We start from the raw sequence: 55,744 nt of genomic DNA on the forward strand, positions 1-55,744 counted from the left end.
GGTGGTGGTGGTGCGGGCTTGGGTGGTGGTGGTGCGGGCTTGGGTGGTGGTGGTGCGGGCTTGGGTGGTGGTCACGTCGGCCAAGCTAGGAACGGGATGTGCGGCCTCGGTGACCGTTGATCACCAGCTCCGCTCCGGTTCCGCACGTCGTGCTTTTGCGCTTGATTGCGGTAAAGTTTCAGCTATGACGCGTCGTCTTGCCGAAGTCGCCCGCCAGGTCGGGGTCAGCGAAGCCACGGTCAGCCGGGTGCTCAACGGCCGGTCCGGGGTGTCCGCGAGCACCCGCGCCGCCGTGCTCACCGCGCTGGACGTGATGGGCTACGAGCGGCCCACCCAGCTGCGCGGCGAGCGGGCCCGGCTGGTCGGGCTGGTGCTGCCGGAGCTGCAGAACCCGATCTTCCCGGCGCTGGCCGAGATCATGGGCAACGCCCTGGCCCAGCAGGGCTTCACGCCGGTGCTCTGCACGCGGACGGCGGGCGGGGTGTCCGAAGCCGAGTACGTCGAGCTGCTCCTGCAGCAGCAGGTGTCGGGCGTGGTGTTCGCCGGCGGGCTGTACGCGCAGGCCGACGCGGTGCACTCCCACTACCACCACCTCGTCGAGCGGCGGCTGCCGACGGTGCTGATCAACGCGGCGGTCGACCACCTCGGGCTGCCTCAGGTCTCCTGCGACGACGCGGTGGCGGTCGAGCAGGTCGTCGGGCACCTGAGCTCGCTCGGGCACGAGAAGATCGGCCTCGTCCTCGGCCCGTCCGACCACGTGCCGTCGCAGCGGAAGCTCGAGGCGTTCCGCTCCTACGCGGCGAAACTCGGGCTGCCGGTGCTGGACGAGCTGATCGAGCACGGCATGTTTTCGATCGAGGGCGGCCACGCGGCGGCCGCCCGCCTGTACCCGCGCGGCGCGACGGCGGTGCTCTGCGCGAGCGACCTGCTGGCCCTCGGCGCGATCCGCGCGGCCCGCCGGCAGGGCCTCTCGGTGCCGGAGGACATTTCGGTGGTCGGCTACGACGACTCGGCCCTGATGAACTGCACCGACCCGCCCCTGACCACCACCCGCCAGCCGATCGAGGCGATGGGCCGGGCGGTGGTGGAACTGCTGGTCAAGCGCATCAACGGCGGTGAGGTCGCGGCCGAGGAACTGCTGTTCGCCCCGGAGCTGGTGGTCCGCGGGTCCACGGCCCGCCGCACCGCCTGACCCGAGTACCGCGAGAGCGCGACGGCTTGTCGGCCGTCGCGCTCTTTGGCGCGCCCGAACTCGCTCGAGTCCTGTTCGTAAGTTGCAAAATCTCGTCGGGTTATTGCGGCCATCGCGTCTCCCACTTTAGAGTGACCGCAATCACGTGACAGCCGTCGCGACCCGAGAAGAGGCTTGAGATGAGCAGTACCTGGTCCCGAACCGTCTCCCGCCGAACGTTGTGCCTGCTCGCCGCCGGTGGTCTCGCCCTCGGGGTGGCCGCCTGCGGGGACGGTGACACCGCCGCCCAGCCCGGCGGCAAGGTCAAGATCACCGTCACCGGGCAGCCGCCGACCAGCCAGCCGTTCGAGCGCAGCGTCTTCGACGCCGACGTCAAGGAGTTCGAGGCGGCCCACCCGAACATCCAGATCGAGCCCCACGAGGGGTTCATGGACCCGAAGACGTTCTCCGCGAAGCTCGCCGGCGGCCAGCTCGAAGACGTCTACTACGTCTACTTCACCGACCCGGCGCAGATCATCGCCCGCCACCAAGCCGCCGACATCACCGAAGCCGCCAAGAGCGTCCCGCACGTCAACGACCTCAAGCCGGAACTGCTGGACAACTTCCGCGACGCCGGCGGCAAGCTGTACGGCCTGCCCACGATGAACTACACGATGGGCCTGCTCTACAGCCGCCCGCTCTTCCAGAAGGCCGGGCTCGACCCGGACAAGCCGCCGCAGACCTGGGACGAAGTCCGCGAAGCCGCGAAGAAGATCTCCGCGCTCGGCAACGGCGTCGTCGGGTACGCCGACTACAGCAAGAACAACCAGGGCGGCTGGCACATGACCGGCTGGCTCTACTCGATGGGCGGCGACATCGCCCGCAAGGACGGCGACAAGTGGGTCGCCGACTTCGCCAACGAAAAGGGCAAGCAGGCCCTCCAGTACCTGCACGACATGCGCTGGACCGACAACTCCATGGGCGCCAAGCAACTGCTCGAAGCGCAGGACGTCCAGCGGATGATGGGCGCCGGCCAGCTCGGCATGTACATGGCCGCCCCGGACAACGTGCCGGTGCTGGTCAAGCAGTTCAACGGCAAGTACGAGGACTACGGCATCGCGGGCATGCCCGGCGGCCAGGGCACCCTGCTCGGCGGCGAAGGCTACATGCTCAACCCGAAGGCGTCGCCGGAGAAGATCAAGGCCGGCCTCGAGTGGATCCAGTGGAAGTACCTCAACCCGGACCGCTTCGAAAAGCACATCCGGCAGTACGTCGACGGCAAGCAGCCGGTCGGCCTGCCCGCCGAGCCCACCCCGGACGTCTGGCAGGGCGCGGTGCGCGACCAGCAGCTGGCGTTGAAAGCCAAGTACGCCAACGTCCCCGCCCAGAACTACACGTCCTATGTGGACACGACCAGCAAGATCAAGGGCAGCATCGAGCCGCCGAACGCGCAGCAGGTCTACGCCGCGCTCGACAGCGTGATGCAGGCGGTGCTCACCGACCAGAACGCCAACCTCGACCAGCAGCTGTCCTCGGCCGCGTCGAAGGTCAACGGTGTCCTCGCCCAGGTCAAGTAGCCTGCTCGCCTGGCCCGCGGCGAAACCGTCGCGGGCCGGGCGCCCGGCCGTGTCGCAAGAAGAACGCCGCCGCACCCGGCTCAAGCGCAAGCTCAAGGAGAACCTCACCGCGTACGGCCTGCTCTGTGCCGCCCTCGTGGTGTTCGCGCTGTTCTCCTGGTACCCGATCGTGCGCGGTGTCCTGCTGAGCTTCCAGCAGGTCGACTTCGTCAACGCGCCGACGTGGGTCGGGTTCGACAACTTCGAACGGCTCTTCGCCGACCCGCTGTTCGGCGTCGCCTGGCGCAACACGCTGCTGTTCACCGGGCTCGCGCTCGTCTTCGGCTTCGCCGTCCCGTTCCTGACGGCAGTGCTGCTCAACGAGATCCGGCACGCCAAGGCGTTCTTCCGGCTCGCCGTCTACCTGCCGGTGATGCTGCCGCCGGTGGTGACGGCGCTGATGTGGAAGTGGTTCTACGACCCCGGTCCGGGCCTGTTCAACTCCGCGCTCGGCGCGGTCGGCCTGCCCGGCGGCCAGTGGCTCGACTCCTCCACCACCGCGATGCTGTCGCTCGTGTTCGTCTCGACGTGGGCCAACATGGGCAGCACCACGCTGATCTACCTGGCCGCGCTCGGCACCATCCCCGGCGAGCTCTACGAAGCCGCGGAGCTCGACGGCGCCGGGCTGTGGAAACGGCTGCGGCACGTGACGTTCCCGCAGACCCGGTTCGTCCTGCTGGTGCTCCTGCTGCTGCAGATCGTCGCGACCATGCAGGTGTTCACCGAGCCGTACGTGATGACCGGCGGCGGCCCGGACGACTCGACGGTGACCGTGCTCCTGCTGCTCTACCGCTACGCCTTCGTCTACAACGACTTCGGCTCGGCGAGCGCGATGAGCCTGCTGCTGTTCGTGGCGCTCGGCGTGTTCTCGGCGTGGTACGTCCGGCTGACGCGGAAGGCGGACCAGTCATGAGGACCCTCGTCTCCCCCGGCGCGCTGCGGAGCCCGCGCGGCAAGGTCGTCTACGGCGTCGTCTTCGCCGGCACGCTGGCGGTGTTCTTGCTGGCGTTCATGTTCCCGCTCTACTGGGTCGTCACCGGGGCGATGAAGTCCCCGCAGGAACTGGCGCAGACGCCGGCGACGCTCGTCCCGCACGAGTGGCACCCGGAGACCTTCGCCGACGCCTGGGACCAGCTGAACCTCGGCAAGTACTTCCTCAACACGCTCGTCGTCGCCGGCGGCGCGTGGCTGGCGCAGCTGGCCATCGACGTCCCGGCGGCGTTCGCGCTGTCGAAGCTGCGGCCGAAGTTCGGCAACGTCGTGCTCGGGCTGATGCTGGCCACGCTGATGCTGCCCGCCACCGCGTTGCTCGTCCCGACGTACGTGACGGTGACGGACCTGCCGCTGCTGCACCTCAACCTGATCAACTCACCGGCCGCGATCTGGCTGCCCGCGGCGGCGAACGCGTTCAACATCTACCTGCTGAAACGGTTCTTCGACCAGATCCCGGACGAGCTGATCGAAGCGGCTCGCCTCGACGGGGCCGGGCCGGTGCGCACGCTCTGGCGGATCATCCTGCCGATTTCGCGGCCGATCCTGGCCGTCGTGTCGATCCTCGCGGTGGTCACCGCGTGGAAGGACTTCATCTGGCCGCTGCTGGTGTTCCCGGACACCGGGAAGCAGACGCTCTCGGTGATGCTGCAGCGGGTGGCGATCGACATGCCGCTCAACGTGCTCGTGGCCGGGATGGTGCTGGCCAGCCTGCCGATGGTGGCGCTGTTCCTGGCCTTCCAGCGGCAGATCCTCGCCGGGCTGACCGCCGGCAGCCTCAAGGGCTGATCTTTCGACAACGACTCAGGAGGGCACTTCCGTGACCGACAAGACCGGCTGGTGGCGGAGCGCGGCGATCTACCAGGTCTACATCCGCAGCTTCGCGGACGGCAACGGCGACGGCGTCGGCGACCTCGCCGGCGTCCGCGCCCGGCTGGACCACCTGGCCGACCTCGGCATCGACGCGATCTGGTTCACCCCGTGGTACCCGTCGCCGATGGACGACGGCGGCTACGACGTCGCCGACTTCCGCGACATCGAGCCGCTGTTCGGCACCCTCGCCGAGGCGGAGGACCTGATCGCCGAGGCCCACGCGCGCGGGATCCGGGTGATCATCGACATCGTGCCCAACCACTGCTCCGACGAGCACCGCTGGTTCCAGGCCGCGCTCGAAGCGGGCCCGGGTTCGCCGGAGCGGCAGCGGTTCTGGTTCCGGCCCGGCCGCGGCCCGGACGGCGGCGAGCCGCCGAACAACTGGAAGTCGCGCTTCGGCGGGTCCGCGTGGACCCGGGTCCCGGACGGCGAGTGGTACCTGCACCTCTACAGCTCGCGCCAGCCGGACTTCAACTGGGACAACCCGGAGATCCGCACGGAGTTCGAGGACGTGCTGCGCTTCTGGTTCGACCGCGGCGTGGACGGCTTCCGCATCGACGTCGCCGACGGCCTGGTCAAGGACCCGCACCTGCCCGACGTCGACGACGGCGACGAGACGCCGTTCTCCGACCAGGAAGGGCTGCACGAGATCTACCGGTCGTGGCGCAAGATCGCCGACAGCTACGGCGGCGAGCGCGTGCTGGTCGGCGAAATGTGGCTGGCGGACATGTCGCGGGCCGCCCGCTACCTGCGCCGCGACGAGCTGCACTCGGCGTTCAACTTCGACTTCCTGGTCTGCCCGTGGGACCCGGCGCGCTTCCGCGACGTCATTTCCCGCACGCTGAAGGCCCACGACGAGGTCGGCGCACCGGCGGCGTGGGTGCTGTCGAACCACGACGTCACCCGGCACGTCACCCGCTACGGCCGCGCCGGCGACACGGGTTTCTCGTTCGCGAACCGGCTGCACGAGCTGCCGGTGGACCTGGAACTGGGCACCCGCCGGGCCCGGGCAGCGGCGCTGCTGACGCTGGCCCTGCCCGGCGGGCTGTACGTATACCAGGGCGAGGAGCTGGGGCTGTGGGAGGTCCTCGACATCCCCGACGAGCTGCGGCAGGACCCGGTCTTCGCCCGCACGGGCGGCACCGACCCGGGCCGCGACGGCTGCCGGGTCCCGATCCCGTGGTCCGGCGACGAGCCGCCGTTCGGCTTCGGCACCGGGGACGCGTGGCTGCCGCAACCGGCGGAGTGGAAGGCGTACACGGCTTCGGCGGAGGCGGCGGATCCGGACTCGATGCTGTCGCTGTACCGCGCCGGGCTCCGGATCCGGCGTGACCTGCCGACGGGTCAGCTGGAGTGGCTGTCGCTCGGCGAGGGCGTGCTGGCGTTCCGGCTCGGCACGGAGTTCACGTTCGCGCTGAACTTCTCGCCCGAACCGGTGCCGCTCCCGCCGGGCGAGGTCCTGCTGGCCAGCGGGCCGGTCGGCAACGGCGAGCTGCCGGCCGACACCGCTGTCTGGCTGCGGTCCTAGCGGGTCAGCTGCAGGATGTCTACGCCGCGGGCGTTGTCCGCGACGTAGACGTACCTGCCGTGCCAGTACGGCGCCCACGCGCTCGCATCGGCCGGGCGGTAGTACGCGATCTGGCGCGGGTTCGTCGGGTCGCTGACGTCGAGGAACCGGGTGCCCTGCGCGTAGAACGACTGCACCAGGATCTTGCCGCGGACGTCGAAGTAGTGCGCGGAACAGTCGTCGGAGGCCGGGTCGCTGCCCTCCTGGCCGTTGACGCCCCAGGTGCCGACGCTTTCCAGGCGGAACGGCTTCTCCGGCGTCGAACGCCAGCCTTCGCCGTGGTAGGAGCCCTTCAGCGACGAAATCGTCAGGACGCCGTCGCCCGCGCAGCCGTCGACGAAGTTCTCCTCCGTCGCGTAGATCAGGTCCTGGCCGCGCCAAGCGCCGTCGCCGATGCGGTGGCCGGCCGGGTGGAAGCTGTTGTGCATGAACCGCGAGGGCGCCGCCGTCTCGGCGATGCCGCCACCGGCGTACGGGATCGGCTCGTGCGCGGTGGCGCGGCGGATCTTCCCGGACAGCGGGTCGCGGTGCACGCCGTTCGTCCAGTAGCCGCGGACACCGCCGCGGCCGGACACCCAGGCCACGCCGTCCGCGTCGACCTGCACGTCGTGGACGTAGTCGGTCTTGCCGTCGTTGCGGGCCAGCTCGATCGGTTCCGGGTTCACCTTCGGGTGCTTCGGGTCGCGGATGTCGGTGACCCAGATCGGCCGCCCGCCCCAGTCGGCCGGCTGGTTGTCGGCCTTCGCCGGGCCGCCGGTCCACAGGTAGCGGCAGCCGTCGACGCAGCTGGTGGTGTGGCCGGCCGGCACCTGCACGTAGCTGAGGATCGCCGGGGCCTCGGGCTTCGAGACGTCGACGACGTAGATCCCGGACTCGCCGGTGTGCGTGGTGCCGCCGTACGCCCGCGGGTCGCGGGAGAGGAACACCAGCTTGCGGTTCTGGTCGACCTCGGTGTCCTCGGTCTCCCACAGCCCGGGCAGGCTGACCTGCCCGACCAGCTTCGGCGCGGCCGGGTTCTTCGTCAGGTCGTAGACCTTGAGCCCGAACTCGCCGGACACGACCATGACGTCGCGGCGGCCGTAGTCGAGGAAGTTGATCGAGATGGCGCCGGCGGCGTCGGGCACGTTGCCGACGGCCTTGACGTTCTTGACCGCCCCGGGATCGCCCAGCGTGCGGGCGGCCGGCACCGCGGGTTTGTCGTCCTCGCCGCAGGCGGCGGCCGGGAGCCCGGTCGCGACCAGCGTGGCGCTGACGGTGACGGCGGCGAAGCACGACCGCAACCAGGTGCGCACGGCAAACCTCCCAGAACCCTGGCGAGCGTGACCCACCGAACGGTACGACGGAGATCAACCGGACACAACCGTCTTTCGTTGCCATCCGACTGGTAGGACTGGCTCATGCGTTTGCTCGTGCTGTTCGCCGCCGTGGCCCTCGCCGTCACGGGCTGTTCGGGGTCCGACACCGCCCGGCCCGGTGTCCTGTCCGTCGGCATCCGGGAGCCCGCGACGCTGCTGCCCGCCGACCTCGCCGACCAGGCGGGCCGGCTGGTGACGAGCGTGCTGTGGACCCCGCTCGCCGACTACGACGCGACGTCCGGGAAGGTCACCCCGCGCGCGGCGGCGTCGATCGAGAGCACCGACCGGGTGCACTGGACGGTCAAGCTGCGGCCGTCGGCGTTCCACGACGGCACCCCGGTCACCGCCCAGTCCTATGTGGACACGTGGCGGGTGATCGCCGCCTCGCACTGGGTCTCGTCGCCGGTGCTGACGAAGCTCCTGCGGGCCCGCGGAATCAAGGCGGCGGCCCCGGACACGATCGCGCTGACCCTCGACCGGCCGTCCGGCCAGGTGCCCGCGCTGCTCTCCGCGCCGGGCCTGGTGCCGCTGCCGGCGTCGGTGCTCGCCTCCCAGGACTGGGACGCGTTCGCGAAGGCCCCGGTCGGCAACGGCCCGTACCGGCTCGACGGCGGCTGGCGGCCGGGTTCGGGCGGCACCCTCAAGCGCGTCGGCGCGGGGAAGGCCGAGGAACTCGACCTGCGGGTCGGCGAGCCGGCGGCCCAGTACGACGCGGTCAAGGCGGGCACGCTCGACCTCGCGACCGAGGTCCCCGGCGAGCGGCACGAGGCCATGCACGGCGAATTCGCCGGCCGCCACGCGTCCTGGGCCCTGCCCGAGGCGGGCTACCTGGCGTTCCCGGTGACGAACCCCCGGTTCGCCGACCCGACGGTCCGCCACGGTTTCGCCCTCGGCGTCGACCGCGCGGCGCTGGAGGCCGGCCCGCTGGCGCACCAGGTCGACCCGGCGAAGGCGATGCTGCCCCCGTCGGACGCCCCGGGTGAGCGCTCGGGCACCTGCCGCCCCTGCACCTTCGACGCGGCGGCCGGCAAGGCCCTGCTGAAGCAAGCGGCCTTCCCCGGCGGCGCGACCGTCTACTTCGGACCGGGCGCGGAGGCGTGGACGCGCGCACTGGTGGTCGGGTTGCACAAGGCACTGGACGTTTCCGTGACGGCACAGGCGGCCCCGCGCACGGACCAGCTCGACGGCCCGTCCACGTTGGACGTCAAGCCGGCGACGGGAAGCCCGTACGAGCTGCTGTCGGAGCTGGCCACGGCGTCGGGGTACACCGACGACGTCTTCCGCCAGAACCTGGCGCTGGCCGACGCGGCGGCCACCCCGGAGGAGGCGGGCGAGCTGTACCGGCTGGCGGAGAACCAGCTGCTGCGCGACCTGCCGGTGGCACCGCTGTGGTCGGGCCACGGTCACGCGGTCTGGGCACCGCGGGTCCACGACGTCACGGCCACGCCGTTCACCGGGCCGGTGCTGGCGGGGATCGGCGTCTCGTGAGCTGGGAGCCCGCTCCGCTGTGCTGCCGGAGCAAGGCCTGGGCCGCTGACTGGATCGGGGGTTTGCCCAGCCACCGGCGACCCCGGAGCGAGCATGACTACCTACGGGCCACAGGCCGCCTCTAGACCGTGGCGTGCTCCACGAGCGTCTCGATGAACGCCCCGGTCAGCGGGTCCGGAGCCGCGCGCGTGTAGGCCGTCAGCGTCCGGCGGACCGGCGTGCTCGGCCGCAGGACCCGGCCGTCGAAGCGGGGCGGCAGGACGTTGGCCGGGACCAGCGCCGGGCCGAGGCCCGCGGCCGCGAGGATCGGCGCGGCCGCCGTCTGCTCGGTGCGGACCGCCGCGCGGGGGCGGAAGCCCGCCGCCGCGCAGGCCGCGTCGACCAGCTCCGCCAGGCCGTTGCCCGGGGCGTAGTGCACCCACGCGCAGCCGGCGAGCGTCGCCAGGTCGACTTCGCCGGTGCTGTCGTCCTCGCGGGCGCCGTCGGCGGGCAGCACGACGACGAACTCCTCCACCCCCAGCTCGCGCACCGGGCCCGCCCAGTCGCCGGGGCGCGGGCCGAGCGCCACGTCGGCCTCGCCCGCGGCCATCGCCTCGCGCAGCTCGCCGGCGTGCCGGAACTCGATCAGCCGCACGTCGACCTCGGGCCGGTCGCGCCGCCACACGCGCAACGCGGGCGGCAGCACGCCGAGGCTCACCGAGTACACCGTGGCGACCTGCAGCTCGCCCGCCGTCGTCCCGGACGCGAGCCGGGCCGCGCAGCGCGCGCGTTCGGCATCGGCCAGCGCCGCCCGCGCGTGCGGCAGCATCGCCCGGCCCATCGGCGTGAGCCGGACCGCCCGGGGCAGCCGCTCCAGCAGCGGCCCGCCGAGGCCGCGCTCGAGGGCCCGCATCTGGTGCGACAGCGCCGGTTGCGTCACGTGCAGCTGCTCGGCGGCGCGGGTGAACGACCCGGTGTCGACCACCGTGACCAGGTACTCGAGCTGCCGTAGACTTGTCATGAACGCAGTTTATCGACTTGGTGACAACTAAGCCTTGGACTTATCCCATCCGGCTGACCAGCCTTGACGGCATGGAACGCAAGACAGCTCTGGTCGCCGGGGCCAACGGGATCATCGGCAAGAACCTCGTAGCACACCTGCGGGCCGACGGTGGCTGGGACGTCGTCGGCCTGTCCCGGCGAGGCGGGCCGGGCGCGATCGCCGTCGACCTCCTCGACGCGGCCGGCACCCGGGCCAAGGTCGGGGCGCTGACCGGCGTCACGCACCTCTTCTACGCGGCCTACCAGGACCGGCCGACGTGGGCGGAGCTGGTGCCGCCGAACCTGGCGATGCTGACGAACCTCGTCGACGCGACGGGGCCCGGCTTGCGGCACGTCAGCCTCATGCAGGGCTACAAGGTCTACGGCGCGCACCTCGGCCCGTTCAAGACCCCGGCGCGCGAGACCGACGCCGGGCACATGCCGCCGGAGTTCAACGTCGACCAGCAGCGGTTCCTCGAACGGCGGGCGGGCGAGTGGACGTGGTCGGCGATCCGGCCGTCGGTGGTCGGCGGCACCGCGCTGGGCAACCCGATGAACCTGGCGCTGGTGATCGCGGTGTACGCGTCGATTTCGAAGGAACTCGGGCTGCCCCTGCGCTTCCCCGGCGAGCCCGGCGCGTACGACAGCCTGCTGGAAATGACCGACGCGGGCCTGCTGGCCTCGGCAACGGTCTGGGCCACCGGGCACCAAGGCGCGTTCAACATCGCGAACGGCGACCTGTTCCGCTGGCGCGAGCTCTGGCCGAAGCTGGCGGCGTACTTCGACCTCGAGGTGGCGCCACCGCTGCGGATGTCGCTGGTGGACGTCATGGCGGACAAAGGTCCACTGTGGTCCGACATGGCCGTCGCCCACGGTCTTTCGGCGTCCTATGCGGACGTCTCGGCCTCATGGGCGTTCGGCGACTTCGTGTTCGGGTGGGACTACGACATGTTCGCGGACACGTCGAAGGCGCGGCGTGCGGGTTTCCACGAATACGTCGAGACGGAGCAGATGTTCTACCGGTTGTTCGACGAATTCCGGAAGGCGCGGGTGATCCCCTAGCCGCGCCCGATGAACGGCATGGTCGTCGCGGTGATGGTGAGGAACTGGACGTTCGCGTCCAGCGGCAGCCCGGCCATGTACCGCACCGCGTCGGCCACGTGCCGGACGTCGAAGGTCGGCTCGGCGACGACCCGGCCGTCGGCCTGCGGGATGCCGGCGGCCATCCGCTCGGTCATTTCGGTGGCCGCGTTGCCGATGTCGATCTGCCCGCAGGCGACGTCCCAGGCCCGGCCGTCCAGCGAGATCGATCGGGTCAGCCCGGTGACGGCGTGCTTCGTCGCGGTGTAGGCGACGCTGGCGGGCCGCGGCGCGTGGGCGGAGATCGAGCCGTTGTTGACGATCCGGCCGCCGCGCGGGTCCTGGTCCTTCATCAGCCGCACGGCTTGGCGGGCGCAGAGGAACATCCCGGTGAGGTTGACGTCGACGGTCCGCTTCCAGTCCTCGACGGACAGGTCGGCGACGGTCCCGCCCGCGGAGATCCCGGCGTTGTTGAACAGGAGGTCGAGCCGCCCCCACCGGTCCCGCACGGCGTCGAAGAGCGCCTCGACGGCTTGCTCGTCGGAAACGTCGGTGGGCACCGCGAGCGCGTTCTCGAAGCCCGAGGCCGTTTCCTCGAGGGCGGAAGCGCGCCGCCCGGCCAGCGCGACCCGGTAGCCGTCTGCCAGGAGTGCCCGGGCCACGGCCCGCCCGATGCCCGACCCCGCTCCGGTGACGACCGCCGTTTTCACCATCCCGCCTCCTGGACTGCGCACATGGAACTTCGCGAGAGCTTCCGAGCCGGGCTGGCCCGGCAACTCGGCCACCCTAGCGGCCTGCGGGGCGGCCTCGGCTTCCCCCTGCTCGTGTCCGGGAAATGACGAGCGGGGCCCGGCTCGCGCCGGACCCCGCCCAGAAGGAATTACTTCGCCGCCACGCCCAGCGCGGCGAGCGCCGGGCCGGCCATGATCACGCCGTTGCCCGTCACCGTGTCGAAGCCGGGCGCGCCCAGGTCGATCGACGAGGACACCAGGGCCGTGCGGATGTCGGCCTGCGTCGCCGTGGGCTTGCCCGACAGCAGCAGGGCCGCGATGGCCGCCGCGTGCGGGGCCGCCGCCGACGTGCCGAAGAACGGCTGGAAGCCCGTCACCGAGGTCGCGACGCCGTCGGCCGCGGTGATGTCCGGCTTCGCGCGGACCGTGCCGCCGGTCGAGGACACGTTGCCCGGGGTGATCGCCGTGCCGTTGGCGGTGTAGAACACGCGACGCCGGCCGTCCGAAGAGAACCGCTCCCACTTGCTCGACGCCGTGTACAGGCCGGGGTACGGGCCGGCCGGGTTGGCCGGGTCACCGGTCTCCAGGGGCCGGGTGAACGCGCCCGCCGCCGGCGCCGCCGCCACGCTGAACGCGTTGACCGCGGCCGAGTGGCCGTTCGTGACGCCGTTGGTGCTGAACGCCTTGAGCGAGCCCGAAGCCACGAACCGGCCGCGGATCACGTTCAGCGCGAGGAAGCGGTCGGCGCCGCTGTACTTGACCACCGCGACCTTGTAGCCGGAGCCGGTGGTGGGCACGGACGCGATCTCGTACGGGTTCTGCGAACCGGACTGCGCGTTCTCGCTGGAGGCCACGACGCTGCCCGCGGAGTTCAGGATGAACAGGTCGTAGTCGTTGGCGGACTTGCCCCACGGGTCGGACCAGAACAGCGTCACCGGCTTGCCGAGCGAGCCCGCCGAGAGCGCGTCGAAGTTCTGCGTGGTGCTGCTCGGGTCGAAGTCGTGCGGGGTACCGGTGACGCCGCTGATCTTCGCCGGCGAGGCCCGGAAGTCGCCCTCGTAGTAGCCGCTGGTGCCGTCGGTGGCGTTGCCCGAGTTGCCGGCCGAGGAGAAGTAGAGCGTGCCGGCCGCGGTCACGTCGTTGACCGCCTGCGCGACCTGCGTGTCCTGGAACGGCGATTCGTCGAAGTAGGAGACGTCGTCGACGATGATCCGGCAGTTGCCGGTGCTGCGCAGGGCGCGGATGTTCGCGGCGAAGCTCGCTTCGCTGGTGAACGCGGTCGCGAAACCGAGGGTCGCGTCCGGCGCGAGGTCGTGGATGATCTCGAGCATCGCGGTGCCCTCGTCGCCGCTGCCCTTCTGGCCGGACAGGACGTCCACCGCGGGCAGCTCGCCGGCGGCCTGCGACTTCGCCAGGGAGTCGACGCCGTCGGAGAGCACGCAGACCTTCACGCCGGAGCCGCTGACGCCGTAGGTGGTGCGGGCGGTGTCGGCGCCGTGCGCCTTGTCCCCTTCGGAGACCTGCGTCGCGGCGGCGGCCTGCGCGGCGGCGGTCCGGGCGGCCGCGCGGAAGTCGCGGTTGCCCGGCTCGCTCCAGGTGGTGGCCTGGGCGGCGGGCTTCACTTCGGCGACGTCGGCCCGGCCGGCGATCGCGTCCAGGGCGGACAGCGGCAGGTCGGCGCGGACGGCGCCGTCCGGCGAGACGGAGCGGACCGCGCCGCCCGCCGCCGTGACGGCGTTCGCGACGGCCTTCCCCTGCGCGGCGATGTCGACCGAGACGGTGCCGGCGTTGCTGACGCCGACGCCGGAGCGGTATGCGGGCAGCTTCGCGGCCAGCGACCGGTCGGCCCGCAACCGCTTCTCGACGACCAGCTGGCTCGATTGCTTGCGCTCGGCGGGGCTCAGGCTCTTCTTGATGCTCTGCAGTGCGCTGATGCCCGCTTCGGTGCGCGCGGCCGCCGCGTCCACCGTGGACGGCTGCGCCACCGAGACCCCCGTCGTCAGCAGCAGCGCGCCGACCGTCAGCGGAACCGCGTGCGCGGCTGCCCGGCTGAATCTCACCATCGATGTCTCCCTGTGATACTCGGTCACTCGACCGAATGACACCCGACCGGGTGTAATGGGGAGAATCTAAGGAGTGACCGAGCCGGATTCCAGCGACCAAAGTCGGGAAGGCGCTTCGGTCCACATGCTGGAACGTTCCGGAGTCCGCGCCGCTCAAGAAAACGTGAGAACTATTTTTCCGCGGCCGTGCCCGGTTTCGATTTCCCGGTGCGCGGCCGCGGCCTCGGCGTACGGGTAGGCCCGGCGCACGAGGAACCGCAAGTCGCCCTTGGCGTAGAGCGCCGCCAGCTCGGCGAGCCGCGCGGCCGAGCGCCCGGATTTCGCGACGAGCACGCCGAGTCCGGCGGCCCGGCCGTGCTCGACGAGGGTGAGGATCCGATCTCGCGCCTTCACCAGTTCGAGTGAGACGTCAAGTGCTTCCCCGCCGGCCCCGTCGAGCACGGCGTCGATGCCCCGCGGCGCGGCGGCCACAATGCGGTCCTTCAACCCTTCCCCGTAGACGACGGGGGTCGCCCCCAGCTCGCGCAGGTAGTTCTGGTTGACCGCGCTCGCGGTGCCGACCACCCGCGCGCCCCGCAGTTTCGCGAGCTGCACGGCGGCGGTGCCGACCGCCCCGGCGGCCCCGTGGACGAGCAGCGTCTCCCCTTCGCGCGGGTTCAGCATTTCCAACGCGATGGAGGCGGTCTGCATCCCGGCGGTGAACCCGCCGGCGACCTCCCACGGCATTTCCGGCGGCTTCGGCGTGACATCGCCGACGGGCACGACGACGTACTCGGCGGCGGCCCGCACGGCGGTGAAGCCGAGAACTTCGGTGCCCGCCTCGAGTTCGCCCTCGTCGACGACGCCGGCGAACTCGTTCCCGGGCACGCGCGGCCAGGAGAGCGCCAGCCCGGGCGGCTCCCACCCACCCCGCACAGCGGCATCGTAGGGCTGCACCCCGGCGGCCTTGACCCGAACACGAACCTCCCCCGGCCCGGCGTGCGGCTCCGGCAGGTCGAGGACGCGGAGCACTTCGGGACCACCGAATTCGGTGAACGCCACAGCTTTCATGGCGTCAGTCTGATACTTCGAGCGCACTGGAGGTCAACCACGCGGTGGACGGAAACTGTCGGTGCCCTGCCGTACGGTCCGGGGCATGGCAGAAATCGAGATCCGCCGCGCCAACCCCGCCCAGGCCGCCGCGCTGACAGCCTTGGTGCACGCTTCTTCGACGTACCAGGGCGACTACGCGTCCATTTTGGACGGTTACACGATCACGCCGGACCACCTCGAGGCCCACCCGGCCTTCACGGCCGCGAAGGACGGCGAGATCCTCGGCTTCTACGCGCTCCTCGCCGGGAAACTCGATCTGCTCTTCGTCGCCGACCGGGCGCAGGGGCTCGGCATCGGCGCCCGCTTGATCGAGCACATGCTCGCCGAAGCGCGCGAGCGCGGGCTGGACAGCGTGCGCGTCGTGTCCCACCCGCCCGCCTTGGCGTTCTACGTCCGGATGGGCGCGCGGCGCACCGGCACGATCCCGGCGAACCCGCCGAAGGTCCGCTGGGACCGGCCGGAGCTCCGCTTCGACGTCCCTACAGGTTGATCATGTGGCCGGCGAGGCCGTGGACCGCTTCCTTCACCGCTTCACCCAGCGTCGGGTGGGCGTGGACGTTGCGGGCCACCTCGTGCACCGTCAGGTCCCACTGCTGGGCCAGCGTCAGCTCCGGCAGCAACTCCGTCACGTCCGGGCCGATCAGGTGGCCGCCGATCAGTTCGCCGTGCTTCGCGTCGCTGATCAGCTTCACGAAGCCGCCCGGGTCGCCCAGGCCCTGGGCCTTGCCGTTGGCCGTGAAGGGGAACTTCGCCACCTGGACGTCGAAGCCCTTCTCGCGGGCCTGTTCCTCCGTCCAGCCGAAGCTGGCGATCTGGGGCTGGCAGAACGTCGCGCGCGGGATCATCGGGAAGTCGAGTTCCATCGTCTCCGCGCCCGCGATCGTCTCCGCCGCCACCACGCCCATCGACTCCGACGCGTGCGCCAGCATCAGCTTCGCCGTCACGTCGCCGATCGCGAAGATGTGCTCGACGTTCGTGCGGCCGCGGCCGTCCACGGCGATCGCGCCGCGGTCGGTCAGGGCCACCCCGGTCTTGTCCAGGCCGTAGCCCCCCACGCGCGGCTGGAAGCCGATCGCCTGCAGGACCTTGTCGGCCTCGAGGACCTGCTCGCCGTTCTTCTCCGAGGACACCGTCACCCGCACGGAGGAACCCGAGTCGTCGATCGACTCGACGCGGGTCGACGTCAGCACCTTGATGCCGAGCTTGCGGTACCGGCGCGCCAGCTCCGCCGACACCTCGGCGTCCTCCAGCGGCACCATCCGGTCGAGGAACTCGACGATCGTGACGTCGACGCCGTAGTTGTGCAGCACGTAGGCGAATTCGACGCCGATCGCGCCCGCGCCGGCGATCACGATGCTCGAGGGCAGCTCGCTCGACAGGATCTGCTCTTCGTAGGTCACCACGCGCTCGCTGCGCGAAGTCCCCGGCAGCAGCCGCGTGGTCGCGCCGGTCGCGATGATGCAGTGGCCGAACGTGATCCGCTCGCCGTTCACCTCGAGGGTGTGGTCGTCGAGGAAGGTGCCGTGCCCGTCGAACTCGGTGATCTTGTTCTTCTTCATCAGGAAGTGCACGCCCTTGACGCGCCCGTCGGCGACCTTCCGGCTCCGCTCGTACGCGGCCGTGTAGTCGACCTTGATCGGGCTGTCGGAGGAGATGCCGAACGCCTTCGCCTCCTGCATCACCACGTGCGCCAGCTCGGCGTTGCGCAGCAGCGCCTTCGACGGGATGCACCCGACGTTCAGGCAGACGCCACCCCAGTACTTCTCCTCGACCACCGCGGCGCTCAGCCCCAGCTGGGACGCGCGGATCGCCGCGACGTAGCCGCCCACTCCGGCCCCCAGCACGACGACATCAAAGTGTTGTGCACTCATCCCTCGAAACTACCCCTTCGGGCAGGTCGGGGCGGGGTGACCCGGGCCTCACGGCAGGCAGCCCGGAAGGCCGCCAAGGCGCCCTCGCAGCGGCCGGCGGTCGTCAGGCCGCGGCCGGACGTTCCTCGCCGCGGATGCCCTCCAGCAGCGCCGTCACCGCGGCCATGATCCGGGCCGTCGCCTCCTCCAGCACCTCGCGAGTGCGCGGAAGGCCGGCGAGGTCGGAGAGGTCGACCGGCGGCCCGGCGACCAGCTCGACGGTCTTGCGCGGCAGCCCGCGCGGCAGCTTCGCCGTCGACGGCAGCAGGTGGTGGGTCCCCCAGTTGGCCACCGGGATCACCGGCGCCCCGGTCTCCAGCGCCGCCCGCACCACCCCGGTCTTGCCGCGCATCGGCCAGCCGTCCGGGTCGTTCGAGAAGGTGCCTTCGGGGAAGATCGCCACGCACTCGCCCGCCCGGACGGACGCCACCAGGTCGCGGTAGGCCTCCGCGGCCGTCGCCGCGCCGCGGTAGACCGGGATGTGCCGTCCGGAGCGCATCACGCGGCCGACCACCGGCAGCTTCCACAGCGAAGCCTTCGCCAGGTAACGCGGCACGCGGCCGGAGGCGAGGCAGAACGCCGTGAGCGTCGTCGGGTCGGCGAACGACAGATGGTTAGACGCCACCAGCACCCCGCCGGACTTGGGGATGTGGTGCGAACCCCGGACGCGGAACCGGGTGGTCTGGACGAGGAACTGCCAGACCACCTCGATCGCGAAGCTGTACCAGGCGCCACGGCCGGCGCGGGCGAAGCGCCGGCCGTAGGCGATCATCTGGCGCCGGGTGAGCAGCTCACCCTCGAGGTCCAGCGCGGTCCAGCGGTCCATGGGTGTCATTCGTAGCCCACGACCGGCCGGATCGGCCCGCGCCCGCGCCGAACGCGGCGCAGATCACAGCGAAAAACTTTCAGACCCGCTCGAGCACCACGACCGGGATCTCACGGTCCGTCTTCTTGGCGTACTCGTTGTAGTCCGGCCAGACGGCGGCGAGCTTTTCCCACAGCTTCGCGCGCTCCTCGCCGGCGGCCGTGCGCGCGCGGGCCGTGAACTTGTCCGCCTTGACCTGGACGCCGACCTCGGGGTGCTCGACGAGGTTGAAGTACCAGCCGGGGTGGTTCGGCGCGCCGCCCTTGGAGGCCACGATCACCGGGTTGCCGTCGACTTCCTGGTAGATGAGGGCGAACTTGCGCTCCTGCCCGGTCTTGCGGCCCGTGGTGGTCAAGACCAGTGTCGGGACGCCTTCCTTCCACTCGTGGCCGACCTCGCCGTCGGTCTCCTCGTAGCGGCGGACGTGCTCGTCACCGAACAGCATGCGTGGTTCCTTTCGCGTCGATCGGCAGTGGCGGGCTCACCACTTGAAGGTTCTCCTTGTTCCCAACACACGCGGCCCGCGCGATCTTCCCGTGAGTTTCACTCGTTCGGGTGAGGTCCCCCGAGCAGCGGCTTCTCGGGACACACCCCCCTCCCAGTAGATTGCACCGACCGAGCACGCGGAGACACTCGAGACCGACCTTGGAGGAGCCAGCCATGAAGGCCCGGCCGCACGTGACACTGGAAGACGTGGCACGCAGCGCGAACGTCTCGCTCGCGACGGCGTCGCGGGTGCTCAACGGCACCGCGTCCGTCCGCGCCGACCTGCGGGAGCGGGTGTCCGCCGCCGCGGCCGAGCTGGCCTACGCCCCCAACGCCCACGCCCAGGCCTTGGCCGGCGGCACCCACCGGACGGTCGGCGTGATCTGCCACGACGTCAGCGACCCGTACTTCGCGGCCATCGCGGGCGGGGTGATGCGGGTGGCCACCGACAACGGGCTGCTCGTCATGCTCGCCGGCACGTTCCGCGACCCGGACCGCGAGGTCGCCTACGTCTCGACGCTGCGCGCGCAGCGGGCCGCGGCGATCCTGCTCATCGGCTCGGCGTTCGAGGACCGGGCGTGGGAACGCGCGATGGCCGCCGAGCTGGAGCCCTACCGCCGCGGCGGCGGCCAGGTCGCGGCGGTCAGCCGGCACCGCGGGCTCAAGATCGACACCGTGCAGCCGGACAACAAGGGCGGCGCCGCGGCGCTGGCGAAGGAACTGGTCGGCCTCGGCCACAAGCGGTTCGCCGTGCTGGCCGGGCCGCGGCGGCTGAGCACCGTGATCGACCGGCTGGCCGGTTTCTCCGGCGAGCTCGCCGCGCACGGCATCGAACTGCGCGAAGACGACGTCGTCGAGGCCGCGTTCAGCCGCGACGGCGGCTACGAGGCGACGAAGCGGCTGCTCGCCGGCCGCAAGCGCAAGCTGCCGACCTGCCTGTTCGCCGTCACCGACGTGATGGCGATCGGGGCGCTGACGGCGTTGCGCGAGGAAGGCGTGTCCGTGCCCGGCGACATCTCGGTGGCCGGCTTCGACGACATCCCGGTGGTCCGCGACCTGGCCCCGGCGCTGACCACGGTCCGGCTGCCGCTGGAAGAGCTCGGCGAACGCGCGATGGACATGGCGATCAAGGGCTCCGCGGGCACCCGGCCGCGGACGGTCCGGCTGTCCGGCGAAGTCGTCCTGCGCGAAAGCACCGGACGCCCGAAGCGCTGAGGCCCACCGGGCCTTGTCGCGGCGCGGCACAAGCCCTACCGTGGGCTGAGAAAGCGCTTTCTGACCCTTCCGGAGGTCCTCGATGCTCGTGCTCCCGGCCCCCGGCGGCAAGCTGCTGAACTGGTCGCCGTCCGGGCCACGGCCCCCCGCACCACCCCCGAACACGCCGCCGACTTCGCGCATCGCCTACGCCGCCGCGCACGTCGTCGCGGACGCGCTGGCCGACGAGCCCTACGCCGTGGACTGGGACACGACGCTGGCCTTCCGCGAGCACCTCTGGTCGTGCGGGCTGGGCGTCGCGGAGGCGATGGACACCGCGCAGCGCGGGATGGGCCTCGACTGGGCGACGACGCGGGAGCTGGTGTCCCGCACCGGCGCGGTCGCGGCCGGGCGGCGCTGGTGCGCCGGGGTCGGCACCGACCAGCTGCCGCCGGGACCGGCCACCGTGGCGTCCATTGTGGACGCCTGGCGCGAGCAGCTCGACCTGGTCGCCGGCGCGGGCGCGATCCCGGTCGTGATGGCCAGCCGGGCTCTGGCCGCCGCCGCCCAGAGCCCGGACGACTACCACGCGGCGTACGGGAAGCTCCTTTCCGAGACGGGCGGGCCGGTCCTGCTGCACTGGCTGGGCGAGCAGTTCGACCCGGCACTGGCCGGCTACTGGGGCCACGACGACGTCCGCGCCGCCGCCCGCGAGCTGGCGGCGCTCTGCGCCGAGCACGCCGCGACGATCGCCGGGGTGAAGGTTTCGGTGCTCGACGCCGAGATCGAGATCGAGTTCCGCCGGGCCCTCCCGGCCGGCGTCGCCTGCTACACCGGCGACGACTTCAACTACCCCGAGCTGATCGCCGGCGACGCGGAAGGCCACAGCGAAGCCCTGCTCGGCATCTTCGACCCGATCGCCCCGGTGGCCGCGGCGGGGCTGCGTCGCCTGGACGACGGCGACCAGGCCGGGTTCCGCGCCCTGCTCGACCCCACCGTGCCGCTGGCCAGGGAGATCTTCCGCGCGCCGACCCGGCACTACAAGACGGGCGTGGTGTTCCTGGCCCACCTCAACGGCCACCAGGACCACTTCCGGATGATCGCCGGCCAGGAATCCGCGCGCACGATCACCCATCTGGCGACGCTGCTGCGACTCGCCGACGAGGCCGGCGTGCTGGCCGACCCCGACCTGGCCGAGGCCCGGATGCGGCCACTGCTGCGGGTCGCGGGGGTGGCGTGATGGACCCCCGGCTGAGCCTCAACCAGATCACCACGAAGTCGTGGTCGCTGCCCGAGGCGGTGGCCGGCTGCGCCGAGGCGGGCGTCGGCTGGATCGGGCTGTGGCGCGACAAGGTCGCCGAGACCGGGGTCGACGAAGCCGCGCGGCTGCTCAAGGAGCACGGGGTGCGGGTTTCGTCGTTGTGCCGCGGCGGGTTCTTCACCGGCGTGACGCCGGAGGGGTCCCCTGTGGACGGTGTGGCCCAGACCCGGGAGGCGATCGACGAAGCCGCCGCGCTCGGCGCCGACGTGCTCGTGCTGGTCGTGGGCGGGATCGCGGGCAACGACCTCGCCGCGTCCCGGCAGCGGGTCGCCGACGCGGTGGGCTCGCTGGCGCCGTACGCCGGGGAGCGCGGGGTCCGGCTCGGGCTGGAGCCGCTGCACCCGATGCAGTGCGCGGAGCGATCGGTGCTGTCCACTGTGGACCAGGCGCTGGCGATCGCGCTCGAGCACCCCGTCGATCAGGTCGGGGTGATCGTGGACGAGTTCCACGTCTGGTGGGACCCGCGGATCGAGGAGTCGATCGCCGCGGCCGCCGGCCGGATCGCCGGGTTCCACGTGTGCGACATCCTCGTGCCGCTCCCGGACCCGTTGCTGGGCCGCGCCCTGCCCGGCGACGGCCCGATCGACCACCGCCACCTGCGCGCGGCGGTGGAGGCCGCGGGCTACACCGGGCCGATCGAGGTCGAGGTGTTCAACGCTGATCTGTGGGCGCAGCCGGGCGAGGACGTGCTCGCCGCGACCATTGCGGCGTTCGAGCGACACGTGGCCTGAACCGGTCCGCCTGGCGGTACCCTGGGTCCACCAGGCGGACGGGGGTCGCTCATGAAGGCAGACGAAGACGGATCGGTCCGGAGCGTGCTCCGCGCCTTCGACCTGCTCGCTCTCTTCACCGAACACCGCCGGACCTGGGCGGTCAAGGACCTCACGACGGCCAGCGGCCTGGCGAAGACGACCGTGCTGCGGCTGGTCGCCACCTGCGAACAGCGCGGCCTGCTCTGGACCCGGCCGGACGGGCGGATCACCGTCGGGCCCGGGATGCTGCGGTGGGCGCAGCTGGCGAACACCGCGTGGCAGCTGCCCGAGCCGGTCCGCCAGGTGCTGCGAGAACTGGCCCGGGAATGCCGGGAAACGGTGAACCTCTACGTGCGCAGCACCGCCGTGCTCGTCTGCGTGGCCCAGCAGGAGGGGCCGCTGGCCATCCGGCACGTCGGCCGCGTCGGGGATGAGCTGCCGCTCGGCTTCGGGGCCGCCGGGCGAGTTCTCGACGGTGCCGAGGGCGCCGCGGTCAGTCACGGGGAGCCGGAGCCGGGCGCGTCCAGCGTCGCCGCGCCGGTGCACGACGGCGACGGGCGGCTGCTGGCGGCCCTCGCGATCACCGGGCCCAGCAGCCGGTTCGGGCCCGGCGAAGTCGCCGCGTTCACCGAGGCCCTCGCCGCCGCTTCGGTGCGGATATCGCAGATCGGCCTCGCGACGCGGGCGGAATAGGCCACAGCCGTCCGGAATCCCGGGTGCGGTTGGTTAGGCTTCCGGCATGCCGAACCTGCTGGTGGTGGAAGACGACGCGGCGATCGGCAGCGTGCTCGAATCGACCCTGCGACTGCACGGTCACCAGGTGTGCTGGCGCCGCGACGGGCGGACCGCCCTGCAAGCCGCCGAACCCGGCGATTTCGACCTCGTGCTGCTCGATCTCGGGCTGCCCGACCTGGACGGCGTCGAGGTCTGCCGCCGCCTGCGGGCCGCGCTGCCCGCCGCGGTGCTGGTCATCCTCACCGCGAGGCAGGAGGAAATGGACGTCGTCGTCGGGCTCGACGCCGGGGCCGACGACTACCTCACCAAACCGATCCGGCTGGGCGAGCTGCTCGCCCGGGTGCGGGCGCACCTGCGGCGCGGCGCACCGCCCGGGGCGCGGCCCCCGGTGACCATCGGCGGGCTGACCGTCGACATCGCCGGCCGCCGCGCCATCCTGGGCGGGCGTGAAGTGGTGCTGCGGGCCAAGGAGTTCGACCTGCTGGCCCGGCTCGCCGAGCAGCCCGGCGTCGCGGTCAGCCGGGAGACGCTGATGTCCGAGGTCTGGGACGCGCACTGGTACGGCTCGACGAAGACGCTGGACGTGCACATCGCGGCGGTGCGCCGCAAGCTCTCGGCGGCCGCCGGGCCCGACGACCAGGTGCCGCGGATCGCCACCCTGCGCGGGCACGGCTACCGGCTGGAAGACCCGGCGCGCACCGCCGCCGAAGGGTAGCTGTGCGCCGCCGGATCATTGCGCTCACGGTGCTGGCCGCCTTGGTCGCGACCGCGCTCTTCGCGCTGCCGCTGGGCATCGCGGCGATGCAGTACTACCGCGACGACACCAAGTCCGAGTTGGAGCGCGCCGCCGACACCGTCGCGCTCACGGTGTCACACGAGCTGAACACCGGCCTGGCGCCCGACCTGCCGTCGACCGGCGACGAGGACGGAGCCGACGTCGCGATCTACGGCCCCGACGGACGCCTCCTCGCCGGGCACGGACCCGCCGTCGCCGGCCCGGTCGCGCGGCGGGCCGCGAGCGCCACGGTGGACGTCGTCATCGAGCAGGAAGGCGACGAGGTCGCGCTGGCGGTCCCGGTGCTGAGCGGCTCGCGAGTGACCGGTGTGGTCCGCGCCGCGCTGCCGATGTCGGACCTGCGGCTGCGGGTCGTGCTGACCTGGCTCGGCATGGCCGCGCTCGCGGTCGCCGCGATCGGGGTCAGCTGGCTGCTGGCCCGGCGGTTCACGACGCGGCTCGTCCGGCCGCTGGAGGAACTCGCTGAGGCGGCCGGCCGCCTCGGCGACGGCGACTTCACGGCCCGGTCCCCACGCGCGGGCATCCCCGAGATCGACCAGGTCGGCGAGACGCTGGACGCCACGGCGACGCGGATCGGCGAGACCCTGGAACGCGAGCGGGCGTTCTCCGCCGCGGCGTCACACCAGCTGCGCACGCCGCTGACCGGGCTGCGCCTGCAGCTGGAAGCGGCGCTGGAGACACCGGCGGCGGACCCGTACGCGGCCATCCGCGCCGGCATCGCGTCCGCCGACCGGCTGGAACGCACCATCGAGGACCTCCTGGCGCTGGGCCGGGAACGCCGGGGCCAGCGGGCCGAGCTGGATCTCGACGCGCTCCTCGTCGAGGTCCGGCAGGCCGGCGAGGCCCTGCTCGGGCCGCAGGGGCGGGCGCTGCGGATCCGCCGGGACGACCCGCCCCCGGCGCGCGTGGCGGCCGCGGCGGTCCGGCAGGTCATGGGCGTGCTGCTGGACAACGCGGTGACCCACGGGCGCGGCACGGTCACCGTCCTGGCCCGCGACGCCGGTGACGCGCTCGCCATCGACGTCACCGACGAAGGCCCGGACCTAGGCGAGACGGACCCGTTCGCGACGGCGCCCACCGGCCACGGCATCGGCCTGCGCCTGGCCCGCGGCCTCGCCGAAGCCGAAGGCGGCCGCCTCCGGCTCAGCCGTCCCGACCCGCCCACGTTCACCCTCCTCCTCCCTGCCGCCCACCCGTGACCGAAAGGTCAACACGCGTGTCTGGAAGGTCGACACGCGTGATTGGGAGGTCGACACGACAGCGAGCCGTGTCGACCCTTCAATCACGGGTGTCGACTCTGCAATCACGGGTGATGGCTCGGGAATCACGGTGGTCACATCGGGAAGGTCTTGCGGAAGGTGGCCGAGATCGGTTCGAGGTCGGCCACGAGCTGGGCGAGTTCCGCGGGGGTCAGGGCGTTGTAGGGGGCTTCGGCGAGCCGGTCGGTCAGGGCCTCGACGCGGGCCTTCGTGGCCCGGCCGGCCTCGGTGAGCCAGCCGTCGGTGCCGACGAGGCCGCGGGCGCGCATGCCGTCGATGACCGCGTCCAGCTGCGCGGCGGGGAGGTGCCAGACCCGGCCGAAGTCCTTCGCGGGCGTGTCGGCGGACAGGGCGTGGAGCACGTGGGCCTCCGTCCCGCCGATGCCCTCGGCCACCAGCGCGACGGTGTGGCCGTCGCCGCGGTGCTCGCGCAGCAGGGTCGCCGCGTGCCAGAGCCGGGCCACCGGCTCCTGCGGTACCGGGAGCGCGCGCAAGGCGGCGTAGAGGGGGCGGCCCTCGACCGGTGCGCTGGTCGCCGCCTTCAGCAGGAGCTCGCCGGCGCGGGCGACGCCCGGGTCGTCGGCGAGGGCGCCGAGGATCCGCCGCATCCCCGCGACGCAGCCCCGCTCGCGGGCGGACAGCGCCGCCTCGGGCGTGGTCAGGTCCCAGACGCGCGGGAGGTGCCGGGCCACCTCGCCGGGAGCGAAGTTGTAGAAGATCGCGTGGACCACCTCGGCCGGCACCCCACGCCCGAGCGGCGCGGCCCGCCCGGCGAAGTAGGCGTCCCACACGTTGCGCAGGCCCAGCGCCAGCAGGGCCTCGTCGGACTCGTCGGCGAAGTAGGGCACCAGGCCGATCGGCTCGACCAGGTCGTACATGCGGCGCGCGACGGGCTCGGACATCTTCATCCCCTGGGAGTCGTGGCGGCGCCCTCGTGGCGACCGCTCACCCCCTCCACGAACGGCTCACGCGGGATCCGACACCCAGGCCCGGCCAAATTTTGCCTGCGGAACGAATCGCCATGATCCGACGCCGCTGTGCAATGAATCACCTGTGATTCATCTGTACGAGCAATGTTCTCGTGTTTTCCGCTCCGGAAACGACCGTTACCGTCGTCGGCATGACTTTGCGAGCCGCGACGGTGCGGCGGAAACCGGTCGCCGACCTGGTCGCCGAAGGTGATCATGGCACGTTGAAGCGGTCGCTCGGCCTCGGGCAGCTCACCACGCTCAGCATCGGGGCGACGCTGGGCAGCGGCATCTTCGTGGTCCTCGGCGAAGCCGTCCCGGTGGCCGGCCCGGCGGTGGTGCTCTCCTTCGTGCTCGCCGGCGTCACGGCGATGTTCTCGGCGCTGTCCTACGCCGAGCTGGCCGGGATGATCCCGCTGTCCGGCTCGTCGTACTCCTACACCTACGCCACGCTCGGCGAGCTCGTCGCCTGGGTCTGCGGGTGGTGCCTGGTGCTCGAATATGGCGTCTCGGTCGCCTCCGTCGCCGTCGGCTGGGGCCAGTACCTCAACGAACTGCTGCGGCTGGCCTTCGGCTTCGCCATCCCGGACGCGCTCAGCCAGCCGCCGGGCTCGGGCGGTGTCGTCAACGTGCCCGCCATCCTCGTCGTCGTCCTCGCGATGCTCCTGCTCCTGTCCGGCGCCAAGGAGAGCGCGCGGGCCAACACCGTCATGGTCGTGGTCAAGATCGGCACGCTGGTGCTCTTCTGCGCGATCGCCTTCAGCGCGGTGCAGGCGAAGAACTTCACGCCGTTCCTGCCGCTCGGGCTGGCCGGGCTGAGCGCCGGCGGCGCCAAGCTGTTCTTCTCCTACATCGGCTTCGACGCGGCCTCGACCGCCGGCGAGGAGGCGAAGAACCCGCAACGCGACCTGCCGCGCGCGATCCTGCTCTCCCTCGGCATCGTCACCGTGCTGTACTGCCTGGTCGCCGTGGCCGCGGTCGGCGCCCTGCCGTGGCAGCAGTTCGACGGCCAGGAGGCCGCGCTCTCGCACGTGCTCGACGTCGTCTCGGACAACCCGTTCTGGGCCGGGCTGCTGGCCGTCGGCGCGATCGTGGCGATCTCCAGCGTCGTGCTGACCGTCCTCTACGGACAGACGCGCATCCTGTTCGCGATGTCCCGCGACGGCCTCGTCCCGCCCGCCTTGTCCAAAGTGGACGCCAAGACCGGCTCGCCGCGGATCAACACCCTGGTCGTCTCGGCCTTCGTCGCGGTCCTGGCCGCCTTCATCCCGCTCGGCAAGCTGGCCGACGCCACCAGCATCGGGACGCTGTTCGCGTTCGGGCTGGTCAACGTGGCCGTCCTGCTGCTCCGCAAGCGCCAGCCCGACCGGCCGCGCTCGTTCCGCGTGCCGCTCTCACCGGTGACGCCGATCCTGGGCGTGCTCTGCTGCGCGTACATGATGCTCAGCCTCGACGGCGCCACCTGGCTGGTCTTCGGCGCCTGGATGGTCCTGGGCCTGCTGATCTACTTCGGCTACGGGATCCGGAAGTCGAGGCTGGCATGAGGGTCGCCATCCACCAGGGCCCGCTCGGCGACCTGCCGCGGATCGACGCCGACCTCGTCGTCACCGCGGAGATGATCACGACGGGCTACCACATCGGCGCGCGCACGCACGAGCTCGCCGAACCCGCCGACGGGCCCACGGCCGCCCGGCTGTCCGCGCTGGCGCGGCAGACGGGCACCGCGCTGGCGTACGGCTACCCGGAAACCGACGGCGAGCACGTCTACAACAGCGTCCAGCTCGTCGACGCGACCGGGCGGCGGCTGGCCAACTACCGCAAGACGCACCTGTTCGGCGACCTCGACAAAGCCTGGTTCACCCCCGGCGACGAGGCCGTGGTCCAGGCCGACCTCGGCGGCGTCCGGGTCGGGCTGCTCATCTGCTACGACGTCGAGTTCCCGGAACTGGTCCGCGCGCACGCGCTCGCCGGCACCGAGCTGCTGGTCGTGCCGACCGCGCTGATGAGCCCCTACGAAATCGTTGTGGACACGCTCGTGCCCGCGCGCGCCTACGAGAGCCAGCTGTTCGTCGCCTACGCGAACCGCTGCGACACCGAGCGGGAGCTGACCTACTGCGGGCGGTCCTGCGTCGTCGCCCCGACCGGCGAGGTGCTCGCCCGCGCCGGCGCCGGGCCCGGCGTGATCGCCGCCGACGTCACGCGGGACGCCCTGGCCGCGTCCCGCCTCGAAAACACCCACCTGGCCGACCGACGGCCCGAACTGTACCGGGGAACCACCGCATGACCTCCGCCGTCCCGACCGCGATCCACCACGACGAACCGGCGGGCCGCCCGATCACGATGTTCGGGCCGGACTTCCCGTTCGCCTACGACGACTACCTCGCCCACCCCGCCGGCCTCGGCTCGCTGCCCGCCGGGCGCCACGGCACCGAGGTCGCGGTGATCGGCGGCGGCCTCTCCGGCGTCGTCACCGCGTACGAGCTGATGAAGCTGGGCCTGCGGCCGGTGGTGTACGAAGTCGCCGAGCTCGGCGGCCGGCTGCGGACCGTGCGGTTCCCCGGCTGCCCGGACGACGTCGTCGCCGAAATGGGCGCGATGCGCTTCCCACCCGCGTCGACCGCGCTGTTCCACTACATCGACAAGGTCGGGCTCGAGACCACGCCGTTCCCGAACCCGCTGGCGCCGGGGACGCCGAGCACCGTCGTGGACCTGAAGGGGCAGAGCCACTACGCGCGCACGCCCGAGGAGCTGCCCGCCGTCTTCCGCGAGGTCGCCGCGGCGTGGGACCGGACCCTGGCCGAGCACGCGTCCTTCGCCGAGATGCAGACGGCGATCCGCGACCGCGACGCGAAGACGATCAAGCGGCTGTGGAACGAGCTCGTCCCGCGGCTGGACAACCAGACATTCTACGGGTTCCTCTGCGACTCCCCCGCGTTCGCCTCCTTCCGCCACCGCGAGACCTTCGGCCAGGTCGGCTTCGGCACCGGCGGCTGGGACACCGATTTCCCGAACTCCATCCTGGAGATCCTGCGCGTCGTCTACACCGGAGCCGACGACGAGCACCGCAGCATCGCCGGCGGCAGCAGGCAGCTCCCGCTGCGGTTGTGGGAGCACGCCCCGGAGGACATCGCTTTCTGGCCGGCCGGCACCAGCCTGAGCACGCTGCACGGCGGCCGGCCGCAACCCGGCGTCGCCCGGCTGCACCGGACGGCGCCCGGCAACATCACCGTGACGGACACCGAAGGGCACATCCGGACGTTCCCGGCCGCGGTGTTCACCGCGCAGAGCTGGATGCTGCTGTCGAACATCGAGTGCGACGAGGCGCTGTTCCCGATCGACCACTGGACGGCGATCGAGCGCACGCACTACATGGCGTCGTCGAAGGTGTTCGTGCCGGTCGACCGGCCGTTCTGGCTGGACCGCGACGCGGGCACCGGCCGCGACGCGATGAGCATGACGCTCACCGACCGGATGCCGCGCGGCACGTACCTGCTCGGCGACGACCCGGACGCGCCCGCGGTGATCTGCCTGTCCTACACGTGGGCCGACGACTCGCTGAAGTGGCTGCCGCTTTCGGTGAGCGAGCGCGTCGAGGTGATGCTGCAGTCGCTGCGCGAGATCTACCCCGGCGTCGACGTCCGCCGGCACATCATCGGCGACCCGGTGACCGTGTCCTGGGAGGCCGAACCGCACTTCATGGGCGCGTTCAAGGCGAACCTGCCCGGCCACTACCGCTACCAGCAGCGGCTGTTCACGCACTTCGTGCAGGACGAGCTGCCGGCGCGGTACCGGGGCCTGTTCCTGGCGGGCGACGACATCTCGTGGACGGCGGGCTGGGCCGAGGGCGCGGTGCAGACGGCGCTGAACGCGGTGTGGGGCGTGCTGCACCACTTCGGCGGGGCGACCGATCCGGCGAATCCGGGCCCCGGCGACGGCTTCGCGGACATCGCGCCGATCACGCTGCCGGACTGACCGTGCCCCGATCGTGTATTGGGCCGGCGGTACATCCGACATCGTGCTCACTACCCTGCCCGGCGCAACGGCCCGTGCGACGATGGGCGGATGAACACCGAGCCGGCGCCGAGATGGCGAAGACTGGAACCGGACGAACGGAAGGAACAGATCTACGCTTGTGCGGCGCGGCTGTTCGGTGAGCGTCCCTATTCCGCAGTGTCCACTTCGGACATAGCCGCCGCGGCGGGGGTGGCGCGGGGGCTGATCAACCACTACTTCGGCACGAAACGCGAGCTGTACCTGGAGATCATCCGCCGTGCGCTGACCGTGCCGCGGCTGGCCGTCGAGATCCTCCCCGACGGGCCGCTCGAACTGCGCGCCGACGTCGCCATCGAGTGGTTCCTCGACATGGTCACCAGCCAGGAGCGGATGTGGCTGGCCGCGATCGCGCCCGAGGGCATCGGCCGCGACCTCGAGGTGGAGCGCATCCTCGAAGAAGCCGACCGCGAATCCGCCGACCGCGTGCTGGAGGCCGTCGGGCTGTCCCGGCAGAGCGACCACGGGCCGGAGCTCAACGCGCTGGTGCGCGCGTTCGGCGGGATGGTGAAGGCGGCGGGCCGGGAGTGGCTCGTGCGCCGCTCGCTGACGCGGGCCCAGGTGCACCTGCTGCTCTCGAAGTCGCTCGTGACCCTGGTCGGCGAAATCTTCCCGGCCATCCAGGCGGAGCCGCCGCGCAGCGAGCCCCCGGCGCCGCGGCAGGGCGATCCCGGGTAGACCGAAGCCCCCGGCGCCACGAGGGGGAGGAGGGCGCCAGGGGCTCCGGGTCAGTGGGCGAACCACCGACGCACGCCCACGGTACGCCGGGGCACTGTCAAGTCACTGTCAACCCGAGATGTCCGGATTGCGTAGTTCGTCCAAGCGGTGCGCGAGGCCGTCGAGGCACCGCCGGACCGCGTAGTCGTAGAGCTGCGCGTAATAGCCCGAAGCGAGGTCCGGGTCGCCCATCAGGTCGTGCATCGCCGCGCCCAGCTCGGCCATCCCGGGCAGGTCGGCCCGCTCGCGGTAGGTCGCGTACTCCTCGGTGTTGTCGATCCGCAGCGCGAGTGCGCCGTCGCGGTCGTCCTCCATCGCGACGAACTGGCACGCGGTCATCAGCAGCAGGTTGTAGGCGAGCACGCTTTCGCGGCCGAACCCGGCGGTCAGCAGCACGCCGACGCCCGCGTCGATGGTGCGCGTGGCCGCCTTGACGGACGGGCCGAACAGCGCCAGCCGCCGCGCACAGCCCGGGTAGGTCCGCAGCACCGCGCGCAGGCCGGCCAGCAGCTCGGTGAACCACTCCTGCCACGGCAGCTGCCCGGCCGGCAGCTCCAGCAGCCCGACGACCTGGTCGACGACGGCGTTCACCACCGCGTCCCGATCGCCGACGTGGTGGTAGATCACCGCCGGATAGGCCTCGACCGAGCGGGCGAGCTCCCGCAGCGTCCAGTTGTCGAGGCCGCGCTGGGCGGTGAGGGCGGTGGCGGCGCCGACGATGCGGTCGGCCGTCAGCGCCGGCAGTCCCGCCGCGGCCCGTGACCGTGGACGCTGTCCCGTACCCGAGGATGAGGTAGGCATGGGGCGTAACGGTAACCGCATCGCCCGGGCCGGTGCCAGCTCCGCGCGGGTACGGCAGGATCGGGGTATGGCACGCGCACAGGCCAACGGTCTCGAGCTCGAGTACGACACTTTCGGCGATCCGGCGGCTCCGCCGCTGGTCCTGGTGATGGGCCTGGGCGCCCAGATGATCACCTGGGAGGACGGCTTCTGCGAATTGCTCGCCGGCCGCGGGTTCTTCGTCGTGCGGTACGACAACCGGGACGTCGGGCTTTCCACCTGGCTCGACCACCTGCCCCCGCCGGACCTGGCCGCGCTGGCCGCCGGCGACCTGTCGAGTGCGCCGTACACGCTGTCGGACATGGCCGACGACGCCGTCGGGCTGTTCGACGCGCTCGGCATCGACCGGGCGCACGTGGTCGGGGCGTCGATGGGCGGGATGATCGTGCAGCAGCTGGCCATCGACCACCCGGACCGGCTGCTTTCGGTCACGTCGATCATGTCGACCACCGGCGCCCGGGCGGTCGGGCAGGCCGAGCCGTGGGCGCTCGCGCTGCTGGGGCGGCCGCCGGCCACCACCCGCGAGCAGGCCATCGCCGACAGCGTCGAGGGCTACCGGCGGCTCGGCTCCCCCGGCTACCCGGACGACGAAGCGTTCCTGCTGGCCAAGGCGGCGTTGCACTACGACCGCGCCCGCCACCCGGTGGGCACGCTGCGCCACGCGGCGGCGGTCATGGCCTCCGGCGACCGCACGGCTCTCCTTCGAGACGTGCGGCTCCCGGCGCTGGTCGTCCACGGCGAGGCCGACCCGCTGATCAACGTGAGCGGCGGCAAGGCGACGGCGGAGGCGATCCCGGGCGCGGAGCTGGTCGTGATCCCGGGCATGGGGCACAACCTGCCGCGCGCGGTCTGGCCCGAGGTCGCCGACGCGATCGGCCGCGTGACGGGTAAATAGCGCGTAAAGATCGCGGGGCCGGGTGTAGGGAAAGTGTCCTGGGCCACGCTCGCCGTCGTCCCCGGGACTGGACTGGGCGGATGACAGAGGACTTCGGGTTCCCGTTCGGCTGCGTGGCCGCGGTCGCCGCGGTGATCGTGGCGGACCTGGCCGGAGCGACGGGCCATCCCTGGTACGCGCTGGTCACCCTGGGCGCGGTCGTCCTGTCAGCCGCCTACCGGAGCTCTCCCGTGGCGGCGACGGGCGTGGCGGCGGTCGCCTGGGCCCTCCACACGGGCTTCGTCCTCGGCCGCTTCGGCGAACTCACCTTCGACCACGCTTCCACCCTCGCCGCCCTGGTCCTGGCCGCCGCCCTGGTCACCGGCACCTTCGCCCGCGCCGTGTCGACCTCCCAAGCACGCGTGTCGACCTCTGAATCACGCGTGTCGACCCTTCCGGCACGCGAGTCGTCCGTCCGGGTGCGCGAGTTCGCCAGCCGGACCCTCCGGCTTCCGTGATCGGAGGGACGACACGCGTGATTGGCGAGTCGACACGCGTGATTGGGGGGACGACGCGTCAGGGACGGGGGTGGGCGGCGCGGCGGGCGGCTGAGGCCGCGATGATGCGGGGCAGGCCGGCCGGGTGGAGGGGGTCGATGCCCGTGAGGTCGCGGACGCGGCGGAGGCGGTAGTCGACCGTGTTGGGGTGGACGTGGAGCTGGGCCGCCGTGCGGCGGCGGTTCGTGTCCAGGGCCAGGTAGGCGTCGAGGGTCTCGACCAGCTCCGGGTGCGCTTCCAGGGGGTCGAGCGCCGCCGCGAGGCGGTCGCGGGCCGCTCCCGGGCGGGTCAGCTGGTACTCCACCAGGACGTCGTCGAGGCGGTACAGGCCCGGCGCGCGGCCGAACCAGCGCAGCACGTCCAGCACCTCGCCGGTCTGCGCCGCCACCTCCCGGACCTCCGCGGGCGCCGCCGTCTCCGCCGCCGCGAGCACGGTCACCCCCGCCGCGCGCCCGGCCGCGTCCAGGACCGCGTGCCCGTCCGAAAGCCGGTCGGACAGCGGGAGCAGGACGAGCCCGCCGGGACCGTCCAGCGACGCCAGCACCCCGTCACCGCACGCCTGCTCGAACGCCGCCAGGAACCGGCGGAGCTTGCGGCGGACGGCGATCTCGGCGTCCACCCCCGGCGACGCCTCGTCGGCGTGCGGCCCGAGTTCGACGCTCAGCACGACGTACCGCGCGGGCAGCGTGATCCCGGCGCTGCGGGCGACGACGTCGACCGGGCCGCCGTCGACGAGCACCGACAGCAGCGACCGGCGCGCGGTGTGCTCCTGCCCGACCTTCGTCCGCAGCTCCTCCAGGTACCCCCGCGTCACCGCGCCGGTGACCGTGCCGACGAACGCCAGCACCCGGTCCGCGACTTCGAGGAGGTCGGCGACGTCCGCAGTGCCCGACGAAGCGGAGCCGACGGCGAAGATCTCCCGCGCGCCGACGTGGTACGCGGTCAGCACCGCCTCCAGCGGGAAGCCTTCCTCCGCCCGCCGGACCGCGGACGCGCCGACCTGCCGCAGCTCGGCCGCGTTCAGCTCGCGGTCCTCGCGCAGGCTCCGCGCGAACGCCCGCACCGCCTGCCGGGTGATGCCCGCGATGTCGCCGGCCAGTTCCTCCACCGGCAGCCGCCGGTAGTCGGCCACCTCCGCCTGGATCCGCGCGAGCACCCGGGCGATCAGCTCGGGCTCCTCCCGGGTGAGCCGCTCGTGCACGCGCTGCCCGCCGAGGGTGAGGTCCCCGCCGCACTTGTGCTCGGTCACAACCGATCCCCTCGTTCTCTGCCCGGATTCCCAGTCAATCCCGTGACGCCCGGTGCCGATGGTGTCACGGAGACCAACAGTCGGCACAACGTCAAGGAGGACGGCGTGCGAGTGAGAACGATGACGTTCATCGCGATCTTGGTCACCGCGCTGGGGGGCGCGACGGCGGGCACGGCGGCGGCGGGCACCGCCGGGGATTACGTCGCACTGGGGGATTCGGCGGCGGCCGGGCCGCTGATCCTGCCGCCCGACCTCTCCTCCCCCGGCTGCCTCCGCTCCCTGGCGAACTACCCGCACGTCGCCGCGAAAGAACTCGGCGTGCCGCTGACGGACGTCACCTGTTCGGGCGCGACGACGGCGGACATGACCGCCCCGCAGCAGACGTCGGCCGGCGCCGTGCCGCCGCAGCTGGACGCGCTCGGCGCGCAGACCCGGACGGTGACCGTGACGATCGGTGGCAACGACGTCGGCCTGGTCGGGGCCGCGACGAGCTGCATCAACCTGCTGCCCGGCATCAACCCCGACTGCGTCGACCGGTACACCGCCGGCGGCCACGACCAGCTGGCCGAGAAGATCGCCGCGTTCGAGCCCGTGTGGGGCGCGCTGCTCGACGCGATCCACGCGAAGGCGCCGGACGCCGACGTCTTCGTGGCCGGCTACGGCACCTACCTGCCGCACAACGGCTGCTGGCCGATCGCGCCACTGACCCCGCGCGACGCGAACTACATCCAGGGCAGCATCGACAAGACCAACGCCGCCCTCGCCCGGCAAGCCGCCGCGCACGACGCGCGCTACGTCGACGTCCGCACGGCCTCGATCGGGCACGACGTCTGCAAGCTGCCCGGCGTTAAGTGGTTCGAGAGCGTGATCCCGACGTCGGTCGCCGCGCCGCTGCACCCGAACGCGGACGGCATGGCCGCGATCGGCGGCCTGGTCGCCGCGGCGATCAGCGGCTGAAGTCCCAGCGGGCGGCACCGTGCGGCTCGGCGGTGGCGACGCCGATGGCCCGGTGCAGCGTGAGCCGGTACAGGTGCCACGGCGCCGGCCCGGCGCTCGCCGCCATGAACGGCGCGTTGAACCCGCCGTCCTCCACCGTCGCGGGCCAGCCGCCCTCGCGGTAGACGGCCGCCACCCGCGCCAGGACCTCGGGTTCGGCGACCCGGTGGGCCTCGCCTTCCATCGTGACGTCGAGGCCGCGCAGCCGCACCGACACGCTGCACGCCGGGTTCGCCGCCAGGTTGCGGGCCCGGCGCGTGCCGGGTCCGCTCACGAAGTACAGGGTGTCGTCCACCCAGATGGCGCCGACGCCGGCGGCGTGCGGGCGCCCGTCGGGGCGGACGGTCCCGACGAAGAACGTCAGGTCCTCTTTGGGGGTCTGGGTGGCGAGGAGGTCGCGCGCCCTGCTCCACGGCAGCGCCGCGGAGCCGGATGGGTCGAGGTTCTGGGTTTCCGTCGGTTCCGTCATGCCTACGCGTCGAACGGGACGGCCGCGGATCGACACGCGGCGAGGGTTTTCTCGCCACCGGGGTCGTCGTCGCTGGTCGCGGGCACGATAGCCAGCTCGTCGACACCTGCCGCCGCATACTCGGCGGCCTTCGCGGCGATCTCGGCGCCGGAGCCGATCAGCCCGACCGCGGCGATGGCCTCGACCGGCACGGCGGCCAGGAGCTCGCGCGGGTGCGGGCGGGTGCGCGCGAAGTCGACGAGATCGCCGAACCCCTCGGCGCGGAACATGTCGGCGTAGCCGGGCGCGGCGAGGTAGCCGACCACACCGCGGCGCAGCTGCTCGATTTCCGCCGGGCCCGGGTCGGCCACACCGACCACCCAGGCGGCCACCGGTGGCGGCGTCCTGTCCCTGCGCGAAGCGGCTTCCCGCAGCCCCCGCACCAGCGTCTCCGCGGCCGCCGGGCTGACGAGGTTGACCACCATCCGGTCCGCGTGCCGCGCGGCGACGTCGAGCGCCCGCGGCCCGAACGCGGCGATCGTCAGCGGAGACGCGGGAGCGGGCAGCCGCAGCCGGTACCCCCGTGAGCCGACGACCGAGCCGTCCACAGTGGACTTCTCGCCGCCCAGCAGCTGGCGGACCGCCGCCGCGGACTCCGCCAAGGCCGTGGCCGCCCGAGAGCGCGAACGTCCGTGCCAGCCGCGCACCACGACGTCGCTCGACGTCCCCAAAGCGACCCCGGTCGACCGGCCGGTGAGGGCCGCCACCGACGCGACGCCCATGGCGATCGTCGCCGGGTCCCGCACGGTCACCGCCAGCGGCCCGAAAGTCAGGGAAATCCGCTCGGTGGCCGCGCCGATCGCGGTGCCGAGCGCGAAGGCGTCCCAGGTCGCCATCTCGCCGATCCAGAGCTCCGGGTAGCCCGCGGCCTCCGCGGCGCGGGCGGTGTCGAGCGCCTCCTCCGGCGGCCGGTCCTGCCAGAGCCCCAGCGACACCGAAAGCCTCATGCCGTGACCACCATCGTGACCACCGTGGTGAACGAGCCGCCGACGTTGAGCGTCAACGCCGTGCGCGCGCCCGCCACCTGCGTCTCACCCGCCGTGCCCGAAACCTGCCGGGCCGCGTCGCGCAGCATGCGGACGCCGGTCGCGCCGACCGGGTGGCCGAGGCCGATCAGGCCACCACCCGGGTTGATCCCGGCTGCGTCGAGCCCACCGCCGGCGATGAACCGGCCGCCGTCGCCGGGCGGTGCCAAGCCGAGGTGCTCCAGCGCGACCAGCCCGGTGATCGTGAAGCAGTCGTGCAGTTCGACGGCGTCGAGCGCGTCCGGCCCGGGCACGCCTGCCCGCCGGTAGGCGTCGGCGACGGCGCCGCGCAGGTGCGGGAAGAGGTACTCGCCGCCGGAAGCGATCTTCGGTGCGAGGCCGATGTGCGCGGTGCGGTGCCCGAAGCCCGCGATGCGCGGGAACCCGCCGCCGAGCCGTTCGGCGAACGCGGGCGAAGCCAGCACGACCGCCGCGGCGCCGTCGGTGATCCGGCCGCAGTCCTGCTTGCGCAGGCGGCCCTCGATGACGGGGTTGAGCTCGTCGTCGGGTCCGAACGCGGCGGCCGGGAACCGCCAGTCGCGGGCCTGGGCCAGCGGGTTCAGCGCCGCCCGGGTGAAGGCGTGCTCGGCGAACGACCCCAGGTGCCCCGGATCGAGGCCGTACCGAGCGTCGTACGCGGAAGCGACGTCCGCGAACAGCGCGGGCCACGGGAACTTCGCGGCGACGGCCTCGTGCCCGGCCCACGCGGCGGACCCGAGGTGCTCGGCGGCGCGCTGCCCGTCGACGTTGCGCATCAGCTCGACGCCGACGACCAGCGCCACGTCGTAGCGGCCCGCTTCGAGGTCCGCGCACGCAGCCAGGACGGCAGTGCTGCCGGACGCGCAGGCGGCTTCGTGCCGGGTCGACGGCACGCCGTCCAGCTCCGGGACGGCCGCCACCAGCAGCCCGCCCAGCTGCGCCTGGCCGGTGAACAGCTCCGCCGCGAGGTTCCCGACGTGCGCGACCTCGACGTCGGCGGCCGAGACCCCGGCGTCCGCGAGGGCCGCGGGCACGACCTCGGCGAACAGTTCGAGGATCCCGCGCCCTTCTTTCGTCACGTTGCGCGCGAAGTCGGTCTGCGCCCCGCCCAGCACCAACACCGTCATGACCTCACCCCAGGCTTTCCCTCAGCTGCCGCTTCAGGATCTTCCCCACCGGGTTGCGTGGCAAGGACTCCGCGTACTCGAGCCGTTCCGGCAGCTTGAACGCGGCCACGTTCTTCTCCCTCAGGTACGCGACCAGCTCGGCCAGGGCCGGCTTGCGCGCCCCCGGCACGACGACCGCGCACACCCGCTCCCCCATGACGTCGTCGGGCACGCCGACGACGCCGACATCGGCGACGTCCGGGTGCCCCGCCAGCAGGCCCTCGACCTCGGCGGGCGAGATGTTCATGCCGCCGCGGATCACGAGGTCCTTCAGCCGGTCGACGTACCGCAGGAACTCCCCGCGCTCGCCGTCGATCTCGAAGACGTCGCCGGTGCGGAAGTGCCCGTCTTCGTCGAACGCCGAGGTGTCGAGCGGCTCGCCCTTCTCCGTGAGGTAGCCGGCGAACACCGTCGGCCCGGCGATGTGCAGCTCGCCGGGGTGCCCGGGGCCGGTCACCCGCTCGCCGGTGACCGGGTCGTGCAGCCGCACCGACGTCCACCCGGCGACCGGAGTCGACCAGGTGGCGGCCGAGGCGTAGTTCGGGAAGTAGGTCGCGCGCTGGTCGGGGTCCGGGATGTCCACCGGACCGGACAGCAGCGCGGTGCCCTCGTTCGAGCCGAAGAAGTTGATGAGGTCGATGCCGTAGCGCTCGGCCCAGGTGCGCACCAGCCACGGCGAGAGCGGCGCCGAGCCGGACCCGATCTTCCGCAGCGCCGAAATGTCCACTCCGGACAGTATTTCTTCGTTGTGCAGCAGCATGGTCAGCAACGCCGGGGGCGCGAGCGTGTACGTCACCCGCTCGGCCGCGAGCTGTCCCAGGAACACCGGCAGGTCGAACGGGTGGTGCGGGACGAACACGGCGCCGGTCAGCAGCCACGGCAGGAACATGCCGCCGATGCCGGCCATGTTCGTCATCGGGAACGGCGACAGCACGACATCGTCGCGGGTCATCCCCGCGGCCTGGGCGCAGCCGGCGGCCGCCGCCAGCCAGTCTCCGTGGCAGCGCGGCACGGCCTTCGGCTCGGCTTCGGTGCCGGACGTCCAGCAGATCGTGACGCAGTCGTTCACGTCGGCTTCGGGCCGATGCGAGTCCAAAGTGGATTTCTCCGCTGCGGACAGGGGAGCTTCGGGCCAGGCCAGGGCGCCGGCCGGTTCGTCGTCCCCCGTGGCGACGACGAACCGGACCGACAGCGCCGAAGCGCCGATTAGCCCAAGGGCCGCCCCGGCGAGCGGGTGCTCGCCGTATCTGGATGCCGTGACCACCCCGACAGCCCCGGTGCGCCGGCACATCGGAACCATCTCGTGCTCCCGGTAGGACACCGGGAACGGGGTGACGACCGCGCCGATCCGCACGATCGCGAGGAACGCCTGGACCAGGGCCGAGCAGTTCGGCAGCTGCACAGCCACTACGTCACCTGCTCGCACCCCTCTGGCGAGCAGGAACGCGGCCAGGACGTCGACGCGTTCGTCGAGCCGGCTCCAGGTCCACCGCACCGGGTCGCGTCCGACCAGTGCGGTGGTGTTCGGTGGATCGACCAGCGCGAGACCCTCCGGGTCGGCACTGACCCGCTCCTTCACGAGCTGGTCGATCGTCTCCGCACGCCACCATCCCCGTGTCCGGAAGTCCCGGGCACGACCCTCTCGATGGCATCTCATGAACGGAGGTTTTCCAGCTGGTCCGCCCGGACCCAGGTCGCGTGAAAACCGAGCGGGACACGCTGGGGAAGCAGGACCCTGGCCACGGGTCCGGCAGCGAGGTCGGCGGCGTCGAAGATGTCCAGTTCCGAGCGTCCCTCGCGCTCGTCCTGCACGAACGTCACCAGATACCCGTCCGCCGAATCGACGGGTACTCCTTCGCGGGGTGCGAACGGAGCCTCACTGCCCCACCGGCCGGGACCGAACCGGTATTCGGTCTTCGTACCGGCAAGATTGTCGTGGCGCACCAGCCCGTCGAACTTCAGCGTCGACTCGGGCGAGATGTGCACCGCGTAGGAGTACCGGTTCCGCCGGCCGACGCCGCGGGCGTCGACGGTCGGGAACTCGGTGTTGTCGTCGTCGAGCGCGCTTTCGCGGCACGCGCCGGTCCGCAGGTCGAAGCGGTAGCGGTGCAGCTGGGCGTCCAGCCGCAGGTACGAAAGCATCTTCGCGAGCGGCGTGTGCGCGTCGGCGCGCGGCTGGTTCAATTGTTCATGGGGGCGCTGCACGCGGCAGACGTCGAGGACGACTTCGCTGCCCTCTTCCCAGGCGTTGACGACGTGGTAGATGTAGCACGGGCTCGCTTCGAACCACCGGATCTGGCTACCGTTCCCGTAGCGTGGCAGCACGCCGAACCGGCTCGGCAGCGAGCGGTCGAAGTGCAGCTTGTGCCGGCCCTGTTTCGCCGCCGCCAGGTCCTGGACCAGCGGCAGGTCCATCAGCACCGCGTAGTGCTCGGTGATGGCCATGTCGTGCGGCAGGCGCGGGCCCGGCAGCTCGATGTCGGTGGTGGTCACGACCCGGCCGTCCGCGCTGATCACGCCGTAGCGCAGGTACGGCGGGCGCGGCCCGTAGTCGAACCAGAACAGCTCGCCGGTGGCCTCGTCGACCTTGGGGTGGGCCATCATGTCGCCGGCCAGCGTGCCGAGGAAGTCTTCGGCGCCGAGGGTCTCCAGCGAAAGCGGGTCGACCGCGTACGGCGAGCCGCACAGGTACCAGGTGGCGAGGATCCGGCCGCGGTGGAAGACGACGTCGGTGTTGGCGTTGTCCTTGAGCCCCAGGCCGTGGGTGTTGCCGAAGGGGTTGTCCTTCGGGTTCTCCATCACGCCGGTCCAGAGCGCCTTGCCGGCGGCGGACTCGGCCTCGAAGGCCTTGGTGCGGACCCAGCGGTTGCGGTAGCGGGCCTTGCCGTTCTCCAGGTGGACCGCGTGGATCATGCCGTCGCCGTCGAACCAGTGGTAGCGGCCCTCCGGGGCGAACCGCGGGTTCGGGCCGTTGCGCAGGTAGACGCCGTTGAGGTCCTTCGGGATTTCGCCGATGACCTGCAGGTCTTCGGCGTCGATCTCGGTGCCGACCGGGGCGTGGACGCCGAGCAGGTAGGGGTTGTCCTCGCCGGTGTCCGCCGTCCGGGCCACCATCAGCGGCTGTTCGGAAGTGCTGGTCATCGGGCTGCTCCCTGGCTGCGCGGGCTGATGGAGATGAGACTATGATTTGTGTACCCAGGTGTCAATAGGCTTCTTTAGGTGTAGCCAGGTGTTACCCTGAGGGCATCGTGCAACGAGGGGGAAGTGGTGACCGAAGCGTCTGCACACCGCGTCCGGCCGGCGGGGGATCCGCTGCGCCGGGCGCTCGAACTGGTCGGTGACCAGTGGACGCTGCTGATCCTGCAGAGCCTGTTCCTGCGCTTCCGCCGGTACGAAGAGCTGCGCCTGCGGCTGGGCATTTCGCCGACCGCGTTGTCGGGACGGCTGCGGGACATGGTGGAGGCGGGCATGCTCGCCCGGGTGCCGTACCGGGACGCGCGCCGCACGCGGCACGAGTACCGGCTGACCGAGCGCGGCCTCGAGCTGTGGCCGCTGCTGATCTCGATCTGGGCCTGGGAGCGCGAGTGGGTCGAAGGCCGGCGCGAAGTGCTGCCGACGCTGATCCACCTCGACTGCGAGCTGGCTACATCAGCGCCCCTCGGCTGTGCCGCCTGCGGCCGCCGCGTGGACGCCCGGGACGTCCGGGCGTCGCGACTGGACAGCACCGGCGTCGCGGCGGCGACGGCGTCCAAGCGCTTCCGCCGCAAGGACGCCGATTCCCTGGCCGGCGACCCGATGATGTTCTTCCCGAACACGATGGAGCTGCTCGGCGACCGGTGGTCGACGGGGCTGCTGGTGTCGGCGCTGCTCGGCTGCCGGCACTTTTCGGAGTTCGAGCGCGAGCTGGGCATCGGGCCGAGCGTGCTGTCGGCCCGGCTGAGCAAGCTGGTCGAGGTGGGTGTCCTGCGCACCGGCACGGCGAAGACCCGCACCGACGCCCGCGACTACCGGCTGACGGCGAAGGGCCTGGCGTTCTTCCCCGCGCTGGCGTTCATCGCGGAGTGGTCGCGCGGGTTCGAGGTCACCGGCCAGGAGCCGGACATCACGCTGCACCACGTGGAGTGCGGCGAGCGGCTGCGCCCGATACTCCTGTGCGACCACTGCGGCCGCCCCCTGACCCGCAAGTCGGTCCAGTTCGGCGGCGTACCGTCCCCCAAACGCTGACGGCGTGACCAAATCGACTCGCCAAGCAGTTTGAGTGATGCCAGGCTGGAGCGGTCACACGTCGTCATTTTCGGAGGTAAGCATGAGTGAACCGGACCCGTCGCCCAGCGGCGAGGAGGACGACGTCAAGCGCAAGTTCCGCGAAGCGCTGGAGCGCAAGCAGGCCCACGCGCGAACGGGAGCGTCACACGAGAACGCGGGCGGCAAGAACCAGCACGCCCACGGCCCGGCGGCGAACAAGCGGACGTTCCGCCGCAAGAGCGGCTGAGCCGAAGGCCCCCACCGCGAACGGTGGGGGCCTTCGCGCTTTCAGGGGGTGAATTCCCCGAGGTGGTCCAGCACCACGAACTCGCTCCCCGGGCTCGCCGCCGCCACGGCTTTCCGCAGCACCTCCAGGCCGCCGTTGGGGTCGTGCGCCTGGCCCAGCGGCAAGTCGAAGTCGTCCCAGTGGGTTGCTGCCACCCATCGCGGGCCACCCAGAGTCCGCAGCAGCCGCGGGACGTACTCCCGCACCTTCGCCCCGCCCGGTGGCAGCAGCACCACGTCCGGCCGGAGCCCGGCCAGCTCGGACTCGATGTAGTTCGACCCCCCGAAGTCCAGCACACTCGCCCCGCCACCCGACACCAGGTACGCCAGCGTGCCGCCCTCCAGCAGGTCCGAGATCACCCGGGGGCGGTCGCGGCGGGACAGCGGCCGGGTACCCGGGAACGCCACCTGGGCGCGGCTGCCCGTCGCCGAATGCAGGGACCGGAGCACCCGGATCGAGTACCCGTCGAACGTCAGGTCCTCCCCGCCCGTCGCGATCGCCAGCTGGGCCTCCGGAGCCCCCATGGCCGCCATGAGACTCAAATGCGTCTCGGTACCGATGATCGTCGCCCCGGTGCGCTCGGCCAGGTACGGGACGTCCGTCAGGTGGTCGTAGTGGCCGTGGGTCACCAGGATGTGGTCCGCGCGGAGGACACCCCGGTCGAGGTAATCGTCGATCAGCGCGCGGTTCACCGCGAGCGGCGTCCGCGGATCCGCGCCCGCCGGCGTGTACGTGCCCGTCTTGAACCGCGTCAACCACGGGTCGATGAGGATCGTCTTCGACCCGATGCGGATTTCCCAGCCGTTGTTCCCCCACCAGCGCAGCACCATTCCCGAACCGCCCGCCGCCGCCGAAGCGGGCGGGGCGCCCGCCAGGATCGCGGCCGCCGCCGCGCTCGCGCCGAACAGCCCGCGCCTGCTCAATCCCTTGTCCATACCGGACACCCGACCACGACCGGCCCCGCGCTGTCCAAGATCGGGACGACCACCGATCGATAGGCGAACAGCTATCGTCGCAGCGTGGACCACCTCCGTTCGCTGCGATACTTCCTCGTCGTCGCCGACGAACTGCACTTCGGCCGGGCCGCCGAACGGCTCGGGATCGCGCAGCCGCCGTTGAGCCAGCGCGTCAAGCGGCTCGAAGCCGAGCTGGGCGCGAAGCTGTTCGAACGCGGCCGCCGCGTCACGCTCACCGAAGCGGGCGAAGTGCTGCGTGCCGAAGCTCGCGATCTGCTCTCCCGCTGGGACCGCATGACGACCCTCGTGGCGAAGGCCGAACGCGGGGAGCTGGACAGCCTGCGCGCGGGCGTGCCTCCGGACCTGCCCGGCCGGGTGCTGGCCGCGATCCTGACGAAGTTCGCCGCCGAGTGCCCGGCCGTGCGGCTGGACCTGCAGGAGCTCACCACGGCCGAGCAGGCCCGGCTGCTCGCCGACCGCGAACTCGACGCCGGCCTCCTGCAACTGCCGGTGGACGTGGTCGGGCTGGACCTCGGCCCGGTCGTCGACACCCCGCTGGGCGTGCTGCTCCCCCGTGACTCGCCGCTCGCGCGCCGCGCCGAGCTGACCCTCGCCGACCTGGCCGGCGAAGGTCTGGTCCACGCGCCGCGCGCCGCCGCGCCGGGAAGCTACGACGCCCTGCTGCGCACCTGCTGGGACCACGGCTTCCGCCCGGCCGCGATCCGGCACGCCCGCAACCCCGAGTTCGTGCTCGGGCTGGTCCTGGCCGGGCACGGCGTGGCGTTCGAACCCGGCGCCCGCAAGGAACCGCGGGTGGTGTGGCGGCCGCTCGAAGGCGCGGTGCTGCGGGCCCGGATGGCCTTCGCCTGGCCCTCGGTCAGCCCGCACCCCCAGGCGGCGACGCTGGGGAAAATCGCGGCCCGAATCCTTGAAGACGACGGCGTGTCGCGGATCGTGCCCCCTTCGCCAGGGCCCCGGCCGTGGGACGCGTTCTACGAGCGCAGCTGATCGACCGCCGCCCGGGCGGCTTCGCCGATCGCGCGGTCGATGTCCGGGCGCCGGAGCGTCTCGGCGCCGCCGGTCGTGAACACCGCGACCGCGTAAGCGGTGCCGTCCGGATAGGTCGCGACGCCGATTTCGTTGCGAATCCCCGGCATCGTGCCCGTCTTGGCCGCCACCGCCACCTCCGGCGGGAACCCCGCCGTCAACCGGTGCCAGCTGACCTGCGCGGACATCCACTCGCGGACCGGCGCCCCCACGTCGTCCGCCCAGAGCGCCGCCAGCAACGTCGTCATCTCGCGGGGCGTGGTCGCGGATGTCCGCAGTGGATCCAGCGCCCGCAACGGGCGGCCCGCCGCGGTGTCCTCGATGATCGTGCGCAGCACGTCCCGCGGCGCGCCGATCACCGTCGTGCGGGTCAAGCCCAGCTCGGCCAGCAGCGACCGGACGTTGTCCACGCCGACGCGGTCGAACAGCAGGTCCGCGGCCGTGTTGTCGGACACCGAAAGGGCCAGCAGCGCCGCGTCCCGCAGGCTGTATCCGGCGTCGTCGGCGAAGCCCGCCGAACCGGTGCCACCGAGGCGGTCCGCGGCGGACGCCCGCACCCGGTCGGTGGGGTCGAGCTGCCCGGCCGCCACCTGGCGCGCGAACTCGAAGGCCAGCGGCACCTTCACCACGGACGCCAGTACCACCGGCGAGTCGGCGTCCAGGCCGACCTCCTCGGCCGAACCGAGCCGGTGGGCGTGCAGGAAACCCCGCACGCCCACCGATTCGAAGAACGCGGAAGGACTCACCCGATCATGATGGACCGCAGCCGCCCGACCTCCGCCATCCGCCGCTCGGCGAGCCGGTCGGCCGCCGTCGCCGGGGGCACGCCGTCGGCGTCGGCCAGCGCGAACACGGCCTTGGTCGTGTCGTAGATGGCCGTGGTCTTGCGCTTCGCGCGTTCGAAGTCGAAGCCGTGGCGCTCGTCGTCGACCTGGATCACGCCGCCCGCGTTCACCAGGTAGTCCGGGGCGTACAGGACGCCGCGGTCGGCCAGCTGCTTGTCGATGCCCGCGTGCGCGAGCTGGTTGTTCGCCGCGCCGCAGACGATCCGGGCGCCGAGCACGGGCACGGTCTCGTCGGTCAGGACGCCGCCCAGCGCACACGGCGCGAAGACGTCCAGCTCGGTGCGCAGCAGGGTGTCCACATCGGACACGACCTGGACTTCGGGGTGGATCGAGCGGGTCCGCTCGACGGCGGGCGCGTAGACGTCGGTGATCGTGACCCGCGCGCCGGCTTCCACGAGGTGGCCGATAAGGATGTGGCCGACCTTGCCGACGCCGGCCACGCCGACGCGCTTGCCGGCCAGGTCCGGGCTGCCCCAGACGTGCTCGGCCGAGGCCCGCATGCCCTGGAAGACGCCGAACGCGGTGAGCACGGACGAGTCGCCGGCACCGCCGTCCTCCGGCGAGCGGCCGGTGACGTACTGGCACTCGCGGGCCACGACGTCCATGTCCTGCACGTACGTGCCCACGTCGCACGCTGTGATGTAGCGGCCGCCCAGGGACTGCACGAAGCGCCCGTACGCGCGCAGCAGCGCTTCGGACTTGAGCGTCTTCGGGTCGCCGATGATCACGGCCTTGCCGCCGCCGAGGTCGAGCCCGGCCAGTGCGTTCTTGTACGCCATGCCCTTGGACAGCGCGAGGACGTCGTCGAGCGCGTCGGATTCGGTGGCGTAGGGGTGGAAGCGCGTCCCGCCCAAGGCGGGGCCGAGCGCGGTGGAGTGGATGCCGATGATGGCTTTGAGGCCACTGGCCTGGTCGTGGCAGTACACGACCTGTTCGTGCCCGGTGCCCCGGGCGAACACACCTTCGGTCACGGTGGTGACTCCTTTGTCTCCCGCGCCCCGGTTCGTGGCCGGGACGCGCTTCACGGGTTGGCGGGAGCCCGGCGCGCGGAGGTCGTCCGCCCGGTGGGTGCCCGGCACCAACCTAGATCCCCGGTGATCGCGAAACCAGTGGCGGTCTCGCCATACGGACCGGTAGCGCGATCTGCCGCGGCTGTCGTGAGTGGTAATGAGGGTTAGAACCCTCATTACCACTCACGACCGTCAGCCGGTGATCACCTTGCCGAGCGTGCGCATCGCCGTCTCCAGCTGCGTGTCCGAAAGGTAGGGCGCGGGGCCGAAGCGCAGGTACGGCCCGCGGCTGTCGGTCCGGACGCCCTCGGCGGCCAGCGCCGCCTGCAGCCCGGACGCGTCGGCGCAGCGCAGCGAGAGGAACCCGCCGAGGCCCGCCGGCTCCACCGAACGGTCGCGCGTGACGACGTCTTCGGGCAACCCGAGCGAGTCGAACACCGACGCGAGCAGGCCCACCTGGTGCTGCGAGACCTCGCGCAGGAACTCCGGGGTGAGCCCGTGTTCGGCGAAGAACCGCTGGACCCGGGCGCCGCGGTAGTGGCTCGCCGGGTCGTACGTGGCGCCGGCGAACCGGTCGCCGCCGATGGCGTAGGGCACCTGGCCCGGGTGGCGCTCGTCGGCGAGCGCGCCGAACTCGGCGTACCAGCCGGTGATCACCGGCCGCAGCTCCTGGGCGTGGGCGGGCAGCCGCAGGAAGCAGTTGCCCTCGCCGAGCTGCAGGTACTTGTAGCCGCCGCCGAGCACCCAGGCGTTGGTGAGCCCGAGGTCGTGCAGCGCGAACGGCACGACGCCGAGCGCGTGATAGGCGTCCACGACGAGCTCGATCGAACGGCCGCGGCAGACGTCGGCGAGGTGCGCCAGCCCGGGGACCAGCCGCGACGTCTCGAAGAGCACCGCGGACACGAGCACGGCCGCGGTGTCGTCGTTCACCTCGCCCGCGACGCGCTCGGCGAGCGTCGTCACCGGCTCGAGCGGGACCCGCACGATCTCGACGCCCTCCTCTTCGAGGCGGGCGAGCTGACGGCGGAGGGTGTGGAACTCGCCGTCGGTGGTCACCAGGCGCGGCCGTCTCGGCAGCTCCATCGCCGACAGGAAGCGCAGCACCAGGTCGTGCGTGCTCGCGCCGAGCGCGTATTCGCCGTGCGGGTCGCCGAGCAGCAGGCGGAAGCCCGCGCGCAGTTCGTCCGCCTTCGCGAAGGCGCGCTCCCACTTGGCGTCGACGTCACGGGCGGCGTCGGCGAAGGACTCGAGGAGTCCCTCCTCGGCGACGTCCGGCCAGGCCTGGTGCGAGTGCCCGGAGAGCAGGAGGCGGTCGGCCACCGCGAACCGGGTGTAGTGCGCGGCGAGGGCGTTGTGGTCCTCGCGCAGGTCGTCCAAAGTGGTCACAGTCGGCTCCGTACGGCCCAGAGATCCGGGAACATCGGCTGGAAAAGCGTGGTACGCAGGTAGGTCGCGCCGGATGATCCTCCCGTCCCGGTCTTGTCGCCGATGGTGCGTTCGACCATCTTCACGTGCCGGTAGCGCCACTCCTGCATCCCTTCGTCGAGATCGACCAGACACTCCGCGACGAGCGAGGGTCCCCCGTCGTCGCTGTACACGTCCAGCAATATCGCCTGCAGGGCCGGGGACGGCTCCACCGAGCGAGTGACGTCTCGGTCACACTCGACCGCGTAGCCAGAAACCTTGAGGTACGCGAGAAAAGAGTCGAACAACGACGGGCGCGCCATCGCTTCGGAGATGCGTTTCCGCTGCTCCCCACCTTCGGGGTAGTGCGCGAACACGCGCTCGTCACGGCGGCCGAGCACCGCTTCCAGCTCGCGGAACTGGGCCGACTGGAAGCCGCTCGAAGCGTCCAAACGGGCGCGGAAACTGGTGAACTGGCTGGGCGTCATGGTTTCCAGCACGTCGATCTGCGCGACCGCGACCTTGAGGATGGTGAGGATCCGGCGCAGCGTCCGGATCGAATGCGCGGTGTTGCCCTTTTCGAGGTTCGTCTGGAGGAAGGCGGCTTCGTGCAGGATCTGCTTGAACCACAGCTCGTACACCTGGTGGATCACGATGAACAGCAGCTCGTCGTGCTCGTCGGACCGCAGGCGCTGGGCGTTCAGCACTTCGTCCAGCCCGAGGTACGAGGTGTAGCTCAGGGCTTCCTGCGTTGCTTGGCTGGGTTCGGTCATCCCTGGGTCACCTCGTCGAAATGGCGCTGCGCGGGTTTCGCGAGCGCGGTGTACAGATCGTGGAACAGTTCGACCGCCGCCGCCCGGCAGTCCGGCGCGGGCACCAGGTCGGCAGGCAGTTCGGGGTCGAGCGACGGGAACATGCGGAAGGTGTGCACCAGCCGGGTGCGCACCTCGAACGCCTCGGCGTCCGGCGGCTCCCGGCCCGCGTACCCGCCGAACTGGCCGACGAACGCGGCGTACCGCGCGGCGAGGTCGTCGAGGTCCCAGGCCCGGCCGGCGAACCGGCGGACGTCCAGTGCGGCCGACGGCCGGCCGAGCAGCAGCCCCGCGTGCTCGGTGACGTCGAGTTCGCCGAGCAGGGTGACGACCTCGGCCTCGCGGTCGTGCGGAGCGATCCAGGTGCCGTCCTGATAAGGCCCGAACCCGAGGAACCGCAGCCGCCGGACCAGGCGTTCCCGGGCCTGGCGACGGCTCTCGGGGATGCTCTGCCACAGCACGGTCCACTCGCCGGCGGCGCGCTCGCGGCGGCCGAGGGAGAAGATCCGGTGGTCGCCGTCGGCGAGCAGCGCGACGGTGCGCCGGGTCAGCGAGTAGTGCACGGTACGGCCTTCGCGGTGGCGCTGCAGCAGGCCGCGGCGCACCAGGCGGGTGAGCGCGATCCGGGCGGCGCCGTCGGAGAAGCCCAGCTCGGCGAGCACCGCGACCAGGCCGCCCGACCACACCCGGCGGGTTTCGCGCGGGTGCACGTAGCTGCCCAGCAACGTCATGACCAGCTCCTGCGGGCCGGCTTCGAAGGCATCGGTGGGCATGGGCGCAACTCTATACACCTCAGGCCGCTGCGGTGTAGCTTGATTTGCGTGACGTACTTCGCGGATCTCAGCTCTCGGCAGGTCGCCGCGTTGCCCGACGACGAGCGCGTCCCGGTGCTGCTGCTGCCGCTGGGCGCGATCGAGCCGCACGGCCCGCACGCGCCGCTGGGCACGGACCCGCTGATCTCCCGCGGGATGTGCGAACGCGCGGCCGAGCGGCTGGCCGCGGACGACGACGTCCACGTGCTGATCCTCCCCGAGGTGCCCTACGGCGTGACGCGGTTCGCGGCCGGGTTCGCCGGGGGCATCCACATCGGCGCGGAGACGCTGCACGCCCTGCTCGTCGACATCGGGTCCGCGCTGATCGGCCAGCGCCTGAAGCGGATCCTGCTGGTCAACAACCACTTCGAGCCCGCGCACCTGGTCACGCTGCGGCGAGCCGTGGAGACGCTGAACTTCGCCTACGACGGGCGCGCCGCCCTGCTGGACCTGGTCCGGCGGCGGCACGCGCAGCGGCTGACCGAGGAGTTCCGGTCCGGCGAGTGCCACGCCGGACGGTACGAGACGTCGCTGGTGCTCGCCGACCGGCCCGAGCTGGTCGACCAGGCGCTGATGCGGACGCTGCCGCACGTGCCGGTCAGCCTCGCCGCCGCTCCGGAAGACGGCGGCTTCCGGGAGATGGGCATGACCGAGGCGTACTGCGGCCGGCCCGCGGAAGCGACCGCCGAAGAAGGCACTGAGACGTTCTCGACGTTGACCGACCTGCTGGTGGAAGCGATCCGGGAGCTGGCCCGTGAGTGAGCCGTTCAACCTCGCCACGCACTTCCTCGACCGGCACGTGAGTTCGGGACGGGGTGACCGGACCGCCCTGCACGTCGGGGACCGTTCGATCAGTTATGCGGCTCTCGCGGCCTTGGCGAACCGCGTCGGCCACGTCCTGCTCGACTCTGGTGTCCGAAAAGGACAGCGGGTGCTGCTGGCGCTGAGCGACGGCGACGAGTTCGTCGCGGCCTGGTACGGGGCGCAGAAGATCGGCGCGGTCACCGCCGAGGTCTACCCGTTCCTGCAGCCCAAGGACTACGCGTACTACCTCGGCTACACCGAGGCCGTGGCGGTGCTCGCGGACGCCGTCACGCTGCCCGCACTGCGCGAGGCGGGCGCGACGGGGTTGCTCGTCACGGGCGTGCCCGAAGCCGAGCTGCTTCCCGGGGAACGTCCATTCCGGACGTTGGTCGAGGCCGCGCCGGACACTTTGGACGCGGCACCGACCACTGTGGACGACGTCGGCATCTGGAAGTTCACCACCGGCAGCACCGGCGCGCCCAAGGCGTGCGTGCACCCGCTGCGCAGCCCGAAGGAGAGCTTCGAGCGGTACGCCGTCGAGGTGCTCGGCCTGCGCGAGGACGACACCGTCCTGGCCGTGCCCAAGCTCTTCTTCGGCTACGCGCGTGATCTGGTGGCGCTGTTCCCGTTCGGTGTCGGCGCGGCCGGGATCGCCTTCGGGGAACGCAGCACGGCGGACCTCATGTTCGAGCTGATCGCGAAGCACCGGCCGACCGTGCTGGTCAACGTGCCGACGATGATGAGCGCGATGGTCGCCCACCCGGCCGCGGCCGAGCAGGACCTGAGCTGCCTGCGGATGACGACGTCGGCGGGCGAGGCGCTGCCGCCGGAGCTGCACCGGAAGTGGGACGCGGCCTTCGGGGTGCCGGTGGTGGACGGGATCGGCTCGTCCGAGGCGTACCACATCTACCTGTCGAACCGCCCGGGCGCCGCGCGCGTCGGCACGCTCGGCACGCCCGTTCCCGGGTACACCGCCCAGGTCGTCGACGAGCTCGGGAACCCGCTGCCGGACGGGGAAATCGGGCCGCTGCGGGTGACCGGGCCGACGATCGCGCTGGAGTACCACGGCGATCCGGAGAAGTCGGCGCGGACGTTCGACGGGGACACGCTCACGTCGGGTGACCTGTTCAGCCGCTCGCCGGACGGGTACTTCCGCCACCACGGGCGCGCCGACGCGCTGCTCAAGGTCGGCGGCGTGTTCGTCGCGCCCGGCGAGATCGAGGACTGCCTGCTCGGCCACCCGGACGTCACCGACTGCGCGGTGGCCGGCCACGAGGTCGGCGGCCTGGTCGTGCCGCGCGCGTACGTCGTGACGCGGGCCGGCGCGTCGGTGTCGGCGAAGGAGCTTCAAGAACACGCGAAAGCCCACCTGGCCAAGCACAAGTACCCCCGCGAGGTGGTCTTCATGACGGAACTCCCCCGCACGGCCAACGGAAAGCTCGACCGGCGCGCCCTGGCGGCCCGCCCGTGAGCCGCCTGGTGGTGGTCACCGGCGGCACCCGCGGCATCGGCGCGGCGATCGCGGACCGGTTCCGTTCTTCCGGTGACACCGTGCTGGCGCCGGGCCGCGCGGACTGCGACGTCACGGACGAGGAAGCCGTGGCTGCGTACTTCGCTTCGGCGGGCCCGGTCGACGTCCTGGTGAACAACGCCGGGATCTCTTCGAGCGACCCGGTTTCCCGGACCTCGCTCGGCGACTGGCGCGAGCAGTTCGAGGTGAACGCGACCGGCGCGTTCCTTTGCACGCGCGCGGTGCTGGACGGAATGCGTTCGCGCGACAGCGGCCGGATCGTCACGGTGGCGTCGACCGCTTCGCACGTCGGCTACCGCTACACGGCCGGCTACACGGCGTCGAAGCACGCGGCGGTGGGCTTCATGCGCGCGGTGGCGGCGGAGCTGGCCGGCACCGGCGTCACGGCGAACGCGGTGTGCCCGGCGTTCGTCCGCACCGACATGACGGCGACCTCGGTGGAGCGGATCGTCTCGCGGTCGGGACGGTCCACCTCGGAGGCGGAAGCGGCCCTGGCGGCGGCGTCCCCGCTCGGCCGGCTGCTCGAGCCGGCCGAGGTGGGGTTCGCGGTGTCCTTCCTGGCGGCCCCGGAGGCCGCCGCGATCAACGGCCAGACCCTCGTACTCGACGGCGGAGGAATCCAGTCATGAGCCCGTTCCGCGCAACCGCCCCGCTGACTCGCGAATGGGAGCACTTCGCGTTCACGGTGTCCGACGGAGTGGCGACGGTGACGTTCACCCGCCCTTCGAAGCTCAACGCGCTGACGTTCGAGGTGTACGCGGATCTGCGGGACCTGATCATCGAGCTCCCGCAGCACGAGGACGTCCGGGTCCTGGTGATCACGGGCGAAGGCCGCGGGTTCTGTTCCGGCGGCGACGTCGAGGAGATCATCGGCGAACTGCAGAAGTTCGAGACGGCGGAGCTGCTCGAGTTCACCCGCATGACGGGCGCGGTGGTGAAGGCCCTGCGCGAGTGCCCGCTCCCGGTGATCGCGGCGGTCAACGGGGTCGCGGCGGGAGCGGGTTCGGTGATCGCGCTGGCGAGCGACTTCCGGCTGCTGGCGGAGTCGGCGAAGTTCGCGTTCCTGTTCACGAAGGTGGGGCTGGCCGGGGCGGACATGGGGTCGGCGTACCTGTTGCCGCGGCTCGTCGGCCTGGGCCGTGCGACGGAACTGCTGATCCTCGGGGACAAGGTTTCGGCTTCGCGGGCGTCGGAGATCGGATTGGCCACCCAGGTGGTTCCCGACTCCGAACTCCCGGATGCGGCCGCGGCCTTGGCGCGCCGGCTGGCGGACGGCCCGGCCCTGGCGTACGCGACGACGAAGGTGCTGCTGACCCGCGAGCTGGACATGGACCTGGGCAGCGCGATCGAGCTGGAGGCGATCACCCAGGCCCTGCTGATGACGGCGAAGGACCACAAGGAGTTCTACGCGGCCTGGTCCGCGGGGCGGGAGCCGCGCTGGACGGGCCGCTGACCGCTCAGGGCACCACTTCGCCCAGCCCGATCAAGTTCCCTTCGCTGTCGCGGAACCACGCGGCCCGTTCCCCGCTGCCCTTGCTCGGGTAGTTCCCGCGGATCTCCATGATCCCGCCCCGCATCCCCTCGTACTCCTCGAACTCCACGCCACGCTCACGCAGTACCGCGACCGTCGATTCGAGGTCGTCGACGTAAAAGGCGACCTGCGTGAACGAACCGTCGGCTGCCCCCGCCGAGGCGTACAGGCAGAAGACGCCCGACGCGCCTTCGTACCGCAGGCCGCCTTCGCGTTCCTCGACCGCCTCGAGGCCGAGCTTCTCCGCGTACCAGCGCCGGGCGCGGGCGAGGTCCTGGGTGGGGATGCGCGCTTCGATCCGGACGTTGCTCAGCATCGGCTTACCCTTCTAGAGATCCTGCATGAGTGCGTCGCCTTCGCCGAGGTAGACCTCTCGGTAGAGCGCCGGAGGCAGGTCGGAGTATATCCGCCGGACACGCTCCATGACGGCATTCAGCATTTCGACTGCCTCCGCGGCCCCATCACCGAAGTCCCGATTGTCACTTGCCGCATCAAGCGCACGACTGAATTGAGCAAAAAGAGCGGGATATTCCCGATGGAGCTCCACGGCATTGTCAAAAAACCATTTCATCGTAGCATTCGACAGGTTCGCCGGAGAACCCGGCCTGGTCACCATGCCGGAAGATCCGAACTTGATACAGACGAAGGGAGGAAAAAGCTCAACGCCTATCGGCCGATCACGCCCGGCCGGCCGCAAAACTATCGAATAGAAAGACTGAAGTGGGTCCTTTTTGTCAATATGGCGAAGCTCCATATCGAACTCGCGCTCCAGCATGCCCAAAATCAAAGCCGAGTAGAAGCTGCGATAACGGAGCCGACTGCCGATATCCTCGACCCACGGCACCATCGGAATCCGCATTTGCAGAGGGGATTGCTTCACAGCGTCGCGCAGAAACCGAATGTCGACCAGGTCCGACGAAGACAAAGCTATAACGTCTTCCGTGCGCCATTCGTCCGCAAATGGATCCTTGTTGATCTCACTCGCAGTGACCCCGCCCGCCGGAAACCCAGGAAATACCGGATTTGCCAGCACGAGCCGAGCGGACTGATCAGCCCACCCGCCAAGATACGGCAACACAGCACGACGTACGGCCAACTGAACCGCCGAGAAAATACCAAACGGCACAGAGCTTATTGATTCACGCGAAACTGACATCTCCGGCCGAAGATCTTCCAGAAGACAGATATGACCGACCACTGATGAATAAGACAAGCTAAGCTCATTAAAGAAGAGAATCTTTTCATCTTCCAGGCGGGTAGCTACGCGTATACCGTTGTGCCCAAGCCACCCTCCTTGCAACCTGGCGCCCGCCGGCTTGCCAATCACATCGGCAGCAGGAACAACGAAATTCACCTCGACTCGACCGATGTCACCTTCACCGGAAGAACGCGAACCTCGACCATCCTTGGTCGCATGGAGCAGATAGTCCACCCCTTCGGGCGAAACTATTTCAGCCTCAAGAAAACTGCGCACATCGATCAGTGCCGCGCGGTCGACGCTGAGCGTCAGAGAAATATTGATCTCACTATTATCCGAGCCGAAGTCCGCCGAAGCAGATCGATCAACAAAACAAGCATTCAGACGCGACGCCAGTTCGGCCGACAAGCCATCAGGCAGATCTTCCCAAAGAGAAGTCGGCGCACCCGACAATAAACCCTCTTTCGGTTCCACCGAGGCCGAGATCGCGACCAACTGACCTCGAACGTACGGTGACGGCGAATTGGCAGTCAAGTTCAAAGGCAGCGCAGTAAGAGTGACCATGCTCGCGAACGTCAAGAACTCGTCATCAGCCGCCGAATCGGGAACGACATATCGGATCGGACCATCGAACAACGGCTCATCCAGGTCAGAGAACCTACGGTCGGCAAATTCGACGTCGTTGATGTAGACTTTGCCCTGTGGATAGAACAGGCTGTCCTTGACATAGTCGATCAATTTCCCCAAGGTAACATCGGACTTCGTCGGATTGATTCGAACCGCAATACTGGTACCAGAACCCTTCCGATAACCTTGCTCAGCGCCGCCCCGTGCCGGAAAGGGCTCAGCCTGCATTGGCAGCTCACGCAGGACGAAGAAGTCATCCAGACTGTGCAAGGAGAGCCGGATTGCGCCTACGAGCCGCCCGTCCGGCATTCGCCGGCGAGTCGACACCTCGATCCTGTCCCCCACGATGAACGACGACAGGACACCGATACCGAAACGGCTGATCGAAACAAAGTTGCGCTGCGGCTTCTGCTTGCGCAGAATCTCCGCCTTCAACTCATCCGAACTGTAGTAAGACCGCCCAACCCCGAGGAAGTACTTCTCGATGATGTGCTGATCCATCCCCACACCGTTGTCGTCGATGCGCAGCCAATAGTTTCCGACCTCGTCTTCCCAGGCCGAGATGCGTACTTCCATCTCTTCAGGATCCGAATCTTGAAGATACGAATTCAACCGGCACGCGTCGATCGCGTTCTGCAGCAACTCGCGGATGAACACGTACGAATTCGCGTACAGCCGGTCCCCCATGAACAGCTGCAGGATCGCATGCCGGTCAAGGACAAAGCGGTAGTCCCCCCAGCGGTACCCCTGGCTCAGGATTCCACGGCGATCCACACTCGCAGGCAGGACCAAAGATCGCCACCGCGGAGCGCAGAAGTCCAACACGACACGGCACCCGCGCAGCTCGTCCTCGACCACATCGAGGAACCGGCGGATCGCGTTCTCGACCGCAGGCTGCCGCGGGCTCGCGATCAACTTCACCGAGTACCCCGGCGTACGCTCGTCCGGGAACACGAAGCCGATCGCGGCCATGTGTTTTTCCCACTCGGTCCGGCTGATCCGGCGGCTTCCCTCCGCCTCGTCCAGCCGAAGGTGCTCATAAACCGCCACCGGCGACCGGGTCTGGTCGAAGTCCAGCAGGTCTGCCGTCCGCAGCAGAATCGCGCACAGCCTCAGGTCACAACCGGTGAGGAAGTCGGTTTCGAACCTCTCCGCGCGCAGCTCGTCCAAGGGCTCGTTGTGGCTCTTGCACACCGTGGCGAGCGCCTCGGCGAAGTTCAAGCCCCGCCAGGCCAGCTTCTCCGAATCCAGCTGGTAGAGGTGCTCCGAGACTCGGTCGGCGTGCCGCGCCCGGCAGTAGTCCAAGATGACGTCCTCGGGCGGTTTGCCCTCCTGGGCCACTC

General features: G+C 71.2%; 52 protein-coding genes (1 of these 52 cut by a window edge). 28 read left to right on the plus strand and 24 right to left on the minus strand.

Translation table 11 applies throughout. The features are described from left to right. Positions 1-184: 184 nt before the first annotated feature. From C2L58_RS11325 to C2L58_RS11345, 5 genes are all read left to right on the plus strand, one after another. Complete coding sequence (locus tag C2L58_RS11325) at positions 185-1,192, plus strand: LacI family DNA-binding transcriptional regulator (RefSeq protein ID WP_103337522.1); 1,008 nt, start codon at positions 185-187, stop codon at positions 1,190-1,192. 179 nt (positions 1,193-1,371) lie between these two features. Further along, positions 1,372-2,748 carry an ABC transporter substrate-binding protein gene (locus C2L58_RS11330; protein WP_103337523.1) on the plus strand — a complete coding sequence of 459 codons (1,377 nt, stop codon included), beginning with the start codon at positions 1,372-1,374 and terminating at the stop codon, positions 2,746-2,748. Continuing rightward, positions 2,726-3,700, plus strand: coding sequence for a carbohydrate ABC transporter permease (locus C2L58_RS11335; RefSeq protein WP_103337524.1), 975 nt, complete (start codon positions 2,726-2,728; stop codon positions 3,698-3,700). The genes C2L58_RS11330 and C2L58_RS11335 overlap by 23 nt, the downstream gene beginning before the upstream one ends. After that, positions 3,697-4,566 carry a carbohydrate ABC transporter permease gene (locus C2L58_RS11340; protein ID WP_103337525.1) on the plus strand — a complete coding sequence of 290 codons (870 nt, stop codon included), beginning with the start codon at positions 3,697-3,699 and terminating at the stop codon, positions 4,564-4,566. Before C2L58_RS11335 ends, C2L58_RS11340 begins: the two co-directional genes overlap by 4 nt. A gap of 31 nt (positions 4,567-4,597) precedes the next feature. Continuing rightward, the gene (locus C2L58_RS11345) at positions 4,598-6,178 is read left to right on the plus strand and encodes a glycoside hydrolase family 13 protein (RefSeq protein WP_103337526.1); all 1,581 of its coding nucleotides are present in this window, start codon (positions 4,598-4,600) and stop codon (positions 6,176-6,178) included. Here the strand turns inward: C2L58_RS11345 and C2L58_RS11350 are convergent. Then, positions 6,175-7,509, minus strand: coding sequence for an LVIVD repeat-containing protein (locus C2L58_RS11350; protein WP_103337527.1), 1,335 nt, complete (start codon positions 7,507-7,509; stop codon positions 6,175-6,177). The two genes, C2L58_RS11345 and C2L58_RS11350, sit on opposite strands and share 4 nt — an antisense overlap. Before the next feature lie 105 nt (positions 7,510-7,614). Between C2L58_RS11350 and C2L58_RS11355 the strand changes: the two genes are divergently transcribed. Then, the gene (locus C2L58_RS11355) at positions 7,615-9,060 is read left to right on the plus strand and encodes a peptide ABC transporter substrate-binding protein (protein WP_103337528.1); all 1,446 of its coding nucleotides are present in this window, start codon (positions 7,615-7,617) and stop codon (positions 9,058-9,060) included. A gap of 121 nt (positions 9,061-9,181) precedes the next feature. On the opposite strand, the gene C2L58_RS11360 is transcribed toward C2L58_RS11355, so the two are convergent. Further along, positions 9,182-10,060: a LysR family transcriptional regulator gene (locus tag C2L58_RS11360; protein WP_103337529.1), complete on the minus strand. Its 879-nt coding sequence runs from the start codon at positions 10,058-10,060 to the stop codon at positions 9,182-9,184. 71 nt (positions 10,061-10,131) lie between these two features. On the opposite strand from C2L58_RS11360, the gene C2L58_RS11365 reads away from it, so the two are divergent. After that, positions 10,132-11,142, plus strand: coding sequence for an SDR family oxidoreductase (locus tag C2L58_RS11365; RefSeq protein ID WP_103337530.1), 1,011 nt, complete (start codon positions 10,132-10,134; stop codon positions 11,140-11,142). Here the strand turns inward: C2L58_RS11365 and C2L58_RS11370 are convergent. The 3 genes from C2L58_RS11370 to C2L58_RS11380 all read right to left on the minus strand — a co-directional run bounded on the left by C2L58_RS11370 (position 11,139) and on the right by C2L58_RS11380 (position 15,004). Then, positions 11,139-11,873 (minus strand): SDR family oxidoreductase, encoded by a 735-nt coding sequence (locus tag C2L58_RS11370; RefSeq protein WP_103337531.1) that lies wholly within the window; start codon positions 11,871-11,873, stop codon positions 11,139-11,141. The genes C2L58_RS11365 and C2L58_RS11370 overlap by 4 nt on opposite strands. Before the next feature lie 167 nt (positions 11,874-12,040). Next, positions 12,041-13,954, minus strand: a complete 1,914-nt coding sequence (locus C2L58_RS11375) for a S8 family peptidase (RefSeq protein WP_103337532.1) — start codon at positions 13,952-13,954, stop codon at positions 12,041-12,043. 153 nt (positions 13,955-14,107) lie between these two features. Next, positions 14,108-15,004: an NADP-dependent oxidoreductase gene (locus C2L58_RS11380; protein ID WP_103337533.1), complete on the minus strand. Its 897-nt coding sequence runs from the start codon at positions 15,002-15,004 to the stop codon at positions 14,108-14,110. Positions 15,005-15,089: 85 nt separating this feature from the next. On the opposite strand from C2L58_RS11380, the gene C2L58_RS11385 reads away from it, so the two are divergent. Then, positions 15,090-15,536: a GNAT family N-acetyltransferase gene (locus C2L58_RS11385; RefSeq protein ID WP_103337534.1), complete on the plus strand. Its 447-nt coding sequence runs from the start codon at positions 15,090-15,092 to the stop codon at positions 15,534-15,536. Here the strand turns inward: C2L58_RS11385 and lpdA are convergent. From lpdA to C2L58_RS11400, 3 genes are all read right to left on the minus strand, one after another. Continuing rightward, a complete protein-coding gene (lpdA, locus tag C2L58_RS11390) occupies positions 15,526-16,917 on the minus strand; it encodes a dihydrolipoyl dehydrogenase (RefSeq protein ID WP_103337535.1) in 1,392 nt (463 codons plus the stop codon). The two genes, C2L58_RS11385 and lpdA, sit on opposite strands and share 11 nt — an antisense overlap. Before the next feature lie 103 nt (positions 16,918-17,020). Then, a complete protein-coding gene (locus C2L58_RS11395; RefSeq protein WP_369904177.1) occupies positions 17,021-17,782 on the minus strand; it encodes a lysophospholipid acyltransferase family protein in 762 nt (253 codons plus the stop codon). A 79-nt stretch (positions 17,783-17,861) separates the two neighbouring features. Beyond that, positions 17,862-18,266 carry a nitroreductase family deazaflavin-dependent oxidoreductase gene (locus C2L58_RS11400; RefSeq protein ID WP_103337537.1) on the minus strand — a complete coding sequence of 135 codons (405 nt, stop codon included), beginning with the start codon at positions 18,264-18,266 and terminating at the stop codon, positions 17,862-17,864. 215 nt (positions 18,267-18,481) lie between these two features. On the opposite strand from C2L58_RS11400, the gene C2L58_RS11405 reads away from it, so the two are divergent. From C2L58_RS11405 to C2L58_RS11430, 6 genes are all read left to right on the plus strand, one after another. Beyond that, positions 18,482-19,522, plus strand: a complete 1,041-nt coding sequence (locus C2L58_RS11405; RefSeq protein WP_103337538.1) for a LacI family DNA-binding transcriptional regulator — start codon at positions 18,482-18,484, stop codon at positions 19,520-19,522. Between the two features lie 82 nt (positions 19,523-19,604). Beyond that, on the plus strand, positions 19,605-20,741 hold the full coding sequence (locus tag C2L58_RS11410) for a dihydrodipicolinate synthase family protein (RefSeq protein ID WP_103337539.1): 1,137 nt from the start codon (positions 19,605-19,607) through the stop codon (positions 20,739-20,741). Next, positions 20,741-21,553, plus strand: coding sequence for a sugar phosphate isomerase/epimerase family protein (locus C2L58_RS11415; RefSeq protein WP_103337540.1), 813 nt, complete (start codon positions 20,741-20,743; stop codon positions 21,551-21,553). Before C2L58_RS11410 ends, C2L58_RS11415 begins: the two co-directional genes overlap by 1 nt. Positions 21,554-21,604: 51 nt before the next feature. Beyond that, positions 21,605-22,267, plus strand: coding sequence for an IclR family transcriptional regulator (locus C2L58_RS11420; RefSeq protein ID WP_013228704.1), 663 nt, complete (start codon positions 21,605-21,607; stop codon positions 22,265-22,267). Positions 22,268-22,313: 46 nt separating this feature from the next. Further along, on the plus strand, positions 22,314-23,024 hold the full coding sequence (locus C2L58_RS11425; protein WP_103337541.1) for a response regulator transcription factor: 711 nt from the start codon (positions 22,314-22,316) through the stop codon (positions 23,022-23,024). Between the two features lie 2 nt (positions 23,025-23,026). Then, a complete protein-coding gene (locus tag C2L58_RS11430) occupies positions 23,027-24,304 on the plus strand; it encodes a sensor histidine kinase (RefSeq protein WP_103337542.1) in 1,278 nt (425 codons plus the stop codon). Positions 24,305-24,438: 134 nt separating this feature from the next. Here C2L58_RS11430 and C2L58_RS11435 read toward each other — a convergent pair whose 3' ends face one another. Beyond that, positions 24,439-25,272, minus strand: a complete 834-nt coding sequence (locus tag C2L58_RS11435; protein ID WP_103337543.1) for an SCO6745 family protein — start codon at positions 25,270-25,272, stop codon at positions 24,439-24,441. A gap of 212 nt (positions 25,273-25,484) precedes the next feature. Here C2L58_RS11435 and C2L58_RS11440 point away from each other — a divergent pair, with 212 nt between their 5' ends. From C2L58_RS11440 to C2L58_RS11455, 4 genes are all read left to right on the plus strand, one after another. Further along, entirely contained in the window at positions 25,485-26,876 is a 1,392-nt protein-coding gene (locus tag C2L58_RS11440) for an amino acid permease (RefSeq protein WP_103337686.1), read from the plus strand. After that, a complete protein-coding gene (locus tag C2L58_RS11445) occupies positions 26,873-27,616 on the plus strand; it encodes a carbon-nitrogen hydrolase family protein (RefSeq protein ID WP_103337544.1) in 744 nt (247 codons plus the stop codon). The genes C2L58_RS11440 and C2L58_RS11445 overlap by 4 nt, the downstream gene beginning before the upstream one ends. Next, entirely contained in the window at positions 27,613-29,304 is a 1,692-nt protein-coding gene (locus tag C2L58_RS11450; protein WP_103337545.1) for a flavin monoamine oxidase family protein, read from the plus strand. Before C2L58_RS11445 ends, C2L58_RS11450 begins: the two co-directional genes overlap by 4 nt. Positions 29,305-29,394: 90 nt before the next feature. Beyond that, on the plus strand, positions 29,395-30,060 hold the full coding sequence (locus C2L58_RS11455; RefSeq protein ID WP_103337546.1) for a TetR/AcrR family transcriptional regulator: 666 nt from the start codon (positions 29,395-29,397) through the stop codon (positions 30,058-30,060). A gap of 108 nt (positions 30,061-30,168) precedes the next feature. Here C2L58_RS11455 and C2L58_RS11460 read toward each other — a convergent pair whose 3' ends face one another. Further along, on the minus strand, positions 30,169-30,900 hold the full coding sequence (locus C2L58_RS11460) for a TetR/AcrR family transcriptional regulator (RefSeq protein WP_103337547.1): 732 nt from the start codon (positions 30,898-30,900) through the stop codon (positions 30,169-30,171). A gap of 67 nt (positions 30,901-30,967) precedes the next feature. Here C2L58_RS11460 and C2L58_RS11465 point away from each other — a divergent pair, with 67 nt between their 5' ends. Both C2L58_RS11465 and C2L58_RS11470 read left to right on the plus strand, forming a co-directional pair. Further along, on the plus strand, positions 30,968-31,834 hold the full coding sequence (locus tag C2L58_RS11465; protein WP_103337548.1) for an alpha/beta fold hydrolase: 867 nt from the start codon (positions 30,968-30,970) through the stop codon (positions 31,832-31,834). Between the two features lie 80 nt (positions 31,835-31,914). Beyond that, positions 31,915-32,331, plus strand: a complete 417-nt coding sequence (locus C2L58_RS11470; protein ID WP_103337549.1) for a hypothetical protein — start codon at positions 31,915-31,917, stop codon at positions 32,329-32,331. 58 nt (positions 32,332-32,389) lie between these two features. Here C2L58_RS11470 and C2L58_RS11475 read toward each other — a convergent pair whose 3' ends face one another. After that, entirely contained in the window at positions 32,390-33,619 is a 1,230-nt protein-coding gene (locus C2L58_RS11475; RefSeq protein WP_103337550.1) for a PucR family transcriptional regulator, read from the minus strand. A gap of 111 nt (positions 33,620-33,730) precedes the next feature. On the opposite strand from C2L58_RS11475, the gene C2L58_RS11480 reads away from it, so the two are divergent. Then, positions 33,731-34,576: an SGNH/GDSL hydrolase family protein gene (locus C2L58_RS11480; protein ID WP_103337687.1), complete on the plus strand. Its 846-nt coding sequence runs from the start codon at positions 33,731-33,733 to the stop codon at positions 34,574-34,576. On the opposite strand, the gene C2L58_RS11485 is transcribed toward C2L58_RS11480, so the two are convergent. From C2L58_RS11485 to C2L58_RS11505, 5 genes are read right to left on the minus strand one after another with little or no spacing between them, the layout of a single operon-like run. Next, positions 34,566-35,084 (minus strand): pyridoxamine 5'-phosphate oxidase family protein, encoded by a 519-nt coding sequence (locus C2L58_RS11485; protein ID WP_103337551.1) that lies wholly within the window; start codon positions 35,082-35,084, stop codon positions 34,566-34,568. The genes C2L58_RS11480 and C2L58_RS11485 overlap by 11 nt on opposite strands. Positions 35,085-35,086: 2 nt before the next feature. After that, positions 35,087-36,070 (minus strand): LLM class F420-dependent oxidoreductase, encoded by a 984-nt coding sequence (locus C2L58_RS11490; RefSeq protein ID WP_103337552.1) that lies wholly within the window; start codon positions 36,068-36,070, stop codon positions 35,087-35,089. Further along, the gene (locus tag C2L58_RS11495) at positions 36,067-37,254 is read right to left on the minus strand and encodes an acetyl-CoA acetyltransferase (RefSeq protein ID WP_103337553.1); all 1,188 of its coding nucleotides are present in this window, start codon (positions 37,252-37,254) and stop codon (positions 36,067-36,069) included. The genes C2L58_RS11490 and C2L58_RS11495 overlap by 4 nt, the downstream gene beginning before the upstream one ends. 4 nt (positions 37,255-37,258) lie before the next feature. After that, complete coding sequence (locus C2L58_RS11500) at positions 37,259-38,950, minus strand: class I adenylate-forming enzyme family protein (RefSeq protein ID WP_103337554.1); 1,692 nt, start codon at positions 38,948-38,950, stop codon at positions 37,259-37,261. Continuing rightward, entirely contained in the window at positions 38,947-40,434 is a 1,488-nt protein-coding gene (locus tag C2L58_RS11505) for a carotenoid oxygenase family protein (protein WP_103337555.1), read from the minus strand. Before C2L58_RS11505 ends, C2L58_RS11500 begins: the two co-directional genes overlap by 4 nt. A gap of 126 nt (positions 40,435-40,560) precedes the next feature. On the opposite strand from C2L58_RS11505, the gene C2L58_RS11510 reads away from it, so the two are divergent. Continuing rightward, positions 40,561-41,517, plus strand: a complete 957-nt coding sequence (locus tag C2L58_RS11510) for a winged helix-turn-helix transcriptional regulator (protein WP_103337688.1) — start codon at positions 40,561-40,563, stop codon at positions 41,515-41,517. Positions 41,518-41,599: 82 nt separating this feature from the next. Further along, positions 41,600-41,785, plus strand: coding sequence for a DUF5302 domain-containing protein (locus C2L58_RS11515; RefSeq protein WP_013228723.1), 186 nt, complete (start codon positions 41,600-41,602; stop codon positions 41,783-41,785). Between the two features lie 41 nt (positions 41,786-41,826). Here C2L58_RS11515 and C2L58_RS11520 read toward each other — a convergent pair whose 3' ends face one another. Next, the gene (locus C2L58_RS11520; RefSeq protein WP_103337556.1) at positions 41,827-42,759 is read right to left on the minus strand and encodes an MBL fold metallo-hydrolase; all 933 of its coding nucleotides are present in this window, start codon (positions 42,757-42,759) and stop codon (positions 41,827-41,829) included. 84 nt (positions 42,760-42,843) lie between these two features. Here C2L58_RS11520 and C2L58_RS11525 point away from each other — a divergent pair, with 84 nt between their 5' ends. After that, the gene (locus tag C2L58_RS11525; RefSeq protein ID WP_103337557.1) at positions 42,844-43,788 is read left to right on the plus strand and encodes a LysR substrate-binding domain-containing protein; all 945 of its coding nucleotides are present in this window, start codon (positions 42,844-42,846) and stop codon (positions 43,786-43,788) included. Here C2L58_RS11525 and C2L58_RS11530 read toward each other — a convergent pair. From C2L58_RS11530 to C2L58_RS11550, 5 genes are all read right to left on the minus strand, one after another. After that, a complete protein-coding gene (locus C2L58_RS11530; protein WP_103337558.1) occupies positions 43,773-44,573 on the minus strand; it encodes a serine hydrolase in 801 nt (266 codons plus the stop codon). The two genes, C2L58_RS11525 and C2L58_RS11530, sit on opposite strands and share 16 nt — an antisense overlap. Next, a complete protein-coding gene (locus tag C2L58_RS11535) occupies positions 44,570-45,643 on the minus strand; it encodes a Glu/Leu/Phe/Val dehydrogenase dimerization domain-containing protein (RefSeq protein ID WP_103337689.1) in 1,074 nt (357 codons plus the stop codon). The genes C2L58_RS11530 and C2L58_RS11535 overlap by 4 nt, the downstream gene beginning before the upstream one ends. Before the next feature lie 231 nt (positions 45,644-45,874). Further along, complete coding sequence (locus C2L58_RS11540) at positions 45,875-47,068, minus strand: kynureninase (protein ID WP_103337559.1); 1,194 nt, start codon at positions 47,066-47,068, stop codon at positions 45,875-45,877. Next, positions 47,065-47,859 carry a tryptophan 2,3-dioxygenase gene (locus tag C2L58_RS11545; RefSeq protein ID WP_103337560.1) on the minus strand — a complete coding sequence of 265 codons (795 nt, stop codon included), beginning with the start codon at positions 47,857-47,859 and terminating at the stop codon, positions 47,065-47,067. Before C2L58_RS11545 ends, C2L58_RS11540 begins: the two co-directional genes overlap by 4 nt. Then, complete coding sequence (locus C2L58_RS11550) at positions 47,856-48,671, minus strand: PaaX family transcriptional regulator (protein WP_103337561.1); 816 nt, start codon at positions 48,669-48,671, stop codon at positions 47,856-47,858. The genes C2L58_RS11545 and C2L58_RS11550 overlap by 4 nt, the downstream gene beginning before the upstream one ends. A 48-nt stretch (positions 48,672-48,719) precedes the next feature. On the opposite strand from C2L58_RS11550, the gene C2L58_RS11555 reads away from it, so the two are divergent. Genes C2L58_RS11555 through C2L58_RS11570 form a run of 4 tightly spaced genes read left to right on the plus strand, consistent with a single transcriptional unit; the run spans position 48,720 to position 52,498 of the window. Further along, complete coding sequence (locus C2L58_RS11555; protein WP_103337562.1) at positions 48,720-49,472, plus strand: creatininase family protein; 753 nt, start codon at positions 48,720-48,722, stop codon at positions 49,470-49,472. After that, a complete protein-coding gene (locus tag C2L58_RS11560) occupies positions 49,465-50,985 on the plus strand; it encodes a benzoate-CoA ligase family protein (RefSeq protein WP_103337563.1) in 1,521 nt (506 codons plus the stop codon). Before C2L58_RS11555 ends, C2L58_RS11560 begins: the two co-directional genes overlap by 8 nt. After that, on the plus strand, positions 50,982-51,674 hold the full coding sequence (locus C2L58_RS11565) for an SDR family NAD(P)-dependent oxidoreductase (RefSeq protein ID WP_103337564.1): 693 nt from the start codon (positions 50,982-50,984) through the stop codon (positions 51,672-51,674). Before C2L58_RS11560 ends, C2L58_RS11565 begins: the two co-directional genes overlap by 4 nt. Continuing rightward, the gene (locus C2L58_RS11570; RefSeq protein ID WP_103337565.1) at positions 51,671-52,498 is read left to right on the plus strand and encodes an enoyl-CoA hydratase family protein; all 828 of its coding nucleotides are present in this window, start codon (positions 51,671-51,673) and stop codon (positions 52,496-52,498) included. Before C2L58_RS11565 ends, C2L58_RS11570 begins: the two co-directional genes overlap by 4 nt. 4 nt (positions 52,499-52,502) lie before the next feature. On the opposite strand, the gene C2L58_RS11575 is transcribed toward C2L58_RS11570, so the two are convergent. After that, positions 52,503-52,892 (minus strand): VOC family protein, encoded by a 390-nt coding sequence (locus C2L58_RS11575; protein WP_103337566.1) that lies wholly within the window; start codon positions 52,890-52,892, stop codon positions 52,503-52,505. 12 nt (positions 52,893-52,904) lie between these two features. Beyond that, positions 52,905-55,744, minus strand: partial view of an HD domain-containing protein gene (locus tag C2L58_RS11580; RefSeq protein WP_103337567.1) — the 3' portion only. Its footprint extends 340 nt past the window's final position; the window shows 2,840 of its 3,180 coding nt (coding positions 341-3,180); its start codon lies beyond the right edge, outside the window; its stop codon occupies positions 52,905-52,907.

Source organism: Amycolatopsis sp. CA-126428 (genome assembly GCF_002904335.1).
Taxonomy (GTDB): Bacteria; Actinomycetota; Actinomycetes; order Mycobacteriales; family Pseudonocardiaceae; genus Amycolatopsis.

What these genes read in the sequence shown, in the direction of transcription:
- C2L58_RS11325 (WP_103337522.1), top strand. Translation starts at nt 185, where the DNA reads ATGACGCGTCGTCTTGCCGAAGTCGCCCGCCAGGTCGGGGTCAGCGAA.
- C2L58_RS11330 (WP_103337523.1), top strand. Translation starts at nt 1,372, where the DNA reads ATGAGCAGTACCTGGTCCCGAACCGTCTCCCGCCGAACGTTGTGCCTG.
- C2L58_RS11340 (WP_103337525.1), top strand. Translation starts at nt 3,697, where the DNA reads ATGAGGACCCTCGTCTCCCCCGGCGCGCTGCGGAGCCCGCGCGGCAAG.
- C2L58_RS11355 (WP_103337528.1), top strand. Translation starts at nt 7,615, where the DNA reads ATGCGTTTGCTCGTGCTGTTCGCCGCCGTGGCCCTCGCCGTCACGGGC.
- C2L58_RS11360 (WP_103337529.1), bottom strand. Translation starts at nt 10,060, where the DNA reads ATGACAAGTCTACGGCAGCTCGAGTACCTGGTCACGGTGGTCGACACC.
- C2L58_RS11365 (WP_103337530.1), top strand. Translation starts at nt 10,132, where the DNA reads ATGGAACGCAAGACAGCTCTGGTCGCCGGGGCCAACGGGATCATCGGC.
- C2L58_RS11370 (WP_103337531.1), bottom strand. Translation starts at nt 11,873, where the DNA reads ATGGTGAAAACGGCGGTCGTCACCGGAGCGGGGTCGGGCATCGGGCGG.
- C2L58_RS11375 (WP_103337532.1), bottom strand. Translation starts at nt 13,954, where the DNA reads ATGGTGAGATTCAGCCGGGCAGCCGCGCACGCGGTTCCGCTGACGGTC.
- C2L58_RS11380 (WP_103337533.1), bottom strand. Translation starts at nt 15,004, where the DNA reads ATGAAAGCTGTGGCGTTCACCGAATTCGGTGGTCCCGAAGTGCTCCGC.
- C2L58_RS11385 (WP_103337534.1), top strand. Translation starts at nt 15,090, where the DNA reads ATGGCAGAAATCGAGATCCGCCGCGCCAACCCCGCCCAGGCCGCCGCG.
- lpdA (WP_103337535.1), bottom strand. Translation starts at nt 16,917, where the DNA reads ATGAGTGCACAACACTTTGATGTCGTCGTGCTGGGGGCCGGAGTGGGC.
- C2L58_RS11395 (WP_369904177.1), bottom strand. Translation starts at nt 17,782, where the DNA reads ATGGACCGCTGGACCGCGCTGGACCTCGAGGGTGAGCTGCTCACCCGG.
- C2L58_RS11400 (WP_103337537.1), bottom strand. Translation starts at nt 18,266, where the DNA reads ATGCTGTTCGGTGACGAGCACGTCCGCCGCTACGAGGAGACCGACGGC.
- C2L58_RS11405 (WP_103337538.1), top strand. Translation starts at nt 18,482, where the DNA reads ATGAAGGCCCGGCCGCACGTGACACTGGAAGACGTGGCACGCAGCGCG.
- C2L58_RS11410 (WP_103337539.1), top strand. Translation starts at nt 19,605, where the DNA reads ATGCTCGTGCTCCCGGCCCCCGGCGGCAAGCTGCTGAACTGGTCGCCG.
- C2L58_RS11415 (WP_103337540.1), top strand. Translation starts at nt 20,741, where the DNA reads ATGGACCCCCGGCTGAGCCTCAACCAGATCACCACGAAGTCGTGGTCG.
- C2L58_RS11420 (WP_013228704.1), top strand. Translation starts at nt 21,605, where the DNA reads ATGAAGGCAGACGAAGACGGATCGGTCCGGAGCGTGCTCCGCGCCTTC.
- C2L58_RS11425 (WP_103337541.1), top strand. Translation starts at nt 22,314, where the DNA reads ATGCCGAACCTGCTGGTGGTGGAAGACGACGCGGCGATCGGCAGCGTG.
- C2L58_RS11435 (WP_103337543.1), bottom strand. Translation starts at nt 25,272, where the DNA reads ATGAAGATGTCCGAGCCCGTCGCGCGCCGCATGTACGACCTGGTCGAG.
- C2L58_RS11440 (WP_103337686.1), top strand. Translation starts at nt 25,485, where the DNA reads ATGACTTTGCGAGCCGCGACGGTGCGGCGGAAACCGGTCGCCGACCTG.
- C2L58_RS11445 (WP_103337544.1), top strand. Translation starts at nt 26,873, where the DNA reads ATGAGGGTCGCCATCCACCAGGGCCCGCTCGGCGACCTGCCGCGGATC.
- C2L58_RS11450 (WP_103337545.1), top strand. Translation starts at nt 27,613, where the DNA reads ATGACCTCCGCCGTCCCGACCGCGATCCACCACGACGAACCGGCGGGC.
- C2L58_RS11455 (WP_103337546.1), top strand. Translation starts at nt 29,395, where the DNA reads ATGAACACCGAGCCGGCGCCGAGATGGCGAAGACTGGAACCGGACGAA.
- C2L58_RS11460 (WP_103337547.1), bottom strand. Translation starts at nt 30,900, where the DNA reads ATGCCTACCTCATCCTCGGGTACGGGACAGCGTCCACGGTCACGGGCC.
- C2L58_RS11465 (WP_103337548.1), top strand. Translation starts at nt 30,968, where the DNA reads ATGGCACGCGCACAGGCCAACGGTCTCGAGCTCGAGTACGACACTTTC.
- C2L58_RS11470 (WP_103337549.1), top strand. Translation starts at nt 31,915, where the DNA reads ATGACAGAGGACTTCGGGTTCCCGTTCGGCTGCGTGGCCGCGGTCGCC.
- C2L58_RS11485 (WP_103337551.1), bottom strand. Translation starts at nt 35,084, where the DNA reads ATGACGGAACCGACGGAAACCCAGAACCTCGACCCATCCGGCTCCGCG.
- C2L58_RS11490 (WP_103337552.1), bottom strand. Translation starts at nt 36,070, where the DNA reads ATGAGGCTTTCGGTGTCGCTGGGGCTCTGGCAGGACCGGCCGCCGGAG.
- C2L58_RS11495 (WP_103337553.1), bottom strand. Translation starts at nt 37,254, where the DNA reads ATGACGGTGTTGGTGCTGGGCGGGGCGCAGACCGACTTCGCGCGCAAC.
- C2L58_RS11500 (WP_103337554.1), bottom strand. Translation starts at nt 38,950, where the DNA reads ATGAGATGCCATCGAGAGGGTCGTGCCCGGGACTTCCGGACACGGGGA.
- C2L58_RS11505 (WP_103337555.1), bottom strand. Translation starts at nt 40,434, where the DNA reads ATGACCAGCACTTCCGAACAGCCGCTGATGGTGGCCCGGACGGCGGAC.
- C2L58_RS11515 (WP_013228723.1), top strand. Translation starts at nt 41,600, where the DNA reads ATGAGTGAACCGGACCCGTCGCCCAGCGGCGAGGAGGACGACGTCAAG.
- C2L58_RS11520 (WP_103337556.1), bottom strand. Translation starts at nt 42,759, where the DNA reads ATGGACAAGGGATTGAGCAGGCGCGGGCTGTTCGGCGCGAGCGCGGCG.
- C2L58_RS11545 (WP_103337560.1), bottom strand. Translation starts at nt 47,859, where the DNA reads ATGACCGAACCCAGCCAAGCAACGCAGGAAGCCCTGAGCTACACCTCG.
- C2L58_RS11550 (WP_103337561.1), bottom strand. Translation starts at nt 48,671, where the DNA reads ATGCCCACCGATGCCTTCGAAGCCGGCCCGCAGGAGCTGGTCATGACG.
- C2L58_RS11570 (WP_103337565.1), top strand. Translation starts at nt 51,671, where the DNA reads ATGAGCCCGTTCCGCGCAACCGCCCCGCTGACTCGCGAATGGGAGCAC.
- C2L58_RS11575 (WP_103337566.1), bottom strand. Translation starts at nt 52,892, where the DNA reads ATGCTGAGCAACGTCCGGATCGAAGCGCGCATCCCCACCCAGGACCTC.